Source organism: Mesorhizobium sp. M4B.F.Ca.ET.214.01.1.1 (genome assembly GCF_004791545.1).
GTDB lineage: Bacteria > Pseudomonadota > Alphaproteobacteria > Rhizobiales > Rhizobiaceae > Mesorhizobium > Mesorhizobium abyssinicae.
The window spans coordinates 283,689-341,174 of sequence record NZ_SRUX01000006.1 but is presented as its reverse complement, the minus strand read 5'-3'; the positions used below and the strand labels follow the sequence as shown (position 1 = coordinate 341,174).

The 57,486-nt window shown below is 61.6% G+C and carries 48 protein-coding genes and 5 pseudogenes (2 of these 53 running past the window's edge); 18 read left to right on the top strand and 35 right to left on the bottom strand.

Annotation, left to right across the window (positions count from 1 at the left end):
- The 6 genes from ccoG to EN857_RS15080 form a co-directional block, all read right to left on the bottom strand.
- A protein-coding gene (ccoG, locus tag EN857_RS15105; RefSeq protein WP_029354962.1) for a cytochrome c oxidase accessory protein CcoG crosses the window boundary here: on the bottom strand, positions 1 to 1,071 show its 5' portion. 489 nt of this gene lie to the left of the window's left edge; only the first 1,071 of its 1,560 coding nucleotides appear in the window; it begins with the start codon at positions 1,069 to 1,071; its stop codon lies beyond the left edge, outside the window.
- Between the two features lie 166 nt (positions 1,072 to 1,237).
- On the bottom strand, positions 1,238 to 2,101 hold the full coding sequence (ccoP, locus tag EN857_RS15100; protein WP_029354960.1) for a cytochrome-c oxidase, cbb3-type subunit III: 864 nt from the start codon (positions 2,099 to 2,101) through the stop codon (positions 1,238 to 1,240).
- Between the two features lie 2 nt (positions 2,102 to 2,103).
- Complete coding sequence (locus tag EN857_RS15095) at positions 2,104 to 2,253, bottom strand: cbb3-type cytochrome c oxidase subunit 3 (RefSeq protein ID WP_024502864.1); 150 nt, start codon at positions 2,251 to 2,253, stop codon at positions 2,104 to 2,106.
- Positions 2,254 to 2,264: 11 nt separating this feature from the next.
- Positions 2,265 to 2,996 (bottom strand): cytochrome-c oxidase, cbb3-type subunit II, encoded by a 732-nt coding sequence (gene ccoO, locus EN857_RS15090; protein WP_091595781.1) that lies wholly within the window; start codon positions 2,994 to 2,996, stop codon positions 2,265 to 2,267.
- Positions 2,996 to 4,615, bottom strand: coding sequence for a cytochrome-c oxidase, cbb3-type subunit I (gene ccoN, locus EN857_RS15085; RefSeq protein ID WP_091595783.1), 1,620 nt, complete (start codon positions 4,613 to 4,615; stop codon positions 2,996 to 2,998). The genes ccoO and ccoN overlap by 1 nt, the downstream gene beginning before the upstream one ends.
- A gap of 499 nt (positions 4,616 to 5,114) precedes the next feature.
- Entirely contained in the window at positions 5,115 to 5,858 is a 744-nt protein-coding gene (locus EN857_RS15080) for a Crp/Fnr family transcriptional regulator (protein WP_091595785.1), read from the bottom strand.
- 151 nt (positions 5,859 to 6,009) lie between these two features.
- On the opposite strand from EN857_RS15080, the gene hemN reads away from it, so the two are divergent.
- Positions 6,010 to 7,359: an oxygen-independent coproporphyrinogen III oxidase gene (gene hemN / locus EN857_RS15075; protein WP_091595897.1), complete on the top strand. Its 1,350-nt coding sequence runs from the start codon at positions 6,010 to 6,012 to the stop codon at positions 7,357 to 7,359.
- Between the two features lie 236 nt (positions 7,360 to 7,595).
- On the opposite strand, the gene EN857_RS15070 is transcribed toward hemN, so the two are convergent.
- From EN857_RS15070 to EN857_RS15010, 13 genes are all read right to left on the bottom strand, one after another.
- Positions 7,596 to 7,838 carry a DUF2274 domain-containing protein gene (locus tag EN857_RS15070; protein WP_029354949.1) on the bottom strand — a complete coding sequence of 81 codons (243 nt, stop codon included), beginning with the start codon at positions 7,836 to 7,838 and terminating at the stop codon, positions 7,596 to 7,598.
- Positions 7,839 to 7,850: 12 nt separating this feature from the next.
- A complete protein-coding gene (locus EN857_RS15065) occupies positions 7,851 to 9,065 on the bottom strand; it encodes a TrbI/VirB10 family protein (protein ID WP_091595787.1) in 1,215 nt (404 codons plus the stop codon).
- An 11-nt stretch (positions 9,066 to 9,076) separates the two neighbouring features.
- Positions 9,077 to 10,090, bottom strand: a complete 1,014-nt coding sequence (trbG, locus tag EN857_RS15060; protein WP_164746653.1) for a P-type conjugative transfer protein TrbG — start codon at positions 10,088 to 10,090, stop codon at positions 9,077 to 9,079.
- 8 nt (positions 10,091 to 10,098) lie between these two features.
- The gene (trbF, locus tag EN857_RS15055) at positions 10,099 to 10,824 is read right to left on the bottom strand and encodes a conjugal transfer protein TrbF (RefSeq protein ID WP_091595789.1); all 726 of its coding nucleotides are present in this window, start codon (positions 10,822 to 10,824) and stop codon (positions 10,099 to 10,101) included.
- Positions 10,825 to 12,147, bottom strand: coding sequence for a P-type conjugative transfer protein TrbL (trbL, locus tag EN857_RS15050; RefSeq protein WP_091595791.1), 1,323 nt, complete (start codon positions 12,145 to 12,147; stop codon positions 10,825 to 10,827).
- A gap of 33 nt (positions 12,148 to 12,180) precedes the next feature.
- A complete protein-coding gene (trbJ, locus tag EN857_RS15045) occupies positions 12,181 to 12,906 on the bottom strand; it encodes a P-type conjugative transfer protein TrbJ (protein WP_091595793.1) in 726 nt (241 codons plus the stop codon).
- Positions 12,903 to 15,353 carry a conjugal transfer protein TrbE gene (gene trbE / locus EN857_RS15040; protein ID WP_029354937.1) on the bottom strand — a complete coding sequence of 817 codons (2,451 nt, stop codon included), beginning with the start codon at positions 15,351 to 15,353 and terminating at the stop codon, positions 12,903 to 12,905. Before trbE ends, trbJ begins: the two co-directional genes overlap by 4 nt.
- Complete coding sequence (locus EN857_RS15035) at positions 15,347 to 15,619, bottom strand: VirB3 family type IV secretion system protein (RefSeq protein WP_024502852.1); 273 nt, start codon at positions 15,617 to 15,619, stop codon at positions 15,347 to 15,349. The genes trbE and EN857_RS15035 overlap by 7 nt, the downstream gene beginning before the upstream one ends.
- Positions 15,619 to 15,927 carry a TrbC/VirB2 family protein gene (locus EN857_RS15030; protein WP_024502851.1) on the bottom strand — a complete coding sequence of 103 codons (309 nt, stop codon included), beginning with the start codon at positions 15,925 to 15,927 and terminating at the stop codon, positions 15,619 to 15,621. Before EN857_RS15030 ends, EN857_RS15035 begins: the two co-directional genes overlap by 1 nt.
- Positions 15,928 to 15,939: 12 nt before the next feature.
- Complete coding sequence (trbB, locus tag EN857_RS15025; protein WP_091595797.1) at positions 15,940 to 16,908, bottom strand: P-type conjugative transfer ATPase TrbB; 969 nt, start codon at positions 16,906 to 16,908, stop codon at positions 15,940 to 15,942.
- Positions 16,905 to 17,318 (bottom strand): CopG family transcriptional regulator, encoded by a 414-nt coding sequence (locus EN857_RS15020; RefSeq protein ID WP_029354930.1) that lies wholly within the window; start codon positions 17,316 to 17,318, stop codon positions 16,905 to 16,907. The genes trbB and EN857_RS15020 overlap by 4 nt, the downstream gene beginning before the upstream one ends.
- 116 nt (positions 17,319 to 17,434) lie before the next feature.
- Entirely contained in the window at positions 17,435 to 19,465 is a 2,031-nt protein-coding gene (locus EN857_RS15015) for a conjugal transfer protein TraG (RefSeq protein ID WP_091595898.1), read from the bottom strand.
- Between the two features lie 218 nt (positions 19,466 to 19,683).
- Positions 19,684 to 23,148: a Ulp1 family isopeptidase gene (locus tag EN857_RS15010; RefSeq protein ID WP_236387764.1), complete on the bottom strand. Its 3,465-nt coding sequence runs from the start codon at positions 23,146 to 23,148 to the stop codon at positions 19,684 to 19,686.
- Positions 23,149 to 24,070: 922 nt separating this feature from the next.
- Between EN857_RS15010 and EN857_RS15005 the strand changes: the two genes are divergently transcribed.
- The 4 genes from EN857_RS15005 to EN857_RS14990 are packed head-to-tail and all read left to right on the top strand — an operon-like array spanning position 24,071 to position 27,025.
- Positions 24,071 to 24,367 (top strand): DUF2604 domain-containing protein, encoded by a 297-nt coding sequence (locus EN857_RS15005; RefSeq protein ID WP_024505654.1) that lies wholly within the window; start codon positions 24,071 to 24,073, stop codon positions 24,365 to 24,367.
- Positions 24,360 to 24,977, top strand: coding sequence for a putative metal-binding protein (locus EN857_RS15000; RefSeq protein ID WP_091595799.1), 618 nt, complete (start codon positions 24,360 to 24,362; stop codon positions 24,975 to 24,977). The genes EN857_RS15005 and EN857_RS15000 overlap by 8 nt, the downstream gene beginning before the upstream one ends.
- The gene (locus tag EN857_RS14995) at positions 24,974 to 25,462 is read left to right on the top strand and encodes a Mov34/MPN/PAD-1 family protein (RefSeq protein ID WP_091595801.1); all 489 of its coding nucleotides are present in this window, start codon (positions 24,974 to 24,976) and stop codon (positions 25,460 to 25,462) included. The genes EN857_RS15000 and EN857_RS14995 overlap by 4 nt, the downstream gene beginning before the upstream one ends.
- 3 nt (positions 25,463 to 25,465) lie before the next feature.
- On the top strand, positions 25,466 to 27,025 hold the full coding sequence (locus EN857_RS14990; protein WP_091595803.1) for an E2 ligase fold family C protein: 1,560 nt from the start codon (positions 25,466 to 25,468) through the stop codon (positions 27,023 to 27,025).
- A gap of 214 nt (positions 27,026 to 27,239) precedes the next feature.
- Here EN857_RS14990 and EN857_RS14985 read toward each other — a convergent pair.
- The 7 genes and pseudogenes from EN857_RS14985 to EN857_RS14955 form a co-directional block, all read right to left on the bottom strand.
- Positions 27,240 to 29,707 (bottom strand): annotated as a pseudogene (locus EN857_RS14985) (S8 family peptidase).
- Positions 29,708 to 29,724: 17 nt separating this feature from the next.
- A pseudogene (locus EN857_RS14980) lies at positions 29,725 to 30,709 on the bottom strand (ATP-binding protein).
- A 356-nt stretch (positions 30,710 to 31,065) separates the two neighbouring features.
- Positions 31,066 to 33,036 carry a relaxase/mobilization nuclease RlxS gene (gene rlxS, locus EN857_RS14975; protein ID WP_126038545.1) on the bottom strand — a complete coding sequence of 657 codons (1,971 nt, stop codon included), beginning with the start codon at positions 33,034 to 33,036 and terminating at the stop codon, positions 31,066 to 31,068.
- Between the two features lie 179 nt (positions 33,037 to 33,215).
- A complete protein-coding gene (locus EN857_RS14970) occupies positions 33,216 to 33,899 on the bottom strand; it encodes a lytic transglycosylase domain-containing protein (RefSeq protein WP_024505647.1) in 684 nt (227 codons plus the stop codon).
- A complete protein-coding gene (locus EN857_RS14965; protein WP_245492526.1) occupies positions 33,887 to 34,363 on the bottom strand; it encodes a S26 family signal peptidase in 477 nt (158 codons plus the stop codon). Before EN857_RS14965 ends, EN857_RS14970 begins: the two co-directional genes overlap by 13 nt.
- A gap of 68 nt (positions 34,364 to 34,431) precedes the next feature.
- Positions 34,432 to 34,701, bottom strand: coding sequence for a helix-turn-helix domain-containing protein (locus EN857_RS14960; protein ID WP_029354917.1), 270 nt, complete (start codon positions 34,699 to 34,701; stop codon positions 34,432 to 34,434).
- Between the two features lie 180 nt (positions 34,702 to 34,881).
- Positions 34,882 to 35,205 (bottom strand): DUF736 domain-containing protein, encoded by a 324-nt coding sequence (locus EN857_RS14955; RefSeq protein WP_029354915.1) that lies wholly within the window; start codon positions 35,203 to 35,205, stop codon positions 34,882 to 34,884.
- A gap of 1,010 nt (positions 35,206 to 36,215) precedes the next feature.
- On the opposite strand from EN857_RS14955, the gene EN857_RS14950 reads away from it, so the two are divergent.
- The 3 genes and pseudogenes from EN857_RS14950 (at position 36,216) to groL (ending at position 38,652) form a co-directional block, all read left to right on the top strand.
- Complete coding sequence (locus EN857_RS14950) at positions 36,216 to 36,524, top strand: hypothetical protein (protein ID WP_126089903.1); 309 nt, start codon at positions 36,216 to 36,218, stop codon at positions 36,522 to 36,524.
- 101 nt (positions 36,525 to 36,625) lie between these two features.
- Positions 36,626 to 36,919 (top strand): annotated as a pseudogene (groES, locus tag EN857_RS14945) (co-chaperone GroES); the annotation flags it as partial.
- A gap of 65 nt (positions 36,920 to 36,984) precedes the next feature.
- Entirely contained in the window at positions 36,985 to 38,652 is a 1,668-nt protein-coding gene (groL, locus tag EN857_RS14940; RefSeq protein WP_091595807.1) for a chaperonin GroEL, read from the top strand.
- Positions 38,653 to 38,801: 149 nt separating this feature from the next.
- Here the strand turns inward: groL and EN857_RS14935 are convergent, their stop codons facing one another.
- From EN857_RS14935 to EN857_RS35715, 4 genes and pseudogenes are all read right to left on the bottom strand, one after another.
- Entirely contained in the window at positions 38,802 to 39,803 is a 1,002-nt protein-coding gene (locus EN857_RS14935; protein WP_051695374.1) for a zincin-like metallopeptidase domain-containing protein, read from the bottom strand.
- Between the two features lie 476 nt (positions 39,804 to 40,279).
- Complete coding sequence (locus EN857_RS35725; protein ID WP_051695369.1) at positions 40,280 to 40,474, bottom strand: hypothetical protein; 195 nt, start codon at positions 40,472 to 40,474, stop codon at positions 40,280 to 40,282.
- Between the two features lie 82 nt (positions 40,475 to 40,556).
- Positions 40,557 to 40,814: a thioredoxin domain-containing protein gene (locus tag EN857_RS35720; protein WP_236370634.1), complete on the bottom strand. Its 258-nt coding sequence runs from the start codon at positions 40,812 to 40,814 to the stop codon at positions 40,557 to 40,559.
- A gap of 877 nt (positions 40,815 to 41,691) precedes the next feature.
- Positions 41,692 to 42,663, bottom strand: a pseudogene (locus tag EN857_RS35715) (cation:dicarboxylase symporter family transporter); the annotation flags it as partial.
- Positions 42,664 to 43,373: 710 nt separating this feature from the next.
- Here EN857_RS35715 and EN857_RS14920 point away from each other — a divergent pair.
- Positions 43,374 to 43,763 carry a hypothetical protein gene (locus EN857_RS14920; RefSeq protein ID WP_029354905.1) on the top strand — a complete coding sequence of 130 codons (390 nt, stop codon included), beginning with the start codon at positions 43,374 to 43,376 and terminating at the stop codon, positions 43,761 to 43,763.
- 488 nt (positions 43,764 to 44,251) lie between these two features.
- Here EN857_RS14920 and EN857_RS14910 read toward each other — a convergent pair whose 3' ends face one another.
- Positions 44,252 to 44,956, bottom strand: coding sequence for a Crp/Fnr family transcriptional regulator (locus tag EN857_RS14910; protein WP_029354903.1), 705 nt, complete (start codon positions 44,954 to 44,956; stop codon positions 44,252 to 44,254).
- Positions 44,957 to 45,490: 534 nt separating this feature from the next.
- On the opposite strand from EN857_RS14910, the gene EN857_RS35710 reads away from it, so the two are divergent.
- A complete protein-coding gene (locus EN857_RS35710) occupies positions 45,491 to 45,739 on the top strand; it encodes a DUF6074 family protein (RefSeq protein WP_029354901.1) in 249 nt (82 codons plus the stop codon).
- Positions 45,740 to 46,103: 364 nt separating this feature from the next.
- On the opposite strand, the gene EN857_RS14900 is transcribed toward EN857_RS35710, so the two are convergent.
- The 4 genes and pseudogenes from EN857_RS14900 to panB all read right to left on the bottom strand — a co-directional run bounded on the left by EN857_RS14900 (position 46,104) and on the right by panB (position 49,388).
- The gene (locus tag EN857_RS14900) at positions 46,104 to 46,736 is read right to left on the bottom strand and encodes an acyl-homoserine-lactone synthase (RefSeq protein WP_029354900.1); all 633 of its coding nucleotides are present in this window, start codon (positions 46,734 to 46,736) and stop codon (positions 46,104 to 46,106) included.
- A 92-nt stretch (positions 46,737 to 46,828) separates the two neighbouring features.
- On the bottom strand, positions 46,829 to 47,548 hold the full coding sequence (locus EN857_RS14895) for a LuxR family transcriptional regulator (RefSeq protein ID WP_029354898.1): 720 nt from the start codon (positions 47,546 to 47,548) through the stop codon (positions 46,829 to 46,831).
- A gap of 99 nt (positions 47,549 to 47,647) precedes the next feature.
- Positions 47,648 to 48,556: a pantoate--beta-alanine ligase gene (gene panC / locus EN857_RS14890; RefSeq protein ID WP_091595811.1), complete on the bottom strand. Its 909-nt coding sequence runs from the start codon at positions 48,554 to 48,556 to the stop codon at positions 47,648 to 47,650.
- Positions 48,553 to 49,388, bottom strand: a pseudogene (gene panB / locus EN857_RS14885) (3-methyl-2-oxobutanoate hydroxymethyltransferase). The gene panC and the pseudogene panB overlap by 4 nt, the downstream one beginning before the upstream one ends.
- Before the next feature lie 172 nt (positions 49,389 to 49,560).
- Here panB and EN857_RS14880 point away from each other — a divergent pair.
- The 8 genes from EN857_RS14880 to EN857_RS14845 form a co-directional block, all read left to right on the top strand.
- On the top strand, positions 49,561 to 50,523 hold the full coding sequence (locus tag EN857_RS14880; RefSeq protein ID WP_135858804.1) for a hypothetical protein: 963 nt from the start codon (positions 49,561 to 49,563) through the stop codon (positions 50,521 to 50,523).
- 62 nt (positions 50,524 to 50,585) lie between these two features.
- Entirely contained in the window at positions 50,586 to 51,560 is a 975-nt protein-coding gene (gene nadA / locus EN857_RS14875) for a quinolinate synthase NadA (RefSeq protein ID WP_029354894.1), read from the top strand.
- Entirely contained in the window at positions 51,557 to 53,098 is a 1,542-nt protein-coding gene (locus EN857_RS14870) for an L-aspartate oxidase (protein ID WP_029354892.1), read from the top strand. The genes nadA and EN857_RS14870 overlap by 4 nt, the downstream gene beginning before the upstream one ends.
- Positions 53,099 to 53,102: 4 nt before the next feature.
- On the top strand, positions 53,103 to 53,981 hold the full coding sequence (gene nadC / locus EN857_RS14865) for a carboxylating nicotinate-nucleotide diphosphorylase (protein WP_091595900.1): 879 nt from the start codon (positions 53,103 to 53,105) through the stop codon (positions 53,979 to 53,981).
- Positions 53,982 to 54,188: 207 nt separating this feature from the next.
- Complete coding sequence (gene bioB, locus EN857_RS14860) at positions 54,189 to 55,157, top strand: biotin synthase BioB (RefSeq protein ID WP_236370746.1); 969 nt, start codon at positions 54,189 to 54,191, stop codon at positions 55,155 to 55,157.
- A complete protein-coding gene (locus EN857_RS14855; RefSeq protein ID WP_091595817.1) occupies positions 55,154 to 56,293 on the top strand; it encodes an 8-amino-7-oxononanoate synthase in 1,140 nt (379 codons plus the stop codon). Before bioB ends, EN857_RS14855 begins: the two co-directional genes overlap by 4 nt.
- The gene (gene bioD, locus EN857_RS14850) at positions 56,290 to 56,925 is read left to right on the top strand and encodes a dethiobiotin synthase (RefSeq protein ID WP_029354884.1); all 636 of its coding nucleotides are present in this window, start codon (positions 56,290 to 56,292) and stop codon (positions 56,923 to 56,925) included. The genes EN857_RS14855 and bioD overlap by 4 nt, the downstream gene beginning before the upstream one ends.
- Positions 56,925 to 57,486, top strand: partial view of an adenosylmethionine--8-amino-7-oxononanoate transaminase gene (locus EN857_RS14845; RefSeq protein WP_091595819.1) — the start only. The gene runs 704 nt beyond the window's last position; only the first 562 of its 1,266 coding nucleotides appear in the window; its start codon is at positions 56,925 to 56,927; its stop codon lies off the right edge, out of view. Before bioD ends, EN857_RS14845 begins: the two co-directional genes overlap by 1 nt.

Below are 57,486 nucleotides of genomic sequence, written 5' to 3'. Positions count from 1 at the left end.
GCCGACAGCAGTCCTGACCAGCGACGGATTGATTGAACTGGAGCCGCCTGCGGTCGCCAGCATCATGTTGGCGTTGTAGTCGGAGAGCGTCGCGTAGGAGATCAGCCCGCGCTCCTTGCCGAGCTTGTCCATGACGCCGTCGCAGGCGTCGATACACAGCGCGCAGGTAATGCATTCGAGCTGCTGGCCGTCGCGAATGTCGATTCCCATTGGGCAGACCGCGACGCAGGCATTGCAGTCGACGCAGTCGCCGACGGACTGCCCCGAGGCTTGCACCTTCTTGGCGTGGCGCGATCGCGGCTCGCCGCGCCAGTCATTGTAGGTGACGGTGAGCGAATTCTCATCGAGCATGGCTGCCTGGATGCGCGGCCATGGGCACATATAGGTGCAGACCTGTTCGCGCATCAGGCCGCCGAAGGTGTAGGTCGTCGCCGTCAGCACGGCGATGGTGATGTAGGCGACAGGTGCGGCGGTACCGGTGAAAAGCTCGCCCACAAGTGTTGGTGCATCAGCGAAATAGAAAATCCAGGCGCCACCGGTCGCCGCCCCTATGACAAGCCAGATGGCGTGTTTCGAGACCCGCAGCATCAGCTTGCGGGCGGTCCAGGGGCCGGCATCGAGTTTCATGCGGGCGTTGCGGTCCCCCTCAATCGCACGCTCGACGACAAGGAACAGATCGACCCACACGGTCTGCGGACATGCATAGCCGCACCAGGCACGGCCGACAGCAGAGGTAATCAGGAAAAGTCCAACACCGGCCATGACCAGGAGGCCGGCCACATAGAAGAATTCCTGCGGCCAGATCTCGATGAAGAAAAAGTAGAAGCGCCGATTGGTGAGATCGAGCAGCACGGCCTGGTCCGGGGCAAATGGGCCACGATCCCAATGCAGCCACGCAGTCAGGTAATAGATGCCAAGTGTGATCGTCATCACCAGCCATTTGAAGCGGCGAAAGTTGCCCGAGGCGCGCTTCGGAAAGATCTTTTGACGCGCGGCATAAAGGGGCTTGCGGGTTTTGGCGGCATTGACAGTTTCTGTTTCGAGCCGTGTCAACTGCGTCTTGTCACGCACGTGCAACTCCACTTTCCCAGCCAATGTCAGGGGCACCTGTCGAAAAGCCTCGCGGTAGGACAGCCTTGCCGGGTTGTGCAGATCGCATTAGGAATGGTGTCGAGGCCCGGCTCGCGCCGGGCCTCGTCCGCTTGGCAGGGGTGACCGAAGAATAGGGCTTCCATTCCTATTCTCCGCCGCCAAGCGAATGGACATAAACTGCAAGTTCCTTGACCTTGATCTCGCCGAGACGGCCAACCCAGGCCGGCATGACGCCCTGCTTTGGCGCACGAACCTGGGCGGCGATGGCCGTCTCGCCGGACCCGTAAAGCCAGATCGCGTCAGTCAGGTCGGGGGCGCCGAATTCCCTGTTGCCTTTTGCATTGTCGCCGTGACAAGCGACGCAGTTCTCGGCAAAGACCTTGGCGCCGGGTTGGATCAGACTTGCATCGCGGACCTTGCCGGAAAGGCTGGCCACGTAGGCGCTGACTTGTGCGATCTGGTCGGCGGTGATGATGTCGCCGAAGGCCGGCATTTCTGACAGTCGCGTGTCCGGATCGGAAGCAAAGCGGAGGCCGTGCGTGATCGTCTGCTTGATCTGGTCGGGGCTGCCGCCCCAGAGCCAGTCATCGTCATTCAGGTTGGGAAAGCCCTTCGACCCCTGAGCGCCGGAGCCGTGGCATTGCGTACAGTTGACCTTGAACGCGGCAGCCCCGGCAGCGACCGCGAATTCGCGCAAGGCATCGTCGGTCAAGATCTCCGAGACGCTCTTTGCCTGGATGGCTGCAACATACTTGCCCTTGGCGGCCTCGGCCGCGGCAAGGTCGTTCTTGACGTCCTTACGGCTTGAATAGCCGAGCATGCCCTTGGTTGCCGAGGTCAGCATCGGCCATGCCGGGTATGCGGTCGTATAGACGAGCGCCCACGCTATGGTGACGTAGAAGGTAATCACCCACCATCGCGGCAGAGGATTGTTGAGCTCCCTGATGCCGTCCCATTCATGGCCGGTGGTTGAGACGCCGGAGACCTCATCGATGTGCTCGTCGCTCATGATCACTCGTCCTCGAGCGGAATGCGGGCAGCTTCGTCGGCCAGCCTTCGGCTGCCGGGGCGTAGGGCAAAGGCGATGCACCCGACGAAGAACAGCGCCATCGCAACCAGGCCCCAGCTGTCGGCAAACGCCCGCATCAAATTGTAGGTCATCAGCGTTCTCCTCAGCGGTAGCCGGCGGCTTCGTCGTAATTTTTGAAGTCGACCAGTGTGCCAAGCATCTGCAGGTAGGCGAGCAGGGCATCCATTTCGGTGACCTGTTGCGGGTTGCCGTCGAAGTCGCCGATCTTGACTTTGGGGTAACGCGCCTCAAGGCCTGATGTGTCGGCATTGGGATCGGCCTGCGCCGCCAGATCCGCATTGGCGTGCGCGATCATGTCATCGGTGTAAGGGACGGCTACACGCCTGTTGGCGACCAGATGCGTCGAGAAATCCTTCACGTCGATCGGCGTGTCTTTCAGGAACCCATAGCTCGGCATGATCGATTCCGGCACCACCGAGCGCGGGTCGGTAAGATGCGCGACATGCCATGCATTCGAGTAGCGGTCGCCAACTCTGGCGAGATCCGGCCCGGTGCGCTTCGATCCCCACTGGAAGGGGTGATCGTACATGGACTCGGCAGCCAGGCTGTAGTGGCCATAGCGCTCAACTTCGTCGCGGAACGGCCTGATCATCTGGCTATGGCAGAGAAAGCAGCCCTCGCGCATATAGATGTTGCGCCCGACAAGTTCGAGCGGCGAATAGGGGCGCATGCCTTCCACCTTCTCGATCGTATTGTCGAGATAGAAGAGAGGCGCTATCTCGACGATACCGCCGACCGTCACCACGAGCAGCGAGCCAACGAGAAGAAGCGTGGCGTTCTTCTCGATGATTGCGTGTTTGTCCATCAAGCCCATTACCTGGCTCCTGATCGCGCAGGTCGGATGGCGACGGGGCTCGGCATCGGCTCCTCCTCGCGCTGGTGGCCGAGGATGGTCATGGTGATGTTCCAGGCCATGATAAGGGCGCCGGAGAGGTACATGGCCCCACCGATGGCGCGCATGACGTAGTATGGGTGCATGGCAGCGACGGTTTCGGCGAAGGAATAGACCAGGAAGCCCTGCTGGTCGTATTCACGCCACATCAGGCCCTGCATGATGCCTGACACCCACATGACCGAGGCGTAGACGACGATCCCGAGTGTCGCCAGCCAGAAGTGCCAAGTGACGAGCCGCAGCGAGTAGAGCCGGTGACGGTTCCAGAGCTTCGGCACCATGTAGTAGATTGCGCCGAACGAGATCATGCCAACCCAGCCGAGCGCGCCCGAATGGACGTGGCCGATGGTCCAGTCGGTATAATGCGACAGCGAATTGACCGCCCTGATCGCCATGATCGGGCCTTCGAAGGTCGACATGCCATAGAAGGCGACGGCCATCACCATCATGCGGATGATCGGATCGGTGCGCAGCTTGTCCCAGGCGCCGGACAGCGTCATCAGGCCGTTGATCATGCCGCCCCAGGACGGCATCCACAGCATGATCGAGAACGCCATGCCGAGCGTCTGCGCCCAATCTGGCAAGGCGGTGTAGTGCAGGTGATGCGGGCCAGCCCAGATGTAGAGAAAGATGATCGCCCAGAAATGGACGATCGACAGCCGGTACGAATAGACTGGCCGGTTCGCCTGCTTGGGCACGAAATAATACATCATGCCAAGGAAGCCGGCGGTGAGAAAGAAGCCGACCGCGTTGTGGCCGTACCACCATTGGGTCAGCGCGTCCTGGACCCCGGAAAAGGCGGAGTAGCTCTTGGAGCCCAGGAACGAGACTGGCATCGACAGGTTGTTGACCACATGCAGCATCGCGATGGTCACGATGAACGACAGGTAGAACCAGTTGGCGACGTAGATATGCGGTTCCTTGCGCTTCAGGATCGTGCCAAGGAACAGAATGAGGTAGGCGACCCAGACGATGGTCAGCCAGACATCCACATACCATTCGGGTTCGGCGTACTCGCGGCCCTCGGTGATGCCGAGCAGATAGCCGGTCGCGGCCATGACGATGAACAGCTGGTAGCCCCAGAAGACGAACCAGGCGAGATCACCGCCGAAGAGGCGGGCGCGGCAGGTGCGCTGCACGACATACAGAGACGTGCAAAGCAGCGCGTTGCCACCGAAGGCGAAGACGACACCGGATGTATGCAGCGGCCGCAAACGGCCGAAATTGAACCAGGGCTGGATGTTGAGATCGGGATAGGCGAGCTGAAGCGCGATCACCACGCCGACCAGCATCCCGACGACACCCCAGAACACGGTGGCGATCGCGCCGTAGCGGATCGGACCATCCATGTAAGCGGATGGGTCAATCGGAGCTGCTGGCTTGAACTCCGTGTTGCGCAACAGGATCGCAGTGAAACCAGCCACTGCGAAGAACAACACCCACATATGTCGGCGGAAAGGTTCATCCACGCCGAAGCCGGCGGCCACCAGGGCCGCAAAAGCGAACACGCTTAGAAGGACGATCTCTGTGCCGAATTTCATTGCAGATCCCGATCTCGAATCTGGTGGATGCCAAATCCGCAGCGCACTAATTGCGCAGCCGCCGCCCCCTCGCCCTGATCTATGTCAGGCCGCACGATTTTGTGTCGGCGGCGCAATCAGCAGGTGGCGAATGAACGAGGAACGCAGCGCGGGCTCACCCCCTCATGGAAGGCGTTCCCTGGGTTGGGCGGGCGCAGACGCGATCGATTGAGGCGAAAGCTGAGGCTCTGCGACGCGTTGGATGCTATTGCCGATGCCCTGCCAAACGTTGTTCGGATCCCATTGGAAACGAACGCGATCGTTCGGCCGAGCCGTGGCAGCTTAAGGACCGTGCTTCGCCGGTATGTGCCGAAACACACCTGGCGATTGGTCGTCGTCCCTATCAAAGCCCGAAAGCTGTCTGTCTCGACCGTGACGCCGCTTCTTCGAAGGCGCGGCGACATCGCATTAGAAGGCAAGCACGGCCCGCCCCGGAGCCATGCGACATGGGCCTCGCCGCTTAGGGCCGCTCGCGTCCGCCGCCACAGCGCTTCTCCAGACGGCTTATGCTGTCCACCGTCACATGGCGTGCGTTCTCAATCCGAATCACCCCGTCAGCCCGCAATCGCGTCAGTTGGCGGCTCACGGTTTCGTTGGTAATTCCAAGGAAATCAGAGATTTCGGCACGCGTCAGCGGCAGATCGAAGGACGCTGACCTGGAAGCCGCGTCGAGACTGGAATCGATATTCCGGGCCATCATGAGGAGAAAACTCGCCACCTTTTCCGGAGCTGTCTTGCGCCCCAGCGTCACCATCCACTCGCGCGCCTCATCGAGTTCATTCAGCGTCTGTTTGAGCAGGCGATGCTCGAATTCCCGTGACGCCTTCATCATCCGTTCGACGGCCGCTCGCGGAAACGAGCACAGCGTGACTGCTGTTGCCGCTTCCGCATTGATCGAGCTTTCCACCTTGAAAGGACGTCCCAGAAAATTCGGTGCAAACTGGAGACCGACGATCTGCTGGCGCCCATCCGACAGGCTCTTTGATAGCTTTACCACGCCTGAAAGCACGTTCGAGTAGCTGTCGACGTTCTGTGCCTCGCCGGTCAACTCCATTCCTGACTCGATCCGGCGACGCGAGCAAGTCTTGGCGAGCCCAACCAAATTGTCTGGATCGAGCGCACCGCAGACACCGCGACGCCGTGCCTCGCAAGGGAGGCAAAGAACAGGAATGCCGGAAGTATGAATGTCTTGCCGAAAGGTCATGCGTTCGCTTTACCCGATCCTAACTGCCGGCAGGATACCCATCCAGGGTAGAGAAGTCCTGCGGCGGTTTGTCCATGCGCGCGGCTGATCGAGATCAGGGTCTGCTTCAGCGATGCGTGCAGTGTTCGGCGGGCAACACGGTGAACGCGAGATGCAATCGGAAATAGCTGTCAAACTCAGCGAGAACGTCCCACGCTACACAAGCTATCCGACGGCGCCGCATTTCCATTCCGGGGTCGATGCTGCCATTTACCGTGGCTGGTTGGAGGCGCTGGAAAGTGGCGACGAAATCTCGCTGTATTTGCACATTCCTTACTGCGACAAGCTCTGCTGGTTCTGCGCCTGTCACACCAAGCAGACGCACCAATATGAGCCGGTGGCCGCTTATCTGCGCTCGCTGAATGCCGAAATCGTCACGATTGCCGGTCTGGTGAGCGGCAAGGCACATGTCCGTGCAATCCACTTCGGTGGCGGTTCGCCAACGATGCTGAGGCCCGATGACATGGTTGCTCTTGGAGCGGCCTTGCGGGACAGCTTCGACCTTCTCCCGGATGCTACGGTCAGCATCGAAATCGGAACCAACGACATGGACAAGGCGCGCCTTGATGCGCTTGCTCAAATCGGCGTAACGCGGGCGAGCCTCGGCGTGCAGGATTTCGATCCGCAAGTGCAAAAAGCAATTAATCGTGAGCAAAGTTTTTTGCAGACCAAGGCAGTCGTCGACGGGGTTCGTTCGCGGGGCGTTGAATCGGTCAATCTGGACCTGCTCTACGGGCTCCCGAATCAGACACGCGAGACGATCTGTTCCACGGTGGCGCAGGCACTGACCTTGGAACCAGACCGGATGGCTCTGTTCGGCTACGCACATGTGCCCTGGTTCAAGAAGCATCAGACGATGATCGACGAGGCATGGCTGCCGAGTCCCACCGAGCGTTTCGCCCAATCTCAACTCGCGGCGCGGGCAATTGTCGCCAAGGGATATGAGGCAATAGGACTCGATCATTTCGCGAAGCCCGACGATGCGCTGGCCATAGCGGCCCGCGCAGGGGTTTTGCATCGCAATTTTCAGGGCTACACCGAGGATCGCTGCCCGACACTGATCGGACTTGGCCCTTCGTCCATCGGTCGTTTTCGCCAAGGCTACGTGCAGAACATGGCTTCGACTGCCGGGTACGGGCGCATGGTTGCGGATGGCGGGTTGGCTGCCGTCCGGGGCGTTGCCCTTTCCGACGACGATCGCGTCCGTGGCTGGATAATCGAGCGGCTGATGTGTGATTTTGCCTTCTCGGCAGTCGATCTGGTGGAGCGGTTCGGCAAAGCCGGCGAGAAGCTCCTTCATCGCTCGAGGTCCATCGCCCTCCACGATCCTGCCCGAGCGCTTGAATTCGATGGCGACAGTTTCGTCGTACGGGCTGAAAGTCGCCCCTTCGTTCGAACCATCGCGGCCAAGTTCGATACATATTTCAAAGGGGGAACGGCGAGGCACTCGGTGGCGGTCTGAGCAAAGCACAGTGCGCTCGCCGTTTGGTCGATCGCGAACCAGCTGCGTTTCATTTTGACCGCTCATAGGCGACTACCGCATCCAATCGAAAATGCAAACTTAGGCTGTTGCGCGGTATTTCCTTCCACATCCTCTCTTACGCATACCTGCATTCCAAGGTGTTTGATCCTATGCTTCGCGAGGAGCAGGTAGGCCGCGACAGCTAGGCAATGTTCCAGCTGCCTCTAGCGGAGGAGTCACGATTTTTCGGCAAGCTCCGTCGGCAGACCTTCTTTTCGGGCCTTGGCAAAGGCTCGGTCGCCTTCCAGAAACGCCGCCAGCATGAAAGGGATGAGTTCTGCCACGGTTTCAGACTGACGATAGGTCTGACGGTAAAGTGCAGCATACTCCTTGAGTGTTTGGCCCAGCTCCGCGCTGACGGTAATGGTGATCTTCGAAGCTGTTCGGTCTGGAAGCTTTCCAAGTTTCAGGTCAGCCATGGTAACTCCTGCTCAACTCGCGTATGGCCGCAGCACGATGTCCTTGTGCACGATGACGCGCAGTGGCCAACCTGGGCGGACGATGATGGTGGGCTGGATATTGAGGTTTTTTTCGGTGATGCGCTGGCCGGCTCGACTGGCGTTCTGCTGGGCTGATTCCCGGATCGCCTTGACCAGATCGCTCTCGTTTTCGCCGAGGCTGAATTCCGTGCCGACACCGAGCAATGTGGCAAGCGCCACCCCCTTGATCAGCTGCCAGGTGTGGAAATCGACTTTGTCTTCCAGCCCTGCGTAGCCGGCGGTGTCGCTCGCGGGCAGATTGTCGATTTCGACCGACGAGCCGTCGGGCAGCAGAATGCGCTGCCAGACCAGCAGCGCTCGCTTTTGCCCGAACGCGACGACGCTGTCGTAGACGCCGATAAGACGTGAGCCCTGCGGAATCAGCAATATGTTGCCCGTGACCGTGTCGTGCACATTCTCGGTGACTTGCGCGACGACAAGGCCCGGCAAATCGGAATTGATGCCGGTGATCAGGCTGGCGGCAATCACGCTGCCAGCCATCAGTTGATACGGCGAGATCGGCGTCTGCAGCGCATGCGGATTGTAGATCCCGCCAGTGCTCCGCTGGCTGAGGAAATCAAGCTTTCGCTGCTGATTGTTCTGGTCGCCTTCCGCCGGCGCCACCGAGGCTGACGCGCGTGCTGCTTCGGATTGGGGAAGTGCCTCAAATGGATGCTGAGCAGTTTGCACGCTCTCACCGACATCTGTCTGTTGAGCTCGATTTTCGACGCGGAAAAGCACCTGCGATTCACGCGCTTCGATCGCCTGCTGCGCTAGACGCTGCTCCTCGGCCGAGATGTCTTGACCCGGCACGATGCCGAGCTGGCGCTGCCGCTCGAGGATGGGGCGACCGAGGTCGCCCGGCAAAGGTGGCCCAAGGACGGGAGGCTTCGGCTTCATGCCGGAATAGTCATGGGGAAGCGTATCGAGTCCCTCGACGGTTGGTTTGCGCTCAGTGCTGTAGGGATCTTCCGCCTGATCCCTGATGCGAAGGGCCGGCCCCTGGAGCGCCATCATGGCAACGCCGAACACAGCGCCGGATCCGAGCGCTGCGATCGCGATGATCACACCGCGCCTGAACCGCACCACGCGGCGGGGAGAGGCCCGAAGCTGCAGTTCCTCGGGATCCAGTTTCGGCGGGATGCCAGAGCGGGAATTTTCGATCATGAGCCCTCACCTCACCGGCTGGAACGCGAAAAGAGCGAGATCCGCCGTAGCGGTTGCCTGTCGTCAATCCTGCTGATGCGGATCACCTGCTGCTGCTTGGTGCCGAGGCGAAGTTCGGCCGCGGCGAAGAGCCGATCGACGATGTAATAGTTGCCGCGCACGCGATAGTTGACGAGCTCGCTGCTCCCATCTGCGCCGACGATGAAGAGTGGTGGCGCCTCGCCCTGATCTATGCGACGAGGGAACTCAATATAGACCTTGCTGCCGTCGTCGAAGGCTCGCGTCGGTCTCCAGGGCGGTGTGTCGCCACTGATCGAGTAGCGAAAGCGAAGGTTTTCGAGCGCGATATTCGACGCGACCGGTGTAACTGCCTCGGCTTGAGCATTGCGCTGGCGAAGCGCGATGATCTGGTCTTGGCTGTAGGTCCAGGAGATTGCCGCCATTGCTGTCTTCTCGGTGCTTTGAAGCTGCAAATGATAGGTCCGCCGGTCCGTCGTAATGACGACATTGGTGGCAAGACCCGGCGCGAAGGGTTTCACCAGAACATGGGTGCGCTGATTGTCACCGGTGCCGCTTGCGGTATCGCCTATGACCCAGCGCACGGTGTCGCCAGCCGACACGGCGGTTAGTTTCTCGCCCGGCTGCAGAGCGATGTCGGTCACGCGCTCCGGCGCGGCATAGAGCTGATAAAGCGCGCCATCGGTGAAGGGGTAGACTTGCACGGCATTAACATACCCGTACTTGGTGGGTTGCTGGGTCGCGGCTTTGTTGGCATCAGCGACGCGTTCTTCAGGGGGGCGCTTGTCCTCGGCCTTGCCGGACTCGGGCTGCAATTGGCCAGGCAGCGGCAGTGGTTTTGGCACCTCGACAATTCTAATCGGCCTCTCCGGCGCCTTCTCGATCGCGGCCGGTTTGAAGTCAGCAGCGTCATAGGAAATCTCAGGCGGCGGCACCTTCTTCGATGCACAAGCGGAAACGACCGCTGCCGACACCGATAGGATCAGCACGGCACGAATCGGTGACATTTTATCTTTCATTGGTGGACTCCGTCGGAGAAAGGGGGGGGTGGGACGGCGCTGTCGAGCTCGCGTGACCAGTCAATGGCGTTGATGAAGACGCCGAGCGGATTCTTGCGCAGCTGATCCGTATTGCTTGGCGAGCGGATCACGATCGTGAGGATCGCAGTCCAGCGCATCGTGCTGGCAAGGCTTCCGCGCTCAAACACCTGCTCGGTCCATTTGACCTGGAATGAACTTTCGGAGGCCCTGACCACGCTGGTGACCTGTACCGAGACACTGCGCGTTCCGATCTGACCGAAGGGGTCGTTCGCCTTGGCGTATTCGTTGAGGAAGAGCGCTGCGCGATCGCTAGCAAAGTCGTAAGCTGCGAACCAGTTCTGCCGTACCAAAACCGGATCGGTGGAAACGGAACGGACATTCTGGATGAAGCGGCCGAGATGCCAGGCGATCTGAGCATCCGAGGGCTCATAATTCCGGATTGCCGGCGCGACGGCGCGCGTCTCGCCGAAGCCATCGACCTCGACGACGTAAGGCACGACACGGCTTTGCATCGACTGCCATACGAGTCCGCCGGAAAGTCCGGTCGCCAAGGCCAGGCACCCAAGGGCCATGAGCCGCCAGTTCCTGGCCTGCAGTCGAGATGAGCCGATGCGCTCGTCCCACAGCTGGGCGGCTTTTTGATACGGCGTGACCGGTTCGGGTGTTTTGCCGTAACGGTGCACGGGTCGCTTGAAGAGCATCTAGTCATCCTTGTCGTTGAGAGAGGGGTTGGCGCTGCCTCCCGGCCGGTCTCCGTCTCGGACAGCTTGCATGGCAGCGTGGCGATGTGCACGGGCGGTCTGTTCAGAACGTAGGCGCCTTGCCCACGTCGGCGCCGAAACAGTGGCCGAACCGGCAGAGCGCTCGGTCATTGACGCGGTCGGCGTGCCGCCGGTCGCGGTCCACGCGGCATCGCGCCCGGCATCGGCGTTGCGCCCAACACTTGCAGTGGCGGATCGCGCTACGCGTATAGCGGCGCCGCCAGCGGCACTGGTTACACCATGCATTCCAGCAGCCACACCGGAGAGGCCAACGTCGGGCGAGGTTGCGCGCCCGATCTGCCAGGACGTGGAAGCAGCCGATCCCATTGTTGTGCCGGCGCGGATGGCGGCGAGACCGCCGCTGGTTGCCATACGCGCGCCAGAAAATGCCGTGCCTCCAGCAACGAGTGATACACCCGCTGCCGCCGCGGTCGTGCCGAGGGCGGCGCCCGCGCCAAGCTGCGGTGCGCCTGAGACAAGACCCGACGCGATCCCCGGCCCAAAAATGCCAAGGCCAAGCAGTGCCAGTGCGCCCAGTACCTGGGACATGGCAGCGGCCAGATCCGGCTCCTTGCCTTGCAATGCGGAAGCGAACTCCCCGAAGAGCGTGGAGCCGATGCCGACAATGACGGCGAGCACCATCACCTTGATGCCTGACGAGATAACATGGCCGAGCACGCGTTCGGCCAGGAACGCTGAACGGTTCCAAAGTGCGAATGGAACCAAAACAAAACCTGCCAGCGTGGTGAGCTTGAACTCAAGGATGGTGATGAAAAGCTGGATGGAAAGGATGAAGAAGGCGATGATGACCAGGAACCAGGCCATCAGCAGCACGAAGATGGTCAGTGCGTTGCCGAAGATTTCCGGGAAGCCCAGGAGCTGACTGGCTTGGTCAAGCATTGGCCAAGCACCTTCGAAACCGGTCGCGGCAATGCGGCCCGGGCGCAGGAGATTGTCTGCCGACAGATTGCCGGCCGACGCATTAATCCCGAGACCGGCAAAAGAACGATAAATGATATCGGCGAGGTTCTTGAAATTGTTCAGGATGAAGGCGAAGACGCCAACATAGAGCACCTTGCGGACAAGCCGGCCGAGAACGCTGGTCTCCTCGCCGAGCGCCCACGCCAGGCCGGCAAGTGTGATGTCAATGCCGATCAGAATGGTAGTGAGGAAGGCGACGTCGCCCGAGAGCAGACCGAACCCGCTGTCGATGTAGCGGATGAAGGTCTCCATGAAGCGATCGATGACGCCAAGGTCGTTCATGCCGCTGCCTTCCTCGTCGTGATGAACTCGTGATTAATTGCCGGGATAAGCCGAGCCGGTACCCAAGAATCGCTTCGTCATCTCGCGGGCGGCTTCCTCTGACTGGGCCTTGCGGGCGGCATCCTCGGCCTCAGCTCGAAACTGCGTTGCGAGCAGCGTCTGGATCTGCATCTGCTGCTTTGTCGAAAGCGCTATCAGCTGGTTGGTGGCCTGGCTTGCCTGAAGCGCACCGGCCGCCCCTTGGCTGCGGTTGACGAGATCGGCGAGCAGATCGCCGTCGGCGCGGACGTTCTCGACGATTTGCGACTGGACCCCCATGGTCTGGCGGAACGCCTGCATGGCGCTTTGCCAACGCTCGCGCGCAGCACTCGCCACATCGCTGACCTTGATCGTGGCGTCGTAGCTTTCCGGATATTGGCTGCGCCACTGGTCTTGAAGCTTGCCCAGATCAAAGCTGAGGCCACTCGCCTGGTCCATCAAGCCGTCGATGCGATGGAGCGAACCGGTGAGTTGGCCAACGGAAGAGAAATCCAGACGCTGAAGATTGCGCGCCATGTTCTGCAGCATGGTCGCCTGATTCTGCAGCGACTGGATCTGGTTGTTGATCTGCTCCAGGGCGCGCGCGGCCGTCAGCACGTTCTGCGCATAATTGGACGGATCGAACACGATAAGGGCGTAGGCGGGCTGCACATAGTCGGCCATAGGCTTGGCGATCAGGGAAACGGTGATCAGGCCGGAGAGAAGGCGTCGCCGCATCATGCTAATTGCTCCTTGTCTGGTTGAGGGAATTGCTTGAGAAGTTCGCCGGCCCAATCGAGGCCGCGCGCGATCAGGAACTGCGAGGCAAAGCTGCCTTGCCCGTCTTCGGACAGGATCCTGTCGATCAGAGTCTGCGTGGCCGGATCGGAAGCACCGCAAAGCGCAAGAGCGATGGGGCCAAGCCCGAGCTCGAACAGACGGTTGCCGCGGCGCGATTGCAGATAATACTGACGCTTCGGCGTGGCGCGGGCGATCAATTCGATCTGCCGCTCGCTTAAACCGAAGCGTTCGTAGGCTGTGCGCGCCTGGGGTTCCACGGCACGATCATTGGGAAGGAAAATGCGCTGCGGGCAGCTTTCGATGATTGCCGGCGCTATGGCAGAGCCCGCGATATCAGCCAGCGACTGCGTAGCGAAGACAACCGACACGTTCTTCTTTCGCAGCACCTTCAGCCATTCGCGGATGCGGGCGGCGAACAGCGGATTGTCGAGATAGACCCACGCCTCGTCGAGCATGATCAGCGTGGGCCGTCCGTCGAACCGTTCCTCAAGTCGCTGGAACAGATAGGTAAGCACCGGCAGCAAAGCGCCTTGGCTGTGCATCAGCTCCTCGGTCTCGAAACACTGCACATCCGACAAGGCCAGCCCATCATGATCGGCATCGAGCAGGCGGCCGAAGGGACCGTCGAGCGTGTAGGGCATCAATGCGGACTTCAGCGCATTGGATTGAAGCAGGACCGAAAGGCCGGTCAGTGTGCGTTCCTGCGCCGGCGCGGTGGCAAGGCTGGCCAGCGCTGACCAGATAGCCTCCTTCACCTCCGGCGTGACGGTGACGTTCTCGTGGGCAATAAGGCTGGCGATCCATTCGGCCGCCCAGCTTCGGCTAGCCTGGTCGTTGATGCTGCGCAGTGGCTGAAAGGCAAGGGAACCGTCCGCTCCTAGCGCGTGGTGTTCTCCACCCATGGCAAGTGTTGCAGCACGGGCCGAATTGCCTTTGTCGAAGACATAAACCTGGGCGCCGGCATAGCGCCTGAACTGCAGAGCAATCAGAGCAAGCAGAACCGACTTGCCGGCGCCGGTCGGACCAACAGCCAGCATGTGGCCGACATCTTCGACGTGGGTGGAAAGCCGAAACGGTGTCGACCCGCTGGTCTCGGCAACGAGAAGCGGTGGCGCTTCGGTTTGGGTGACTTTCGCGAGATACTCGTTTGTCGCAGGACCGGCCCAAACCGACGACAGCGGCATGAGATGGGCAAGGTTCAAAGTATGAACGAGCGGTTGGCGAACGTTAGCGTAGACATGGCCAGGCAATGAGCCGAGCCAAGCCTCGACCGCATTGACGCCTTCTCGGATCGTGGTGAAACCGATCCCATTGATGATGCGCTCGACCGCGCGAAGCTTCTCTGCAGCGGCTTGGCGATCCTCGCCCCACACCGTCACGGTCGTGGTGAGATAGCCGAAGCTCACATGATCGCCGCCCAATGCCTGAAGGGCTTCGTCGGCATCGAGCGCCTTGTTGTCGGCATCGCTGTCGACAAGCGGGACCGGCTCGTTGGTAATGACCTCGCGTAGGATTGCCACGATCGATTTGCGCTTGGCAAACCACTGCCGGCGCAACCGCGTCAGCGTCTTCGTGGCTTCCGTTTTCTCGAGCGGAATGAAGCGCGTCATCCAGCGATAGGCGAAATCCTGATGATTGAGGGCATCGAGAATCCCGGGCCGGGTGAGGTTCGGAAAGCCGAGGATGGTCAGTGTGCGAAGATGCTGCTCACCCAGCATCGGCTCCAGGCCACCGGCAAGCGGCGCATCGACCAGGATGGCATCCAGATATATCGGCGTTTCCGGGACCATGATAGGATGGCGTCGAGGCGAAATCGTGCCGTGGAGATAGGTCAACGTCTGAGCATCATCGAGGACGCGTACTTCGGGCATGAAGCCCGAGAAGAGATCGAGCACGCGGTTGGTCTCGTCACGGAACCTCGCCAGATCCTGGCGCCAGTCTCTTTCTCCTTGGGAATAATGAGAGTCGACGAGCGCGCTTTCCGCGCGCGCCTGGGCGTCGGGCGGTGGCATAAACACTAAGGTCACATGATAGCGGCTCTCGTAGTGCGCTACCTTCCCCTCGAAAGCAGCGCGGCGTTCTTCGTCGACCAGCCACGACGCGGCGTCAGGAAAATGCGAGTTCGGATAGCCCAGCGCTTCTATGCGCTCGGCCTCAAAGAACAATGCCCAGCCAGAGCCAAGGCGTCTGAGAGCATTGTTCGCCCGGCCGCAAATGCCGACGAGTTCAGCCTCCGTCGCACTTTCGAGATCCGGGCCGCGGAACCGCAACGTCCGCTGAAAGCTGCCGTCCTTGTTGAGCACGATGCCGGGCGCCACCAAGGCAGCCCAGGGTAGATGGTCGGCAAGCCGGTCGGCTTTGCTTCGATATTCCGAAAGGTTCAGCATGCAAGCCACCCCTTCAGACGAAGGTGGCGCACAAGCACGCTGGCGAAGTCCGGATCGCGTCTTGCGGCAAAGACCGCTAACGAGTGGCCCGCGATCCAAAGCACCAGACCAGCAATCCATTGCTGCAAGCCGAAGCCAATGGCCGCGGCCACTGTACCGTTGAGGATCGCCACCGCGCGCGGAGCCCCGCCGAGCAGGATCGGCTCGGTCAGCGCCCGGTGGACCGGTACTGCGAAGCCCTCGATATGCTGCTCCCCGGCGGCCATCAGACGAGCGCCCCACCACCGAAGGAGAAGAAGGAGAGGAAGAAGCTCGATGCCGCGAAGGCGATCGACAGACCGAAGACGATCTGAATCAGGCGCCGAAAACCACCGGCGGTGTCGCCGAAGGCAAGCGTCAGGCCGGTGGTGATAATGATGATCACCGCAACGATCTTGGCGACCGGTCCCTGCACCGACTCCAGGATCTGCTGCAGCGGCTGCTCCCACGGCATGCCGGAGCCGGCCGCATAAACGGGGGCCGTGATAAGAAACGCGAGCGCTGTGGACGAAAGAAAGCGAAGCTTCTTGCGCATGAGGAAGGCCTTTCAAAGCTGCTGGAGTTGCGAAAGCGTGAGCGGGGCAACGGCGTAATCGCCGCTGCCGTCGAGACCGGTGACCTCGGCGATTGCGTCGATGTGGCGCGACGAGCCGCGGCCGGCGATGAAGACGAGCAGGTCGACGGCATCGGCGATGAGGCGGCGGGGAACGGTGACGACTGCTTCCTGTGCGAGCTGCTCGATACGGTAGAGTGCGGAGCGCGCCGAATTGGCGTGAACCGTGGCGATGCCGCCGGGGTGCCCGGTGTTCCATGCCTTCAGCATGTCGAGTGCTTCCGCACCTCTTACTTCGCCGACGATGATGCGGTCGGGCCTGAGCCGCAGCGTTGAGCGCACGAGATCGGCAAGGGTGACCGAGCCCCGCCTCGTTCTCAGGGCAACGCAGTCCCTGGCCGCGCACTGCAGTTCGCGCGTGTCCTCGATGAGGATCACCCGCTCGTCGCATTCTGCGACCTCCGCCAGCAGCGCATTGGCAAGGGTTGTCTTGCCCGAAGACGTGCCGCCGGCGACCAGGATGTTGCGCCGCTCGCGGACTGCCCTCTTGAGCACATCGACCTGCAGCGGCAGCATGATCCGGTCCGCGACATAGTCGGCCAGCGTGTAGAGCTTTGCCGCTGGTTTACGGATGGCAAAGCATGGCGCGAGCACGACCGGCGGCAGCAGACCCTCGAAGCGCTCGCCCGACGGCAGTTCGGCACTGACAATCGGATTGTCCGCGTGCGCCTCGACCCGCACATGGGAGGCGACCAGGCGGATGATGCGTTCCGCCTCGGACGGGTGCAGATGCACGCCCGTATTGACTCGGCCCTCGCCCAGCCGGTCGAGCCGCAGCGCACCGTCGGGATTGACCATCACCTCGATGACGGACGGATCGGCAAGGGCTTCGGTGATTGCCGGACCCAGGGCGGTGCGCAGCATGACACGCCGCCGGTGGTCGGCCTCGGGATGAGAGCTCATCCTTCCCCTCCCCCACCATTGTCTTTGCTAAGCGACCTTTTGCCGGAAGCGATCTGGCGGCCGACCTGCTCAACGAATTTGTCAAAACGCTCCTGGGCAATCGCCTGGGTCGCCCTGTCCGGCACAGGCGTGTGGGCATGAAGCGTGATCGAAAAGCGGATGAAGAGCGCCAGACTCTCCAGGATCACCTCGGCATCGCGCCTGACGTGGGCAAGGTCGCGGGAGAGCCGGTCAAGCCTTACGCCGTAGCGCCGATCGAACTCGTTCTCGCCACGCCGCTCGATGAACGCCTCGACCGCCTTCGCCACGATCGCTGATTTGGTCGTTGACGGATCGCGACTGAGGTTGTCCAGTTTCTCGCTGAGCTCCGGCTCAAGCAGAAACTGATGGCGAATGCGGTGGGGCTTCATGCGGCTCGTTCCGACGGCCCGGCGTTGCGCCGGCGACGGGAGAAGGATCGGCCAGACGCTCAAAATTGCTTATGGCCGTTATCTACGCTGAGATGCGCTCTGCAACTCAGCGGACTTCAGAAGCCGGGAATGACATCTTTGTCGTCGCCCCTGCCCTCGTTGATACCGTAGGCGCGGGCCGCAGTGGAAATCCGATCCATGACACGCTTGTCCGCGAGCGCTTCGCTGTCATCGTCTGCGGGCTTCAACAGATCGGCCTGATCGGGCTCTTGAGAGACAACAACGTCTTCTACGGGCAGGCTTGGATGGCGTTGCTGCTGAACGCCTCCCTCGTCTTCAACTGGCGCGTCGGCGCTTTCGTCGTCCGCAGCAAGTCGGCTATCGACGCTGCACACTTGTCCAGTCCAGCCGTCCGGGCGTGATGCAGGGCAGTCCGCATAGGGACCGTCGCGCAGCACCGGCGCAGGCAGCACCCGGTCTGTGAAATTCTGATCCTGATAATAGCGCAGCTTCTTGGCGCGGATCGGCGGCAACCCAGAAACCAGGACCAATTCGTCTGACGGCGGCAATTGCATCACCTCGCCTGGCGTCAGGAGCGGGCGCGCGGTTTCCTGGCGGCTCACCATGACATGCGAAAGCCAGGGCGCAAGCCGATGGCCCGCATAGTTGCGCATCGACCTAAGTTCGGTTGCGGTGCCGAGGGCATCCGAGATGCGCTTGGCCGTGCGTTCGTCATTGGAGGAAAAGGCAATTCGCACGTGGCAATTGTCGAGAATAGCATTGTTCTCGCCATAGGCCTTTGAAACCTGGTTCAAAGATTGTGCGATCAGATAGGAGCGAATGCCATAACCTGCCATGAAGGCGAGCGCCGTCTCGAAGAAGTCGAGGCGACCGAGCGCCGGAAACTCGTCCAGCATCATGAGCAGTTGATGCTTACGGCTCTTCTTCGGGTCCCCCTCCAGGCGCTCCGTCAACCGCCTGCCGATCTGGTTCAAGATCAGTCGCACCAAAGGCTTGGTGCGCGAGATATCCGAAGGCGGCACGACCAGATAGAGCGACAGCGGTCGCTCTCCATCCACTAGGTCAGCGATGCGCCAGTCGCAGGACGAAGTGGCCGTCGCGACCGTTGGATCACGATAAAGCCCGAGAAAGGACATGGCGGTCGAGAGGACGCCTGAGCGCTCGTTCTCCGACTTGTTCAGGAGTTCGCGAGCCGCCGAGGCCACTACGGGATGGACCTGAGGGTTATGCCCCGTCCCGAGATGGTTTGTCGTCATCATCCGCTGTAGCGTTGCGGCAAACGAGCGTTGCGGGTCCGACAGGAAGGTGGCGACGCGGGCCAGCGTCTTTTCCTCTTCAGCGTAGAGCACGTGCAAAATGGCGCCAACTAGGAGTGAATGGCTGGTCTTCTCCCAGTGGTTCCGTCGCTCCAGCGCGCCCTCGGGATCGACGAGGATGTCGGCGATGTTTTGAACGTCTCGGATCTCATCTGGGCCTTTGCGTACCTCCAGCAGCGGGTTGTAGCGTGCCGATCTCGGGTCGGTCGGATTGAACAGAAGGCAGTACGAGAATTTCGACCGCCAGCCGGAGGTCAACTGCCAATTTTCGCCTTTTATATCATGAATGATGGCAGACCCGGTCCAGGAAAGTAGCGTTGGAACAACCAGCCCCACGCCCTTGCCCGAACGCGTCGGCGCAAATGCCATGACGTGCTCCGGGCCGTCATGGCGCAGATAGCGATCGTTCAGCCTACCGAGGAAAACGCCCGCCGGCCGTAACAACCCTGCCGTCTCGACCTCATGAGTCGTGGCCCACCGTGAAGACCCATAGGTCGTAACCGACCCGCGCTGTCGCGCGCGCAAAAGCGAGCCAGCGATTGCGGCGGCACAGCCCAGGAATCCGCTGGCGCCTGCAAGCGTACCGGCTTTGTCGAAGACCTCCGGCGCATAAGCATCGAAGTGGAACCACCATTCAAACAGCTTCCACGGCTTGTAGATTGGCCAGCCGGCGAAGAGAAACCATGGTGCGCCGAGAGGCGTCTGGTAGGTCAGCATTTGAGCGCACCATTGGGTTGCCGTCCATACGCCGATAATGACAATTGCGCACACAACGGCGATCTGCCCGATCAGTAGCTTCGTAGGTGTCATCGGCTTGGCCCGCTGAACAACGCGACCTAGCATCGCGCGGCGCAGCCGGGACAGGAATGTTCCTCACATACGATTTGGGAGCAATGAACGACTTCCTACGTATCAGGTCGGTCAGCACGCGTGTTGCGCCTTCACGCGACACCATCCGCCACTCCATCCTTTCCATTCACCCTGAGGCCCGGCGCCGCCGACAGTTGCGTGACCGCTCCTCCGCAAAGTTATCTTCTGCGTTCAGGGAGCCACGGCGCCTGGGCTGGCTGATGAACACCGTCCGCTCGCGCATGTGGGGTCGAATTGATTTGTGCCCAAGTGGAGGCAGGCTCGTCTTCCAACAGTTGCCGCAGTTCCCCTGGCTCGAACGCCATCATCGGTGGGGAAGCGGGTTCATCCTCCAACAGTTGCCGCAGTTCCCCTGGCTCGAACGCCATCATCGGTGGGGAAGCGGGTTCATCCTCCAACAGCTGCCGCAGTTCCCCTGGCTGGAACGCCATCATTGGTGGGGAGGCAGGCTCGTCCTCCAACAGTTGCCGCAGTTCCCCTGGCTCGAACGCCATCATTGGTGGGGAGGCAGGTTCGTCCTCCAACAGTTGCCGCAGTTCCCCTGGCTCGAACGCCATCATTGGTGGGGAGGCAGGCTCGTCTTCCAACAGTTGCCGCAGTTCCCCTGGCTCGAATGCCATCATCGGTGGGGAGGCGGGTTCATCCTCCAGCAGCTGCCGCGGCTCTTCCTCGTGCGGCAAGCGCCTCCTTAGCCGGTCTTGCAGCGCCTGCCGATCGGCAACGAGGTTGTCGAGGGGCAGCGGCTCGTGGTCTGGCCGCTGCCCTTTCACCAATCGTTCAACCAGCGCCCACGTGCCCTCCAGGACAAATACGCCGCAATCATAATGGTTCGTCTGTCTGGCCATGGGGGCTGGCGCCAAGGTGGCATTCAGCAGTCCTGCGAGCTGTTTTGCAGGCACGTCGTTATATCCCTCTCGCTGGAGGGAGTCGTAGTGATAGGCGAACCGCCTTTCCGGGTCGCGGCGATCAACGAGCAGCAGCGACCAATGGGTGCCGGGGCTAGTAGCCGTGCCATTATTCACTGGCAAGAACAGGAAGTCGGCTGTGGCGTTGTTTTGATTATAGATGGACTGCAATATGCCTCGAGCGTCTTGCGGCGACGTGTGTCGCAGTAGATGGGATACGGAAGGATCCACCAGCCGAGTCCGGGCAGCGAGCGCCGGATTGATCCCCTGCAGTTGCCCCTCCAGCAAATTGTAATCTCTCTGGATATGGGCGTCGCTCAGCCATTCGGCGGCGCCGAGCACCCGCCCCGTTGCAACGTTGGACGGGGCTGTCGGATCGAGCGCCCCGATCTGAGCCCCAGAGGAACTGGTAGTCAGTGTGGTCACATCAACCAGTGGAAGGCCGCGGTAGGTGCCTGGCAGCCTAGCGGTTGCTGGCGAGGCGGGTTGGGGAGCTCTTGCCGGTGCCGCTGGCCCAGCTTCAGCAGCGGCCCCAACGCGCCTGGTGACTGCGTCTGCCGGATGAGCAGAAAGGACAGTTTCGCGCCCGAGCACAATGCGCGGCAGGATATCCCGGAGGTGAGCCAATGCAGAACTGATACTTAGCCTATTACCATAGGAGACAGCCTTGAAGCTCTCAACATCTTTATCCAGCGATTTGTCGTGAATCCGAGCCGCAATCCCAAGCTTGTTATTTTGACGCAGGTACTGACTAAAATGTCTAAGAAAATTTGTATAGCCGCCCACGGTATCTGGATTCCGTCCGGTCGCAGGCGCTGCCAGGTACTCCTTGGTCGAAGCGGCTCTGTAATTTCTAATGAGCTCGGCATCGTCAGGATAGGGGATCACGACAGGGCGAGCCATAATCTGGGCTCCGCCTGTCGACTTCTTGAGGTAACGCAGTGCGCCAGCCACGGTGGAGGAACCACCCGTACTCTCGTACTCCTTGAGATCCTGATCCAGCGACGAATGGTAAAGCCGAGCAGCAAACCCTGGCTTGTTGTTTTGAAGGAGCCACCGACTAAAGCCGAAAAGAGAATTTACATTGTAAGTGACCGTGTTCGCTTTGGCCTTACCCGCGTGGAATGCTGCCCTCAGCCCTTCGATAGCGGTCGCATCGTTGGAATAGACAGGACGCTTGTCGGCACCGTCGGGGACTACAATTGGACGATCCGGCTGCACTGTCGAGGGCATCGACCCACCACCTCCGGGATGCGGTGCTGGGGTGGATTCGTGCTCATCCCTCTGCCTGACGAGCTGCGCCTCACATTCCGGTGTAGCCACCTTATGAGGATCCTGCATCGGTTCGATCCCCTCCATCTCCTGCTGCAACCAAGCCAAAGCTTGGCGAGCGGCCTGCGCGGCTTCATCAACCGCGGAGGATGTCTCCACACCTCTGGCGGACGCCGGCAGAGCCTGCTCCGCCCGCCGTCGAAAGAGCTCTGGCGAGGCGGATTTCTCCGCCCACAATCTGGGCTGCGTAGCGAGTCCCCGTCCAGATTTATGTGGCACCGCCTCGCTTGGCAGCGGGCTGCTCCTGTCCCGTGCAGCTACCAGCTCCTCCGGGGCGCCCTGGTCGCCGTGGCGCCAGTTCAAGTGAGGGACGGCCTCTCCAAAGTCGGGCGCTTGGTGTTGGTGCGCGGTTGGGGCGAGAGACAATGGTAGATCGGTGCCCTCCTTATAACCTACCGGCAGGAGCTCCTCTGGCCAATCGAATCCCTGCTGTGGTGCGGTATGCTGAGCAGCGTCGCCACGGGGACGAGCCTCCATGCTGACCGCGTTTTCCAGATGATTCCCGAGTATAACGCGCGGCGGGTTCTTGCGGAGATAAACCAGCGCAGATTCGATCGGAGCTCCACCATTAGAGGAGGCGGCCTTGTAGCTCTCAACATCTTTATCCAGCGATTTATCGTAAATGCGACCCGCAATTCCGAGCTTGTCATTTTGACGTAGGTAATGACTGAAATGGTTAAGAGCAGTTGCGTAGCCGCTCGCGGATCTGAAATGTCTGGTGAGCGCGGCGTCGTCAGGATGGGGGTTCAGGACAGCGCGACCCACAATCGGGCCGGCTCCGCCCATCGACTTCATCAATTGACGCAGTGCGCCAGCCACGGTGGAGGAACCACCCCTACTCTCGTACTCCTCGAGATCCTGGCTCAGCGACGGATGGTAAAGCCGAGCAGCAAGCCCTGGCTTGTTGTTTTGAAAGAGCCAACGACTAAAGCCGAAAAGAGAATTTGTGCTGCGAGTGACCGTGTCCGGCCTGGCTTTACCCGCAAGGAGTGCTGACTTCAGCCCTTCGATGGCGGTGGCATCGTTGGAATAAACAGGACGCTTGTCGGCACCGTCGGGGACCACAATTGGACGATCCGGCTGCACTGTCGAGGGCATCGACCCGTCGAGATGCGGTGCTGGGGTGTATTCGTGCTCGTCCCCCTGCATCACAAGTTGCGCCTCCCGTTCCGATGTACCCACCTGATGGGTGGGGAGTTGCATCATCACGCGAGCGCCTGAGTTGCCAACCTCACCTGGTTGCCGCTCAGTGACAGCATGCTGCAGATTGCTTTGGATCCTCTGCCTCTTCGTTGGTCTCAACTCACCTTTACCATGCGAGCCATTGACGAGGACCTCCTCGCCTGGCGCACCCATCAACTCGTCCGCCGCCTGCAGTTCGCCCAAGTGCTGCTCAAAACCGGCTTGGCCGGCCTGTCCGCTTGCTCGTGCGGTACGGCGTGCTGCACCTGCAGCCAAGCTGCCACGATGAATGTCTAGTTTGTACGGGTGCACGCTATCCTCACTTCCACAGATCACATGAGCAACCTACTCAGGCAAGCTTTCGAGAGGCTGACGAGGTCCGCCGCCGCGGAAGGCGAAGGCTGGTTTTCTGCTCAGCGGTTGACGGCCTCGCGTGTTGCGGCCGCGCCGGGTATCACGCCAATCAATCTGAATAGTCGATGCGTCAAACGAACCAGGATGGGATTTTCGTAGCGGGGCTGCTCTACTCACTCTTGTCCTGAGGGCAGAATTCAACCATATCGCCGAGCAACTGGATGCCGATTGGATACCCGATCCGGAAAGCTTCAGCTCCTATGTGACGCGATGATGAGGCCTGGTCTCGCAGCGGCATGCGTTCCGAGAGATGCTGCACCAGGTACGAGGCGACCTTATCCAACAAGGCACCACTTGCGCTGTTTTGTGGAGACGAGCGTCGGCATGCATCCATGCGGGTGCTTGAGTGGTGAAGACTCTGAACGACGGTTCCTATGGCGCTGCCGGCGCAATCAGCTGCTTGGGGACGCGTGACGCAGATCAAAGCTCCCCTTGCCGAGCACGGAGCAGGCGAGTGAGAGAGCAGATGAATAGGCGTGTCGCCAATATTTTCGCATTGCTCTAATCGATTATAGTTGTGAGGAGCAATTTGAGACCATTTACTTGCGGCTCAAGTCACCCATAAAAGAAGGCAAGCACCGATTCGGTAGCTTATCCCCTGTCTTTCGCGTACTCGCGGCCGTGGCGCCGGGTGAACGATTGAAGACCGCCGGTCTCACTCGCAGGTGGGTGCCAGGGCGTGGGGCGGTTGGCAAGCCACAGGAGTAGGACAATGTCGAAGGATTCGGGTAAGGGCGATAATCACGGCGGCGGACCGGGCAAGATCGAGATCACGGTGGTGGTGAACGGCCAGCCCACGCAGGTCGAAGCCAATCCCAACCAGCCGCTTCACGTCATTCGTACCAAAGCCCTTGAGAACACGCAGAATGTCGCCCAACCAGCCGAGAATTGGGAATTCAAGGATGAGGCCGGCAACTTGCTCGACGTCGACAAGAAGCTTGGCGATTTCGGTTTCCCGAATACTGTGACCCTGTTCCTCAGCCTGAAGGCGGGCGTCGCAGGTGCCTAAACCCCAAAGTGTGGATCCGGAGGTCTCCCGAGCGAAGTTTGATCGGGAGATCGGCCGGTTCCGGCCATATGCTGATGTCTATCGGGCTCAGGGCTGCTTCTTGATCGAGGCGACTTTTCCGCGCGCTTTCTTCATTTTCGCCAGCCCCAAGTTAAAGCCACGGGTGGTCAGCGCAGCGAGCGAGGTCGACTTCACCGACTACGACTTAAGACCACCGTCCGTGGTCTTCGTCGATCCGTTTACGCGTGATCCGATTGCCCGGAAAGATCTATACCTGAAAATGCTTAGACGTCCGCCGCTGCCCGGAACGCCGCCGGAGATGATAGGAGCTCTCATCCAGCAGAACGCCGTGCCGCTGACGGACTTCATCCAGGCCAACAGTCCCGAGGACGAACCATTCCTGTGCATGGCGGGCGTCCGGGAATACCACGACAATCCAGCCCATTCAGGTGATCCATGGCTACTTCATCGGGGTTCTGGCGAAGGCTGTTTGGCCTTCATCCTGGACAAGATCATCAAGTACGGAATCGTTCCTATAGAGCAGTTGCAGATTCAACTCCAACCGACAATCGTAGGAATGGTGGTATCCCCTCAGGCGATACAAGAATGACTGGTTTGAGAGATGTAACGATCGTGACTCTCCCGCGCGGCTGCATCTCGACCACGCATGGGCATCTGCGCTCAGTTGGTCGCGAGGGCAATGAGGGGATGGCACTTTGGGTCGGCGTTCAGGAAGACCGGCACTTTGCCGTAACAGAGACGGTTATCCCGGCGCAGCGTCACATTCGAACAAACGATGGCGTTTGCGTGATCGTTGCGGCCGAAGAACTGCACCGGCTCAATGTCTGGCTCTACAAAAGCGGCCTGAAACTCTTGGCCCAGATTCACAGCCATCCGGGCCGCGCCTACCATTCGACGACGGACGACGCTTATGCGGTTGCTACCACGGTTGGGTGTCTGTCGCTGGTGGTGCCGAATTTCGCCCGCGAGCCTTTCGATTTTGCTCGGGTCGCCGCCTATCGGCTTGACGAAAAGGCCAAATGGAATGCGCTCCCTCCCGCGGCACTGTCGCGAATGATCATGATATCGAGTTGAACAATGGCATTCGCTAACTTCATCGATCGCGCCGCCACGGCGGCATCTCAGGTCCTGGCCGATTTTCATCTGGGAGACTTCAAAGCAGCTCTTGAAAAGCAGGTCGTGGCAGTCGCCTTCGACCATCAGGCCGCTTCCTGCGCCGAAGGCCAGGCGACATTAGATCTTGCGGTGAGATTGCTCGCTAGGCTCTACCCGGTTCTGGCGATACTCCCGCTGGACAGCGCGGCGAGCTCTCAAGCCCAAGCGCTGGAGCGCTTGGCAAAGTCGATCAATCCAAAAGTCGGCATCCGGCGTTCCGGCAAGTCTGCCACCGTCTGCGTCGTTGCAGGGGTAACGCGCCCATCACTCCGGTGCCCGATCTTTTTCGTGGGATCGGACGGTTGGGCGGCAAAGCTGTCGCGTACGGACCCGGTGGGCTCTGGCCCAAGTCTGCTGCCTTATGGAGCTGGCGCCGCCAGTTGCTTCGGCGCCGCCAACGTCTTTCGAACTATCTTCGCCGCCCAGTTGACCGGCGCCGAGTTGGACGAAACCATCGACCTCTCGCTATGCAGCTACGACAAGACCAAAGCCGGGGAGGCTGGCCCGATCGACTTTCCAGTCGACCTTGGCGAAACCCACCTCGTTGGGCTCGGTGCGATAGGCCATGGCTCGCTTTGGGCGCTAGCGAGACAACCCGATCTCAAGGGTCGTCTGCATGTAATCGATCACGAAGCGATCGAACTCTCAAACCTGCAGCGCTACGCATTGGCCGGCCAGGCGGAGATTGGTATGTCCAAGGCGGTTCTTGCAGCCACCGCCCTTAGATCGACTGCCCTTGAGGTCGAGGCGCACCCTCTGACGTGGGCAGAATATGTTGCGCGCCGGGGCAATTGGGTCTTCGACCAAGTGGGTGTGGCGCTTGACACCGCCGCCGACCGTCTGGCTGTCCAAGGTGCACTGCCGCGATGGATCGCAAACGCTTGGACGCAGGAGCACGATCTCGGTATCTCCCGGCATGGTTTCGATGACGGCCAGGCTTGCCTTTGTTGCATGTACCTGCCATCCGGAAAATCCAAGGACGAGCACCAGCTGATTGCCGAGGAACTCGGAATACCGGAAGCACACGAGCAGGTGAAAACGCTCCTGCAGACCAATGCCGGAGTTCCCAACGACTTTGTAGTTCGCGTGGCTACAGCGATGGCTGTGCCGTTTGAACCGCTAGCCCCGTTTGTCGGCCAGCCCCTGCGCTCCTTTTATCAGCAGGCTATCTGCGGCGGTCTGGTGTTCCAGCTTAGCGAAGGAAGTCGCCGCGTTCGAACTGTCGTTCCGATGGCCTTTCAGTCGGTGCTTGCCGGGATTATGCTTGCCGCGGATTTGGTCAAACATAGTGCGGGGTTTCCCATGAGCCCGACGACGAGCACTCGGGTGAATCTTCTGCGCCCCCTTGGCTCTCACTTGCACGATCCGAAGGCCAAGGACTCCAGCGGCCGCTGCATCTGTAGCGACGACGATTTCATTGCCGCTTACAGGCGCAAATACGGCGAGCCCGTTGATCAGGTAAGCGATGTCTCGGCCGCCTAAGCAGACGCGCACCTCTCCGTGGACGCAGGGGGCGCGGCTTGTGGGCGTGACCATGGGCGCCATTATGACACGCTTGGCCCGCTCCTTTGCCCGCCTATCGTCCTCCGCGCATGATCCCTGACACCTCCTTGCCGACGTGATGATCCAGCACCAGCCGCCATGGCACCAGAGGCTGGTCAAACCTCCGTTGTTGGCCGGTTTGGACAGTGCTGCATCAGGTCTCGACCGACGTCTCGACAGTCAGGGCTGCTTCGACGGGTGTGAAGATGTCAACATCGACCCCAGGCGCCCGAATCGTCACAATCAGGGCGTACCGAGCCAGAGCGTCGACGCGTTCCAGGTAAGGCTTCTCCTTCCACCAGCCCCCGACCGGGAACACGCCGATCGCGTCACGCTCGGCGAGATCGGCGGCGCTGCCCGACCAGAAATCGGCGTGCAACGAGCCGCGATCGCGGAAGGTGCCGAGCAGCCACTCTTCTCCGCCTCCAGCAGGCGCCCCTTCCTCCTCGTCCCGAGCGGCCTGATTGATGCGGGCTCGGAATTCGTCGACTGTCTCGGTCGCTGACTTTACTCTGAACCGAAGACCATGGGACGCGTAACGATGCCGGCGGGTCCATCCGCGTTCACCGGGGTTGGGTTCGATGAAATAGGACAGCGTGACGCGGAGCTCGACCTGGGCAGCGCCGAGCGCCGCGAGCTGCTCCTTCGGCCAAGGCAGGCGATGCAGCTTCATGTCACGCGTTTTGGCAGCCGCGCCGCCCTCGCGCTGGAAAGGCTGAAGCTCATCTTCAACGATAAGCGTGAGGTCGTTCACCGTTGACAGAAGCGCGCGCCCAAGATCTGGCACGCCATAACCATAGCGCCGCACGAGCGCCTGGATCTCGCCCTTCGCTCCGTTGCACGCATCGATGCGTGCGCGCATCGCCGGAGTCCATTCGGCCGAGTGGACGATCAGGGCGCGAACCGTTTCAGGCCACAGCTCGGGGCGCGCTGATAGAATTAGTCCCGCCATCCGTGCGGCATGGGCCGTTGCCGCGCTCGTATCTCCGAGGGTGGTGAAGTGGCGCAGTTCGGGTCGATAGAAAGTGGTCAATATCTGCAGATCGTCGATCGGCTCGCCAGGCAACACACCGTCATGGGCGAGATTGCCGCCTTCGAAGACGACCTCGGGCTTCACCGGCCACTGCCTGTCCCAAACGACCGAAGTGCGACTGCGCGGCGAGAGCTCGCCGACCGGCGCGATCGGAGCGTAGCCCGCAAAGTCGGTGTCAATGATATCGACCTTTTCTGTGAAAGCGCCGACCGTCAGCGCATTCCAGGCCTGAGAAGGATCATCGACTGCTTCCAGATCGTTGCGCGTCAAATGCTCGGCCGGCATGAGGTCATCGCCGATGTTGCCGGCAGAGAGAACGATCAAGCGTCGCTGTTCCTCTTCGAAACAGAGTTGGTCGATAGCGGCAGACCACGATGTGGGCCTTCCACGCGCCGGACTGGCGCTTGTCACAGCCATTGCGATCGCGCGGCGGCGCTCCGGCGCCTGCACCTCGGCGCGGGCGATCGCTTCCGCGGTGATCGCGCCATAGAGTTCTGGATCGTTTGCCTCGTCTTCTGGCGGAAGGATACGAACACTCTCCAGCCGAAAGGGCAATGGAACTGGATCGCCTCCGACCAGGAGCGGGACCAGATCACCGTACAGGCCGACACCTGCCATTCGCGTCCCGTGGCCGCTCCACGCAGGTGTGTCGTCGCTGCCCCATGCCGGTTTGACGGTGTGCCAGTCTTCAACGGCAAGTGCGGGTTCGATCAACGGGTGGGTGCGACGCACGCCGCTGTCGAGAATGCAGACCGCAATATCGGTTGAGGCGGTCTGACGCGCCCGAGAAGCTCGTCGCTCCAGTCCCTTTGCTCCGCGCCGCCAAGGCCCATGAAGAAGGACGGCGTATCCTTCGCGCGCCGCAGCTCGGCGACGACATCGCTGTGCGCAATCATGCGGTCGAGCATTGCCGTGCTGGCGAGTGCCAGCATGACCACCCGCTCCGGAAACCTGACCGCATGCGTGCGCAAAGTGATGTTCAGGGCTTCGGCAATGTGCTCGAAGTTCTCGCGGCGACCGTCGCGCAGCCAGACTTCCCACCACACCTGCTCGTCAGCGGCCTGGGGGAAGAGGTCGTCGTGGTCGGTAAACAACGATCGTGCAGTCGCCAGCCTGACTGTCTCCATGCGGGAGACGAGCGGCTCGTTGCGCGGTCTGCCGCGGTCAGTGTCAACGTCTCGATACGCCTCGACTTTCCGCAAATAATAGGCTTGCGCGCTTTGCGGCAGGAACACCGACGCTGTGATGGGAGCACCGGGTTGAGTTGGCTCATGGACGGCGACCAGCTCCATGTGCTGGCGACGATCGGCCAACTGGTCGAGGGCCGCCCGTCCGGACATGGGCAGATCGATCTCGAGATAAAAGCCAGGCGTGCCGACCGACAGCTGGGGGTCACGCGCCGCAATCTGCTGGCGTGCACTTTCGACCGCTTGTTCGATGGATTGCGTCAAGGCCGCAGCATGCGACGCCCGATCACGCGCCGGCAGCGGCGGTGCATGTATAAGTTGGTTGGGCCGCCGATAGGCTTCCCGAATGCCGTTGTTGCGAAGGTGGATATGGGCGCGGTCGCGCGGAAAATCGTCTGCCATTATGATCTGTGCTGTCGCTACTCAGACAGCGAAGCCTGCCGGCGTTCCTTCAGAGCGTCGATGAGCGCTTCCGAGGTGATCCGCCCCCCCCCGCAATATGATGGTTTTTGCAGCGTCGTCGGCCGCGCGGGTGATCTCGGCCTGCGACAGTCTCTCTGCCTGAGAGATCGCCTCGTTCCAGGCAAGCCCTCTGGTGTCGAAGCGGTCGAGTCGAGCCCGAAGCAGCGCCTCGATAATCGGCCGATCGGGCACGGCGTATTCGATGACATCGTCGAAACGGCGGAACAAAGCTCTGTCGAGCAGCTCGGGATGATTTGTTGCCGCAATAATCAGGCTGTGGCTGTCGTCTTGCTCGAGAAACTGCAGAAACGAATTCAGCACGCGCCGAATCTCGCCAACATCCTGGCGTTCGCCTCGACGCGCGCCGATGGCATCGAATTCGTCAAAGAAGTAGACGCCCCGCGTCGCCTGCATTGCATCAAAAACAAGCCGCAGCTTTCCGGCAGTCTCTCCCATGAACTTGGTGATCAAACCATCGAGGACGATCGTGAAAAGGGGCAGATGAAGCTCCCCGGCCAATGCCGATGCGGTCATCGTCTTGCCTGATCCTGGCGGGCCGACCAGAAGCAGTTTGCGACGGGGAACAAGCCCGTGCTCGCGCAAGCTTGCTTGTTGGCGCTGCTCTCCCAGCACGCGGTGCAGGCGCGAGCGCAGACTGTCCGGCAAAATCATGTCGGTCAGTCGCAGGTCCGGATAGCGCACATGCAGGAGCCCTGCGAGCTCGCCCTTTGGCTGAAAAAGGGGAACCGGCCGACTGCTCTTGGCAATCCGGGCGTCCCTGCTCTTGGCTGCGTCGACCAGATCCTTGAGCTCCTGAGCAAGCTTGCCATGGCCTTGACGTGCCTCATGCGCAGCAAGCTGCATCGCGATAGAGAGGAAACGATCCTCGTCGCCGGCAAAGTGGCTTTTAAGCAGCGTCACGATATGGCGGGCCGTGGTCATGGCTCTCTTCTGGGGTATCCGTTTACTTGGCGAAGCGCATGCAACCTAAACGCTTTCAACGGCGATTTGTATCGCGCAATGGTGTTTTTTCTCTTGTCGATGTTCGCCCGTGGCAACTTCAGCGGTGAACTGTTGCGCCGCGGTCATAGGCCAGCCGGAATAACGCCGGCCAGCAGACAACAGTCCGCATCTTCGAGCGCTCGAAGTCTGGCCACTCACGCAGCGTGTCGGGTCCGAACGCTCCAAAGCCGCCCCGCCTGGCAGGTCCATGCGACCGATTGCGGGCGTGCGGCCATAAGGTCTACGCGGGCTCGCATGGCTGCCCGCGCCGCTGGCTAAAAAAGCTGTACACCATCTCACGAAACACCAGGTCCGCTCCTTTGCCGGCCGACGGTCCATGAAATCCCCTCCCCACTCACGACACCGGAGACCTCCTTGCCCACATGGCGCTCAAGCACCGGCCGCCATGGCACCAGCGTGAACTCGCGCGACTTCTCAACGACGGCATATTTTCCGCTGGCAAGCTCGACGGAGCGGCGGAGCGTACCCTCTACTCGTCCTCCGGATCGCGCTTCGGCATAGGGCAGGCCAAGTTCCTCCGACAGTTGGCCAGCAACACGGTTCAGTTCTCGCTGGCGCAGGATCGAAAGCATGTTGGCTCGATAGACGATCCGATCCTGTTCTTCATGCGCGTGGCCTTGCGCGATCAGCCACTCCCGCCGGCGAGCTTGCGCCTCTCTCACGTCGCAGCCGAAGCCGGATCCGTGCAAAGGCTCGGGTCTATCGGCAACCAGCTCCCGGTCGAGCCAGGTGGCGCCGTTGAAGCTGACCTGTCGCTCCAGCGCCATTGAGGAGAGCTTGTCGACAACGAAAGGCTCGGCCCTGGCCCGCTGGCCCTCATAATTCGCGACGCGATCGAGATGGTCCGGCGCGATGAGCCAGGTGCCGTTCGGCTCTCGCTCAACGCCGCCGGTCGCGCGGCGGATCGCCTCCAGCCGCCGCACATGCGTTCGCGCAAAGCTCTCGGTGGCGGATGGGTCATGCTTCAGGTGGATATCGACGTCGTAACGGCCGCCATTCGCGGCGGCGATTTCGGCGATGGTACGATCGACCCGCCTCGGCTCGGTGTTCCTTGGCGCGACACGCACGATGCAGCCATTAGGCATCGTTTCCATCGCCTCGCCTCTACCGATGTCGATCCAATGGCTCTTACCGTCGACGGCGTCGACGATCATGTAGTGGCGGTCATTGATCTCGTCGGCCAGTCCACGCGCGACAACGCGACCGACGAGAGACTGGACGGGCTCGCCGGCTCGATCGTGGATCACCCAGTCGGCGGCACTGCGTGCAAGCCCCTTGCCGGCCAGTTCGCGGTGGATGGTCTTGATGATGTCGCCGCGTTCGCCGGTGCGGCGCAGCGTGGCTTCGAGCTCATCGTCGAGGCGCCAGGAGCCAGCGCCGACCTCCGCGGCCAGACCCATCCGCTCGAGCTTGCGCAGCCGTCCCTGGTGCAGCGTCTGGCGAATGGCGTCGGGACCGCCCGGCGAGACCAGCCCGTCATCATCACGCATGCTGAGCAGCCGACGGTCGATGCTGGTGAAGCGTTCCTGCTCCATTTCCCGGCGCAGGCGAAGCTCAATCTCGCGGTCGGTTCGCGGACCGAGATCGAGGCTGACCAGCTCGGCCGCCCGCTCGCGGATGCCAGATGAGATATATTCGCGCGCGATGACCAGGTTCTCGCCACGGTCGTCCCTGCCTCGGACGATGATGTGGCTGTGCGGGTGGCCGGTGTTGAAATGATCAACCGCGACCCAGTCGAGCTTCGTGCCGAGGTCTTCCTGCATCTGCGCCATGAGCCGCCGCGTCAGCGCCTTCAGGTCTTCATACTCGATGCCGTCTTCGGCAGCGACGATGAAGCGGAATTGGTGGCGGTCGCCGTCCGCGCGATCGATGAACGCCTTGCCGTCGACGCGGTCGCTGTCGGCGCCGTAGAGCTCGCCAGGCGCACCTTCTCGGGTGACGCCGTCGCGCTGAAGATAGCGTAGATGGGCACGCGCCCCGTCCGCGCCCTTGCCGGCGAGCTTGACGATCCGCGCCTTGACGATCACCCGGCGCTGGCGGAAGGCGGCATACCGGTCGCGCGATTTCAGCAGCGCCGCAGCCGCCCCGCCGCGCCCTGTCCGGCTGCCCGTGAAGCGACCGCCGGGCTGGGGCTGGCCGCCGGCTCGGTTGACGGCTGCCCGGACTTGACCGGCATAGCGTTTGCCTGCCTTCGAGCCGCGCGACCCGATTTTGCCGAGCTTCGGCCTGAACTCGTCATCCTTCATGCGAGCCTCCCAGACATATCAAGCAAAATCAGACACTTACACGTCCAACCCTCTTGGCACCGGCGGCAGCCTCCTGGAAAAACGATGTGCAGACAAAGATTTAACCGCCTCCTGGAGGCGGTACCTTTATCTTGCCTTACGCGCCCAGCCCCGCCAGACGCGCCCCCGTCCGCCCATGGCTAACGCACCGGCTCCTTCGGCTGCGCGCCGTCCTTGCCGAGCGGCACGAAGAGATCGCCGTTTCGCACGCCTGAGTGAACACCGTCATGAATGAAGAACAGCGACCGTCCGAGAGGAGCGATTTGCGCCTTTGGAGCGACAGATTGGCTTTCGAACGCCTCGATGTCGGCCGCCGAAACTCCGGCCGCCTTGAGTTGGTCGAGGTACTCGACGGTCTCTTCTGGCAGCGGTTTGCCACGCTTCAAATGCTCGTCGTAGCGCTCGGGACCGGCATTGTAGGCGCCAAACAGGCCAGGAAATCCGAAGCGGTCATACATGGCGCTGAGATAGGCCGTGCCGGCCAGGATATTGTCGCGCGGATCGTGGGGGTTAGGCCCAAGGCCGTGTTCGACCCGCATCTCCTCATAGGTGCCGGGCATCACCTGCATGAGGCCCATGGCGCCAGCGGGGGAGGTGATGGGGCGGCCGCCGCGCATTGTCTTGCCGCCGCTTTCGGCAGCCATGACGGCATAGATCCAGGCTTGGGGAATATGGAAGCGCCGGCTTGCTTCCGATACCAACGTCTGCCACTTTCGCAGCTGCGGACTTTGGGAGATGGCGACCGGCTCAGCGCCGGTCGAGGCGGAACAGGCGCATGGCGCAATGGCGATCATGCCCAACAAGAGGAGGGTCACTCGGTCCATAGCGGTACGAGCCTCCCGATGACATTTTGAGTGGGAACAGGCCCGAAATAGCGGCTGTCGAAGGAGCGGTTTTTGTCGCTGCCGAGCAGGAAAACCTCGTTATCCCCGAGCGCTCGGCAGCCGTTCCACCATGGCAAAGGTCGGCCTTCGGCGTCGATTTTGAGCCGGCGCGCGACGATGTCGCCGCCGATGATGATGGCGTCATTGAAGGCGCAGACATTATCGTCCGGCAGCGCTGCAAGACGTTTTGCCAGCGGCACATTGCGAGGCAGATAGCTGCGCTCGGCGGCGAGATACGCCGCGTATTCAGGCGGGCGCACGAGCACGAGATCGCCACGCGCCAGCGCTCCCGCAGCGATGCGGTAAAGGCCGATCGGCGCGCTGGCCGAGGCGTTCCAGACCAGCCAAGGGGTGGGCTTTCCCAGCGCCGTGAAGCCCAAAAGACCGAGACCGGCCGCGGCCAAGGCGACCGTCTTACGGGCTCGAACACGCCTCAGGCGGCTGCCGATCAGATGGATGGAAGGGCGCCGCCTCATGAACGGCCTCCCGTGCCGCCCTGGCCGGAACCGGCCTTGCCATCGCCGGCGGTGGAGTGCTGCGGGTGTCCTTTCGACCAATGGTCGAGTTCGTCGATGTGATAGCGGACATAGCGGCCGTGCTTGCGGAATTTCGGGCCGCCGCCCTTGAGCCGCATCTTTTCGAGCGTGCGCTGGGAGAGCCCGATATAGAAGGCGGCTTGGGCTGTGCTGAGAAACGGGCTGCCCTTTTTCGCGCGGGCCGCGCGTTCGTTTTCGTCGTCCATGATGATCCTCGTTTCGCTTCGGACAAGCGAGGGCGAGGATGGGCGAGGGAGATCGTCTCGGGGACGGGCGAAGAGTCGGGGGAGAGTTTTCGCCGCCCTTTAGGGCGGACGGGGTTTGGGTGGAACTCCTGGGAATGAGCCCCGCGCCGGGGCTGCGGCGCGAGGCTCTATCTCGGCCGGTCAGTCGGCCGGGTTCCAGATGATGGCGTAGGTGTCGTGATCGTCCTGGCCGGCGGCGCGGCCGAGATTGGCGTAGAGCTTGCGCGGTCCGAACTCCGGCGCTGCAATCGACAGGCTCACATAATCCTTGCCGGAAGTCTCGCCGGTGCGGATCCAGCCGGCGCCAACTTCGACTCCTTGCGTAAGCACCCGGAAGTCGGGATGGTTGTCGGCGCTCTTGGCCTGGTTGGGGACGATATCGATGTCGGCGCGGACGCTGAGCGTCTTGAGCTGGCCCTTGTAGGCGCCGTTTTCCTGCTTGTTGACGTAACCGATCGCGGTCATTTCGAAGTCTCCTTTTGTGGTTTCGCCGGGGACCATCCCCTGCGATGGCGCACCGTAATGGGCGCGTCAGGACCGCCTGAATCCGACAGGGCCGCAGCGACAGCGAAGGATCCGAGCGGGCAGCTTTTTTGTGAGCGAAGCGGCGCGAGGAAGCCGCCGCAGGCGGCGGGGAAAAAAGCTGATGGCGAGGGTTTCGGGCGGCCGGACCCGCCCATAGGTCGACAAGCCAGCCGCAGGGATGGTCCTTGGAGAGAGCATGGAGACCGCTCGCCAAGTGCGGTCTTTCAGCCAAGCAGGACGCCGGGATGAAACGGCCTGCAAAGATGCTGCGCCCTTATGCCGGATCGAGATCGTGCCAGCGGGTCGGGCGCCAGAGCAGACATCCGGCATGGTGCGATCTATGAAAGCAGGGCTCGCCAGCGGGAATTTGATACGCGAAGGGGCCAAAGCAAGGCTGGATGAGAAGCCGGTGCTACCTGCAGGTCCAGTGTCATGTGGCGGCGCTCGGGAAACCGCTACGCAACGTGACGCGCTCTTATGAGGCGAACAGACCGGCCCCAAAACCGATCGACCGGTGGTCGGCGCGAAACGCGTCATGCCTGTCCGAAAGCTGACAGTGGCAGAAGACGCATGTCGGGTTCCGCACAATTGACCATGCTGGATTTGTGAGGTTTTCAGGGAGAGCCATGCGTTCACTACCCAGTGAGCTTTGGCACGGCATTTGCACTTGAGATGTGGCAACACGGATCGAAGGTTGACTGCATGCACAAGCGCGAGATGAGCAATGCTCTCCTTTCCTGGAGGCTTGGCAGCAGATTCGATTGTGACGTTGCGAGGAGCTTCAGCCGCTCGCGGCGGAAGTGATCTCAAATCTGAAGGCACCGTTGGGGCCGCAGCCATCAAACACATCTTTCTCTTTTTCGCAGCTCGTCATCAACGCGATGCGGACTTCTTCGCGTCGACGGCGGCCGAAGGTGGAGAAGGGCTCGACTTGCAAAAAGGAGTTGTCAATGACGTCTTACGTTCGCACCAACAGCCCGGCGCAGGTGCGCTCACTGTCCACCTTTGGCAAGCATCTGCAAAGGAGCGTGCTGACGGCGACGCTGCTTGCCGCGGCTTCGACGGGAAGTGAAGCGCAGCCCTATGTTCGTGCTGACGGCAGCACGACTGACGACTTGGAAGCGGCGCGCGCAAGTTGGCGTCATGACGCCGAATTCAATGGAAATGTGGGGCTCGCAGCCATCAACGCGGATGCGCGTATGCGTTGGGTTCCACCGGGGAGGGGGCCAGAGCTCCTCGCCTGCCCTCGTCCGTCTTGACGAGTGCCCGCTTACAGCCTACCTCACTATCGCGTTAGCACTCGTCCATCGCGAGTGCTAACAAAAACCCCTCAACATCCGCACCAGGGAAAAATCCGAAAATGGCAAAGTCGAAGTTCCGCCCGCTGCATGACCGCGTGGTCGTTCGCCGGGTCGAATCCGAATCCAAGACCGCTGGCGGGATCATCATCCCGGATACGGCAAAGGAAAAGCCGCAGGAAGGCGAGATCATCGCCGTTGGTTCCGGCGCCCGTGACGAAGCCGGCAAGCTCGTCCCACTGGACGTCAAGGCCGGCGATCGCATCCTGTTCGGCAAGTGGTCGGGCACCGAAGTCAAGCTCAATGGCGAAGACCTTCTGATCATGAAGGAATCCGACATCATGGGCATCATCGGCTCATATCAGGCCCTTTCGTCAACTGAATTCCCGGGCTCGATTGAAGCCCCTGCCAGGAGCTAAAAATGGCTGCCAAAGACGTAAAATTCTCCCGTGATGCCCGCGAGCGCATGCTGCGCGGCGTCAACATCCTCGCCGACGCGGTGAAGGTCACGCTCGGCCCCAAGGGCCGCAACGTCGTCATCGACAAGTCGTTCGGCGCCCCGCGCATCACCAAGGACGGCGTCACCGTCGCCAAGGAAATCGAGCTTGAGGACAAGTTCGAGAACATGGGCGCGCAGATGGTCCGCGAAGTTGCTTCGAAGACCAACGACATCGCCGGCGACGGCACCACGACCGCGACCGTTCTGGCGCAGTCGATCGTCCAGGAAGGCCACAAGGCGGTTGCCGCCGGCATGAACCCGATGGACCTGAAGCGCGGCATCGACCTCGCGGTAACCGACGTCGTTGCGACGCTGATCAAGAACGCCAAGAAGATCAAGACCTCCGAAGAGGTTGCCCAGGTCGGCACCATCGCCGGCAACGGCGATGCTTCGGTCGGCAAGATGATCGCCGAAGCAATGCAGAAGGTCGGCAACGAAGGCGTCATCACGGTTGAGGAAGCCAAGACCGCCGAGACCGAACTCGAAGTCGTCGAAGGCATGCAGTTCGACCGCGGCTACCTCTCGCCCTACTTCGTCACCAACGCCGACAAGATGGTTGCCGAGCTCGAGGACGTCTACATCCTCCTGCACGAGAAGAAGCTGTCCAACCTCCAGGCCATGCTGCCGGTTCTCGAAGCCGTCGTGCAGACCTCGAAGCCGCTGCTCATCATCTCGGAAGACGTCGAAGGCGAGGCTCTGGCCACGCTGGTCGTCAACAAGCTGCGTGGCGGCCTGAAGATCGCCGCCGTCAAGGCGCCGGGCTTCGGTGATCGCCGCAAGGCCATGCTGGAAGACATCGCCATCCTCACCGGTGGCCAGGTCATCTCGGAAGACCTCGGCATCAAGCTCGAGAATGTCGGCCTCAACATGCTCGGCCGCGCCAAGAAGGTGTCGATCTCCAAGGAGAACACCACCATCGTCGACGGCGCCGGCAAGAAGGCCGAGATCCAGGGCCGCGTTGCCCAGATCAAGCAGCAGATCGAAGAGACCACTTCGGACTACGACAAGGAGAAGCTGCAGGAACGTCTGGCCAAGCTCGCCGGCGGCGTTGCGGTGATCCGCGTCGGCGGTGCGACGGAAGTCGAAGTCAAGGAAAAGAAGGACCGCGTCGATGACGCCCTCAACGCGACCCGCGCGGCCGTCGAAGAAGGCATCGTTGCTGGTGGTGGCGTCGCGCTGCTGCGCGCTTCGGCCAACATCAAGGCCACCGGCGTCAATGCCGACCAGGCCGCCGGCATCAACATCGTTCGTCGTGCGCTGCAGGCTCCGGCCCGCCAGATCGCGGCCAACGCCGGTGCGGAAGCATCGATCGTTGCCGGCAAGATCCTTGAGAACAAGGGCGCGACCTTCGGCTACAACGCCCAGACCGGCGAATATGGCGACATGATCGCCATGGGCATCGTCGATCCGGTCAAGGTTGTCCGCACCGCTCTCCAGGACGCGGCCTCGGTGGCCGGCCTGCTGGTCACCACCGAAGCCATGATCGCGGAGGCTCCGAAGAAGGAGTCGGCTGGCGGCGGCGGCATGCCTGGCGGCATGGGTGGCGGCGGCATGGGCGGCATGGGCGGCATGGGCGGTATGGATTTCTAATCCAGCTCTGGCAGCTTTCGCAACGAGGGGCGGCAGCAATGCCGCCCTTTTTTTGCGAACCTCGATCCGATAAACGATCGGCGCCAACGCCGGCCATGTTAGCGCAACCTCAAAAGAACTGTCGAGTTGGTTGCGCGGCTTTTGCGTCATCAGAGGCGCAAGGCGGCCGCGTGTGATGATTGCGCGCTTCCATAGGCGGTTTCGGCATGTGCCTCGCCTTCGACATCGGCATTGCGGCCAAGCAGGAAATCGGCGGCTTTCGAGGCATGGCTTGCGGCGCGGAAGATGGCGCGGTTGTCCTCGCGCAAAACCGTCAGCCATGAGCCGATGTAGTCGGCATGGCGCACGGTCGGCTCGATGCCGAGACTGCTGCAGATGAAGGCTGATGCGATTTCGGCGACCAGTTCCTCGCGCGCATAGGTGTTGGACCCGAAGGAGCCGGACAGGTCGCGCGCGAGTCGCGTCGGGTGGCCGGTCCAGTGGCCAAGCTCGTGAAAGCAGGTCCGGTAATAGTCGATCTGGTGGAAGAAAGCCGGCTGCGGCGGCACCTGTATGGTGTCGCTGCCGGGCATGTAGAAGGCGCGCTCGCCGCCGATGCGAAAATCAGCGCCGGTTGCATGAATGAGCGCCTCGGCCTGCGGGACCATCTCGCGCTCAGGCAGAGGCTCGCCGGCGGCATAAAGATGTTCGGGCAGATTATCGCACTGCGCGACATTGAAGACGGTAAAGCGCTTCAGGAAGGGCACCGCCTGCGGTTCGTCGCCATCGGTGTCGGCGCGTTGCTTTTCGTTCTTGGGAACAAAGCGGTCAGCGTGAACGATGGTGGTGCCGTGCTCACCCTTCCTGACATTGCCACCTAGGGAAAGCGCCTGCCGGAAGGTGAGCCAGTTCTGGCTGGGGAAACCGCGATCGATGACCCCGCCCCACAGGATCAGGATATTGATGCCGGAATATCGGCGCTGGGTGGCCGCATTCCGCGGCAGGCCGAGGCCTGTCCTTGCCCTGCCCCACGGCTTGACCCATGGCACGGTGCCGCGCTCCAGTTCGGCAATGATGCGGTCGGTGATTTCCTGATAAAGGCTGGCGCCGGTGCGCCCGCCACTCTCTGCGCCAGCCTGTCGGCTGCCGCAACGTTTGTTGTTTGCACGCATCGTGATGTCCTCCGCTCTTCAATCGCGCCCTCCCCGGAAGCGGGGTGGGCGGCGAAAGCGACCGGAAAGGCCCGACGTCGGAGGCGGACTGCATCCGCAGGACCGGAACGGAGTGGAGGACCCGAAGCGAAAGCGAAGGGTTGCGGGACGCCGCGGCGGGCCTAGAAGGGAGTGCTGCCCGCCCTGCGCCACCGGGGAAGGCCACGATAAAAACGACGCCGGCCGACAGGCCGGCGACCGTCAGCAGCCGAAGGCTGCCCCGCGCCAGGGGGCGAAGCCGCAGGGCCAAGACCGCCTGAGCATGGCGAAGATAAGCGGGCTCGGTTCACGAGCACCCGGCCAGCGCCTTCAGGCGCGGGCGCTCAGGATTGTTGTTGGCGCCCACGGCAGCTGGATGACCGCAACAAGATGCCGAGGAGCAACAGCAAAGCCAGCTGCCACAAACGGCACGCTCCGGCAACAACAGCGTGGCCGATCTACAGATGCTGCCCCGCACGAGAGCCTGCACGCTTTGAGCGCGCATCGGCGAGCAAGCGTTGCAAGCTGGCCATGTCGACCAGGTGGGCGATCACTATATCGCCGACCACCAACGCGGGCGTACGGTCGATGTGCAGACCTTTCGCGAGTGCGCGGACGCGCGCAAGTTCATCTGCGATGGCCGGATCTTGCATTCCCGCTTGAGCTGCTCCACGTCAAGGCCCACACGCGCTGCGATCTTGAGAGTGATCCTTTCAATGATCCAACTGGGGGAAGTCATAAGGGCGCGGTGGAATTCGTCGAACTTTCCCTGTTTTCTCGAGGCGAGTGCGATTGGGAATCCGGTCCCAGGACCGGGAACCGTCTGATCACAAGCTTCAGATTGGGATCATTCTTGAAGGCTTTTTGGTAGTTGAGATCTGCCAGTCTGCAATGCGGACAGTTGTGGTAGTCATTGAATATGACCAGAACGGCATCGCCTTGCGGGTTGCCGGCGATTGGCGAAGGGGGTCGTTGTCGAATGCGCCGCTCCACTTTTGCCTGTCGATCGACCACGCCTGCCGGTGCAGGTTCGCGCTATATTGGCTCGCCAGCACGGCGAGGAGTAAAAGAAGAGCTGCGACAGTGATGGCAGTCGGCTTAGACATGAGTCTCCAATCCATGGACGGCGTGGCAGCAACGGCCCGCCTTTTGGTGTAAAATGCTTTTGATCGAGCCCCGCACTTGCCACAGGGCGCAGTCGCGAGGGCGCACAGCTATAGATGCCGGTGCGCTCTGGCGGTTTCTGGAAAGATGGCCTTGCGCCATCGGGCCCACCCCACCCAGCTGAGCGTCGTTCGCGCGGGCCGGGCAACCGCGACCGCCATTCACCACGCCGGGCGACTGACCGTCCGCCCGGCAGAGCGCTGAAGGGTCCCCGGACCTTCCGGGTTGCCGGCGATTTGGCGAAGCGGGGTCGTTGACGAGTGCGCCGCTCCACTTTTGACTGTCCATTGGCACGACTGCATGGGCGGGGGCGGCCTTTCCCGCGGCGGGTGCGCGCTATTATGGCTCGCCAGCACGGAAAGCAGCACGGCGAGGAGAAAAAGGAGAACCGCGAGAGTGGTGGCCGTTGTCTTAGACATGAGGCTCCAATCCATGGACGGCGTGGCAGCAACGGCCCGCCTTTTCGGTGTAAAATGGGTCGCTTTTGATCGTGCCCCGCAGTTGCTACAGGCGCACAGGTGCGGGTGCGATCTGGCGGTTTCTCAAATACGGCTTTGCGCCATCGGGCCCACCCCAATAGCTGAGCGTCGTTCGCGCGGGGAACTGCGTTCACCACGCCGGGCGACTTGACCGTCCACCGCCAGAGCGCTGAACGGTCCGCTAGTGAGGCGCTCCCCGAATCGTCGTTTATCCCGCGCGCCCCAGACCGGGCGACAGCCAGCGTTGCCGCTACGCTGCGGAGAAATATCGTCAGCGCGTGGCATTCGGACATAAGCTGATCGACGCCAAGAATAAGACCCACGGAGGTGACCGGTGCGGCCGGAACAAGAAAGAGCGTTGCAGCCATTGTGACGAGGCCTGCACCGGTAATGCGGGTTGTTCCGTTCGAAGGGAACAATGCGACGAACAGCATGAGGATCCGGCAGCCGATCGGCAGATCAGTTTTCGTCGTCTGGGCGATGAAGAGGGCGGCGAGCATCATATTCGTGCCGTCCAGATTGAATGGAATGAGACCCACGACCGAATGCGTGGCGCCGGCCTTTTCCATCTTCTCCATGAGCGAGGGCAGCGCGGCCTCCGAGGAGGACGTTGCGAGCAGCAGCTCGTCCTTGATGTATCGGACGAGAGAGAAGATCGAGCGGCCGTTGTAGCGGCAGACCGCGCCGAACAGGACCGAGAAGAACAAGACTTGCAGGATGTCGCCTTCCGCGAAGGCACTGGCAATGGTTGATGGGATGATGTTCATCAGGAAGCTGGTCACGGACTGCTCGTGAGCCGTGGCCACATAGCCCTTAACGGCTTGGACATCGAGCGAGGCCGGATCGATGTTGAGGCCGGCGCCAGGCTGAACGATATTCGCGACAATCAGTCCGACAACGAGTGCAAGTGTCGAGAAGGTGAGGAAATAAACCATCGCCTTGGCGGCAACTCGGCCGACCTTCTGCAGATCGCTCATGCCGGCAATGCCGGTCGCTATTGTCAGGAAGATGACAGGTACGGTGATTATCTTGACGACATCGACGAAGGCATCGCCGAGCGGCTTCAGGCTCTGGCCGGTCTCCAAATGGAAATAGCCGATTGCAGCACCCAGGATTATGGCGGCAAGCATCTGCACGTAGGCCCGGGCAAAATGGCGCTTGCGGGCCGCTGCGTTCGCTATGGGGACTTGTGGAACCAACACCGTTTCTCTCCTTGACCGGATCGGGGTGGGGCTCCTCCTTCTCCCATGCAGTGCTCCGGTCGAACGCTGCGCCCACTTCGGCGCAAGCGATGTGCCAAATAGCAAAGAGGGGAAAACGCGCAGGACCTCTCACGCAGTGCTTGTTCGCTCTCCCGCACTCGCGCTGCGGTTGCCAGTCAACTATGGAAGGGTCCGTTCTTGGGAATTCCAAAGGTCGCTCTTTGCTTCGGCGCAGCTTGGCTGGCTGGAAGGTTCCCTGTTTGCCTTGGGGTCTGGGACCTGCGTCCAGATGGTCAACATTTTCCTGCGCGCCGCACGGGGCTCCAAAGATTCAATCGAGGACGGGCCCTCTTCGAAAACGGCGGCAGCGTTGGTCAAGCCCTTCCACCCTGCTGTCCCACCAAGGGTGTTCAGAAGCTCAGTTCACGATTAAGCGATGGATCAGCGTCATCTGGCGTTTGCGCCATCGCGGCGGCGTTGCAAGGGGTCTGCCAAGGATGAGCAAGCCGCGAGGCAGGGCCCGAGACCTAGACTCCATCCTCATCAACAGCGCTCGGCTCGCGTTAGGAATGTTCGAACCGCAGCACGATCAGGTGGCCACACCGTTGGTCGGAACCGGAACCCGACGAATGATCGTTCGTGACCGACATCTGTGAACAAGCAGTGTGTGTCATTGCAATCACCACCCATTGCGCGCAATTGCCCATATGGCCGTGAATGAACTGGATTTGGTGATTTTCCAGATGGCGGTGGAAAGCGTCCGCTTGCTCTCTTCAAGCTTTGATGAGAAGGCGGCTGAGATAGCCACGAGGAGCCGTGGTAGCCTTCTTTTCGACGTGCGGGTTGACGGTGACCTGGAGGTCCAGCGAGTCGCAGCCATTGGATATCCAGGCGACAAGATCGGTGTGGTGGCATTGGACCGAGAGGGCCTTGTTAGCTGCTGTTGCCTTGTCAATGGCACCTTCTCACCTTTCATTGCACCATTGGAGAACTGGACCAGCATGCCCCTGTCCATGCAGGCCCAGATCGATGTCACAGGCTATGCGAGGCTCCTTCTGGCCGCCCTGCGAAATGCTGGACATATGCTGGGCAGGTAGCATCACCGATGATGTCTGTGATGAGATGGTGCAGACGGCTGGATGAGGCGATCGCTTGCCGGCAGCTTTGGCCGCCAAGCGATCGGTGAGTTCGCAATGCTGGACACGTCCTGTAGACTCTGCCAGTTAAGTTAGCGGACAACCATCTGACGAATGCCCGATCTGACAGTCTGGACGGCGCGGCATGCCCTCCTAGGAATGCAGCCGTGGTTCTACTCCCTCGGCTGTTTTTGCGTCGAAGGCGACGGGCACACCGTGAACGATGGACGTCGCCGCCACCAATTCCTCAACTCGCGATCGGTCGCTTTGCACGCCGGCATAAGCGTTCGAATGGCGCGGATCGCCTGGGCGGTGGAGAGGAACCGGGCCTTGCCTCTGGACAGAACATAGGCTTCGGCGGCTTTTTCACCCGCCTCCCTGAAACTCTGACTGACACGATCTAGGACGGAAGTTCGGCAGCCTTCAAGCCTATGTCCGATACCGGACAATCAGGCAGCGGTGGCCAGGCCGAAATAACGTTGCTCCTCCTCGCCGTAAGCGCCATGCGTGAGTTCCATCAATCCGACGCGGTCGATAATCGTGACCTCGCCGCGCTTGGCACGGACAAGTCCTCGATATTCAAGCATTTGCAGGGCCGTGGTGACCCCGGGACGGCGGGCGCCGAGCATGGTCGCCAGAAATTCATGCGTCAGGTAGATCTTGTCTCCGTCAGAGCGGTCATGGATCATCAGCAACCAGCGGGCCAGCCGTTCCTCGATTTTGGAGTGGCCATTGACCAGTGCCGTCCGGGACGACTGGACAAGGAACGCGTGGGCATAGTCCAGCACTGACGTGCGCAGCGACGGGCTTTCCGCAACCGCAGGACGAATGATTTCAACCGGCAGGCGCCAGCCATTGCCTGCGACCTGGATATAGGTCTCGTTGGAAGAGCTGTCCTGTCCGAGAATGAGGGCAATTCCTGTCATCCCGTCATATCCGATAATGCCGACTTCACATTGCCGTCCGCCGGTCATGGTGGCGACCACCGAGGCGATGCCCCTCTCGGGAAAATATCCATTCCTGATCGGCTGATGCGCGATCTCCAACTGAGCCTTGATGTCCAGTTCGACGCGATGCAGCGATGGTCGCAACAGCGCGAAGTCCTCCGGCGAAAGGGATTTCAGCACCCGGTTGCGAAAAAGGGATTCGGGCAAGGCTCTCTCTCATGCGGGCAAGAGCGCGTACCTCTTACTGTCGGCTGCATCCGAAGTAACTGACGGCCGATGCCAAGCATAGGCTTCGAAACGCGCGATTGCAAAGCCCTGTCGGGGCAGTGCAGCCATGCTAGAAGTCGCGCGGCCTTACGATAGGCGCGGATGACATGATTCCCTTCTGCGGCCACCAAGAACGGCTCGGGCACGCTTTAATCATTCATACACAAGCTCGCAGGAATGTAAGCGGCGGAACAGTCGGGTGATTCGTGCCGCCCTGCCCTTTCAGAAATCAAGTCATTGGACGTCAATTCGGGCTGGAACGCCTCGTCGCGGAACGGCACAGGAAACGCAGCCGGATCAGCAATGGTGGTTCACCTTATGTGCGGTCCGGATGTGCGGTCCGGCGGCTCATCGCCCAATGGCTTGTCGAGGGGAAGTGGAACTCGTCATGTCGCCGCGAACCGTCACCGCGCTAAGCGGCGCTTTTCAAGACGCCGGTGTTTTCTTTGTGGAACTGAAACTGTGAGGTGATTGATGCATGACTCAAACATTTGCGTATTTCCGCTGCATCGGCGACGCACATTGGTCGAAAGTATCGCCCAGGCCCTCGAGACCAAGAACGGCGAGGCGGCGAGTGCGTTCTGGCGCTGTGCTGCCAAGAAAATGCTCATTCAATTGTCCGATGTAGGAATTGCGCCAGAGTTCGCTGCGCAGGAGGTTGGAAGGCTTCTTCATGCGGTCTTGGACGATATGGCCAACCGAACGGTAATGCACATAGCATAGGCTTGGGCGCTGTTGGATCGCGCGTCAGCTCGGGTCCTTATCGGGGGACTGCTCCGACTGGCCGACGGTCCGGCCAAACCGGCATACCGGCAAAGGTTTGAGGTTGGGATCGCTCACGGCGGCCGGTCCAATATTCCAAGGCGATCTCAGAAGCCACATTGGCTTCTTTCCAAGCGGACGGGCGCCACTTTGGCGTGCTCACGCTGGACTGCGGGTTGCGCCTACGGAAATCCGAAGTCCGGCCGCGCGAGTCGATCGACCGGAACAGTCGAATGCTCGTGGGGCCGGGTCCGCTCAGCTTGACGGCGGGCGGTGGCGGCCGTGAGCAGACTTAACCCAGGTCACGGCTGACCATCCGCAGGCGCTATGCCGATTGGACGAGAACTGGTTGCCACAACACCGGCCCGTTCAGGCGTCCCCTCCAGCGGATGCGCAAGAGACTGGCGTAGGAAATCTCGAGGAAGCCGGCGACTGCCTCGGTGTTGCCGACCTGCTGGGGCTGTCCGATACGTGACAACGGCCAGGTCGCGAGACGAAGGATCCTTTCGATGCGCGTATCTGTCACCGTTACGATCCCGGAGAGATTGTTGGCCAAGCCGAATTCGATGATGCCCGCGAAGAGCTCGTAGGTTGCTTGTGCCAGGCCGCCAGCAGCCTTCGGCGCTGTCGCAGGGAGATCGAGCGCGAAACGACTACTCTCCCAGATATCGGCACTCGCAGGGACCACCATCTCATCCAGCAGCGCCGGAAACGTATCGCGCAACATAGTCGGTCCGGTGGTCGGCAAAAGGCGGACGCAGCCGCAAGTTCGCCAATCGGACCCCTTGAGAAGTAGGTAGACGGGGTTCAGGCTGTCAAACGGGTCCGTTTCCATTTCGCCTTCGGTCTGCACTTCCCAATCGAGCCGCTTCTTGAAAACCCGATACCTAAGCCCGTGCATTTCCCTGAGTTCGCTCGCGAACTCGGCGTAGCAGTCGGGTGTTATCAGCTGCATCATTGTCGTCTCCGTGCGGGATGTGTCCACGCAATCGAAGGGCAAAGCCGTCATGAATGCAGCCTGTAGACCTTTACAGCTAGCCTTGGAGAGGATCAGGATCTCGCCCGAGCAGCCATCCGCACTATGGCCTGGTTGATGGTTCGCACGCCAAGCTTCGCCTTGGCGTTTTCCTGATGGAAGGTCACGGTGCGTTTCGAGACACCGAGAATCTGGCTGATATCCCAGGCCGACTTGCCGCACGCCGCCCATTTCAGGCACTCGAACTCCCGCGGGGTGAGCGTTATGCCATCTACCACGCAATCTTCGGCGAGCCTGCGCCGGGCATGGATATGAACGTTGATCGCAACCAACTGCATTGCTTTTTCGTAGCGCGTCAGCGACCTCAAAAGTGGCGGATGCGCCTCGTTGGAGGCGAAGGTCAGTGCGGCGAACCGGCCGCGATGATCATGCATCGACATGGTCAGTCCGCCGCGAATGCCGAACTCAGCTGCTTTTTCCAGGACTTCCTGCTGCGAGGTCGGCAAATAACGGTGATCGCGGTCCACACCCCAGTCGAAGGTATCCCAGCCTCGCAGTCCCCGCAGGATCACGGGATCCACGCTGTGGTAGCGCAGTTGCAGGTAATGTGATGTCCATGATGATGGATAATTCGAGATCAATCGCGGCGTGTCGCCGGAAGCGGATGGGTAGGTGAAATAAGCGAAGAACGGAAAGTCGAACCCGGCTGCGGCGGACGCCATTGCCTCATGGAGATCGACGGCATCGACGCTTGCAGAGAGTTGCTCGACCAAGGTTTCAAATACGCGATGCATCTGCGCTTTGCCTACCTCGCGGAGGTTGCTGGAAGCCGGGCGGAGACGTGGTTCTAAATGATGGCCTGTCCCTGCAGGGCGTACGACGCGCCGCCGTCATCACCGCAATTGCTGTGCTGCTTCCGATTGGAGAGAGCTCCGCGCACCTGACCAACTACCGATGGGTGATATTGCGACGTTATCGATGAGCCGCGTGTCGCCAAGCCAAGCCGCAGCAAGCAAGCGTGCCGGTCGGTCAAGGCTTGCTAACGATTGCAGGTCTGTTTCTCCGCGAAGCTCCAGGTATTCGAGCTCGCGATAGCCGGCAGCCAGAATTGTTGCACGCGCTTCATCAAGCGTAGGCAGGATGGGAGAGCCGCGTGCAAGCCGCTCGGCCGTATCGAGCAGGACCGATGCTAGTTTTGGGGCAATGGCGCGTTGGGCTGGGGAGAGCCGCACGTTACGCGACGATAGCGCAAGACCATCGGCTTCGCGGACTGTCGGACAGGGCACAATAGTGATCGGAATGTCGAGGTCCCGGACCAAGCGCCTGACAAGCTGAAGTTGCTGAAAATCCTTTTCGCCAAAAAAGGCGAAGTCAGCGCCGGCCTGCAGGAAGAGCTTGGCCACGACCGTCGCCACGCCATTGAAATGGCCGGGCCGGAATGCGCCGCACAGGCATTCGCTGATGCCGGACACTGAAACGACCGTGGCGAAGCCCGCCGGGTACATTTCCTCTGCGTCCGGCACATAGAGCAGATGCGTGCCCAGCGGCGCGAGCTTGGCAGCATCTTCGCTTTCCGTCCGAGGATAGGCAATCAGGTCGGCGGGGCTGTTGAACTGCTTGGGGTTTACGAACAGCGTCACGATCACCCGCTCGGCCCTTTCAAGCGCCTTCCGCACAAGGCTCAGATGCCCGTCGTGCAAGGCTCCCATGGTCGGCACAATACCGATCGTGGCACCCGAGCGACGCCATTGCGCAACGACGGCGCGCAGCTCGCTCACAGTTCGAGCGATCGGCACGCTCATGTGAAGTCTCCGGCCTTCAAGGCGTTGACATAGAGATGTTCGACCGCCGGAAAGTGCCGGTTCCGCACATCGGTGGCGTAAGCGGCGATTGCCGCCTCAGCCTGCTCACCGAGCTCGGCATAGCGTTTGACGAACTTCGGCCGAAATGAGGTGAAGAGCCCGAGCATATCGTCGCTCACCAGAATCTGGCCGTCGCAAGCTGGCGAGGCACCGATGCCGATGGTGGGTATGTCGATATCGGCGGTTATCTGCCGTGCAAGCTGCTCCGGTATCTTTTCGAGCACCAAGGAGAAGGCGCCCGCCTCGGTTACCGCCCTGGCGTCGCGCCTGATCCGCTCTGCATCGGCTCCCCGGCCCTGCACACGATAGCCTCCGAACGTGTTTACCGCCTGCGGCGTCAGCCCCACATGGGCCATGACAGGTACGCCGCGCGCGGTAAGGAAGCGGATGGTTTCCGCGATGGTCTCGCCGCCCTCGAGCTTCACCGCTGAACAACCGGTCTCACCCATCACGCGCGCAGCGTTGCCGAAAGCGTGCTCTGGGCTTTCCTCGTAGGAACCGAAGGGCAGGTCGACGACCATCAGCGCGTGTTCAAGGCCGCGGCGAACGGCCTGTCCGTGCATGATCATCATGTCGAGCGTGACGCCCAGCGTCGACGACAGGCCGTGCCCACCATGCCGACGCTGTCGCCGACAAGAACGATGTCGCAGTGGCGATCGAGTAGCCTCGCGACCGGCGTGGTGTAGGCCGTCAAGCATACAAGTGGCGTTTGGCCTTTTCGCAATCGAATATCTGGAGGGTTAATCCCTTTTATCTCACCAGCCGCGCTCAACCGACGCCCCCTTCCCTTACGTTACCAACAGCGGGTGTCGCGTTTGGCATATTTTTGTGCGACTGCGAAGAGCTAAAAACAGTGCTTGAGTAGTACGGTGTTGACGTGCTGGCTGCCAAGGTTACATTCAATCGATTAAGGCGCTCCGTTGGGCCAACCCACTTTCGCAAACATGGATCCTCAGACAAGAAGAACCAAGAAAGGCAAAGCCGCCGTCAAAGCTGACGAAGCCAAAGTGGACCTGACTGCCGTCGTGGTCGCCGTAAACGACAGTGAGTCCTGTGTCCTCACCGTCGGTCATGCGGACACCCTCCCTTCTGGACCTTTTGCGCTTGAGCATCGATCGCTGCAGTCGGGTTTGAGGGGGTGGGTGGAGCAGCAGACCGGCCATGCACTGGGATACATCGAGCAACTCTACACCTTCGCCGATCGCGATCGCATCGGCACTGAGCGCCACCAGCGCGTCATCTCAATCAGCTATCTCGCATTGACCAGGAAGGAACAGGCAACGAACTCGGCCGCGTGCGGCTGGCAAAGTTGGTACGAATATTTTCCCTGGGAGGACCACCGCTTCGGCACGCCGCCTGTGCTGCTCGATAGATTGCGGCCCCGCCTGATTGAGTGGGCCGGCGGCGCCAGCGAGCCGACCACTCAACGCGAGCGCCGGCAGCGCGCTGCGATAGCCTTCGGCTTCGACGACCGCCATTGGAACGAGGAACTCACGCTCCAACGCTACGAGTTGCTCTATGAAGCTGCTCTGATTGAAGAGGCCGGTGGCGGCAGGGACGCGATTGCGGCCGCGGCTGGCAAACCAATGGTCGCTGACCACCGTCGTATTCTGGCAACCGGGATTGCGCGGCTGCGTTCGAAGATCAAATACCGGCCGGTCGTGTTCGAGCTTATGCGGCCTTCCTTCACGCTGCTGCAACTGCAGCGAACCGTGGAAGCTCTGGCTGGCAGGCTCATCAACAAGCCCAACTTCCGGAGACTGGTCGAGCAGCAGGATCTTGTTGAGGAGACTGGGGAGACCTCCCTCGACACGGGCGGCCGACCGGCGAAGCTTTATCGCTTCCGCCATGCCGTTCTCGACGACAGGGCTATCGCCGGGACAAAATTACCGCTGGCGCGGGCTTGACATACTTATAGTCAAGGTAGACATATTCCCTTATTGTCAAACCGAATATAATCGAGGCGCCAATGGCTGGGGCGTTACCTATGGCTGCGTCCCTGTATGAGCGTGTCCGGCGGGTGATCCCTCCCGTTGAATGGCTCGCGTTCGCCGGCGATATTGAAGCCATCTTAGCGCTGAAGCGTGAGCGCAATGCGGTGGTGCTGGCGCACAATTACCAGACGCCCGAAATTTTTCATTGCGTGGCAGACATCGTCGGCGACAGCCTGGCGTTGGCCCACAAGGCGGTGACGGTCGACGCCGACATCATCGTGGTTGCCGGCGTTCATTTCATGGCCGAGACGGCAAAACTGCTCAATCCGAACAAGACCGTGCTCATCCCGGATCTCAGCGCCGGCTGCTCGCTGGCCGAATCGATCACGGCAGACGACGTGCGGCTAATGCGGCTGCGGTATCCGGGGGTCCCCGTTGTTACTTACGTCAACACTTCGGCCGCCGTAAAAGCGGAGTCCGACATCTGCTGCACGTCCGGCAACGCGAAGGCGGTGGTGGAATCGCTTGGCGTGGCGCGTGTGCTGATGCTGCCGGACGAATATCTGGCGAGGAACGTGGCAGCCGATACAGACGTCGAGATCATCGCCTGGAAAGGCCATTGCGAGGTGCATGAGCGCTTCACCGCAGCAGACATTCGGGAACTGCGCGATGCCCATCCAGGCGTCATCGTGCTGGCCCATCCAGAATGCCCACCAGACGTTGTCGCGGAGGCGGAGTTCTCCGGCTCGACCGCAGCGATGTCGGATTATGTCGAGCGGGAGAAACCGACGCGTGTCGTCCTTCTGACCGAATGTTCGATGAGCGACAACGTCGCGGTCGCGCATCCCGACGTCGAGTTCGTTCGCCCATGCAACCTGTGCCCGCACATGAAGCGCATCAACCTGGCCAACATTCGCGCCGCGCTCGAGCAGAACCGGCATGAGGTCCGGATTGATCCCGAAATTGCCGGCCCCGCCCGCCGCGCGGTCGAGCGCATGCTTTCCCTATGAGCCTGGAGGTTCGCGACATCGCCGGGGCGCCGGTCGTCATCGGTGGCGGCATTGCCGGCCTGATGACGGCGCTTCATCTGGCGCCGGAACCGGTCGTGCTTTTGACCAACGCGCCGCTTGGAACCGGAGCCTGCAGTGAGCTTGCCCAGGGCGGTCTTGCGGCAAGTCTCGGCGGCGACGACGGCCCGGATTTTCACCTTTGCGACACGATAGCTGCCGGCGACGGACTCTGCGACGAGGCCACGGTGCGGCGAGTGGTCCGAGCTGCACCCGAAGCGATTAGGACGATCCAAAGGTTCGGCGTCGCCTTCGACCAGCACCCTGACCGCGCGTTGCGACTTGGGCTCGAGGCGGCACACTCGCGACGGCGGATTGTGCATGCAGCCGGCGACGCCACCGGTCGCGAGTTGGTGCGCGTGCTCATCGCCGCGGTTCGGCGTACAGCCTCGATCACCACTATCGAAAATGTGGAGGTCCGCCGGCTGGTCGTGCAGGACGGGTCGGTCATCGCCGTGGTCGCCGCAGGACGAGCCGGCGCGCTCGCTCTGCCCACGCGTCGCGCGGTGCTGGCGACCGGCGGCGTCGGCGGGCTGTTTTGCGACACGACAAACCCCGCTGGCTCATGGGGTCACGGGCTGGCGCTCGCCGCATGGGCGGGGGCGGAACTCGCCGACTTGGAATTCATACAGTTCCATCCAACTGCGCTCGACGGTCCGCGCCGGCCGATGCCGCTGGTGAGCGAAGCCGTGCGTGGCGAAGGCGCGGTGCTCATCGATGAGCGAGGAGAGCGCTTCCTCGCTGACACACCTGGCGGTGAACTTGCGCCTCGCGACGTCGTAGCGCGCGCCATTTGGCACCAGCTTGCCGTTGGACGCCGCGTATTCCTGGATGCACGGCAAAGTCTCGGCCCGAGATTTGGCAAGCGTTTTCCAGGCATCGCCGAATTGTGCCGGAGCGCAGGGGTCGACCCCGCGACCGACCCGATCCCGGTGCGCCCGGCGGCACATTATCACATGGGCGGCGTCGCCGTAGACAGCGCCGGCCGCAGCTCCATCGAGGGATTGTGGGCCTGCGGTGAGGTCGCCTGTACCGGCCTGCACGGCGCCAACCGCCTGGCCAGCAACTCGCTCACCGAAGCGGCGGTCACCGCGAGCTGGGTTGCCGAAAGCGTTGCCGGCACGTCGTATACCCGGCGACCGCGCAGATGCTCCACATTCGTCCCTCCACGACCAGACGCTTCCGCGGTCCGCCCAATTGTCTCCGCCGCCCTGGGTATCATCCGCGACGGCGAGGCAATGCGCGAAGCGGTGGCGACCCTGCTGCCGATCGCAGCTGACAATGTCGCTGCCTCTGGTCCGGCTTTGGTCTCACTGATGATCGCCGTGGCGGCCCTGGGGCGGGAAGAGAGTCGAGGCGCGCACTGTCGGTCCGATTTCCCGCTCCACGATGCCGACGCGCGCCCATCACGGCTGACACTGCACAGCGCAATGCGGGCCGCGGCCGCACTCGATTGCCGGGCTACCATACGGAGCACCTGATGTGATTTCATTCTCCCCCCTCCCCGCGACCCTGATCGAACCGATTGTGCGCGGTGCGCTCCTCGAAGACCTGGGCAGATGCGGCGACCTGACCAGCGATGCGGTTATCCCGCATGATTGCACTGCCACGTTGGTGCTCAGATCGAGGCAGGCGGGCGTCGTTGCCGGGCTCGATCTGGTCTCGTACGCCTTCCTGCTCGTGGAACCGGCGATCAACATCCAGATCTGGCGCCCTGATGGCAGCGATGTCGGGGCCGGGGAAACCATTGCAAGATTGTCCGGACCCGCGCGAGGCCTGCTCACGGCCGAACGCACTGCCCTCAATTTCTTATGCCGGCTGAGCGGCATTGCCACTGCCACAGCGGCGATGGTTGAGGCCGTGCGCGGTCACAAGGCGAGGATCGTATCGACGCGAAAGACGACGCCCGGCCTGCGGGTATTGGAAAAATACGCCGTGCGCGTCGGCGGCGGTGCCAATCACCGCTTCGGCCTCGATGACGGCGTGCTCATAAAGGACAATCACATCGCGATCGCCGGCGATATCCGCACAGCAATAGAGCGGGCGCGCGCCGCCGCAGGGCATATGGTGAAGGTCGAGGTTGAGGTCGACACGCTGAAGCAGCTCGATGCAGCGCTCGCGATTGGTGTTGACGCGGTGCTGCTCGACAATATGTCGGTCGAGGATCTTGCCCGCGCGGTTTCTATAGTGGGTGGCCGTACGATCACCGAGGCTTCCGGTCGGGTGACGCCGAAAACGGCGGCGGCGATTGCGGCGACCGGTGTCGATCTCATCTCCATGGGATGGCTGACGCACAGCGCCCCGATCCTCGACATCGGCCTGGACATGCCGGACCACCAGAACATCTGCAAGCATTTGAACTGAGGATTACGGCATGAGGAGCAACATCAGCTCGGCAGGCGTAGGAAGGCGGTGGAAAGACGTGCCGCAGCTCGCCTTTTAGCGAGTGCGCTCCAAAGCCAAGTCGGACCGAGCTTGCCGGTCGACAGACTCCTGAAGGCGTACCGGACTAGCAACAAAGGTTTGACGATGACGGTTGGAATGAACTCGGAGTTCGACGTGAACCAGACCATGCAATCGGTCGATGGAACGCCTCCGCGATGGAACCGCAAAGAGGCTGAGGCCATCTACGGCATGCCATTCAACGATCTGCTGTTCCTAGCTCAGACGATCCACCGCCAGAACTTCGATCGAAACCGAGTGCAGCTGTCGCGGCTCCTTAGCATCAAGACCGGCGGCTGCCCCGAAGATTGCGGCTATTGCAGCCAGTCTGCGCATTACGAAACCGGGGTGAAGGCGTCGAAGCTGATGAACGTCAAGCATGTCATCGACGAAGCGGCCAAGGCGCGTGATGGCGGCGCAACGCGCTATTGCATGGGCGCAGCGTGGCGAAGTCCCAAGGAGCGCGACATGGACGTTGTGGTCGCCATGATCGAGGGCGTCAAGGCGCTCGGCATGGAGACCTGCATGACGCTCGGCATGCTCGATCTTGAGCAAGCTGCTCGCCTGAAGCAGGCCGGTCTCGACTACTATAACCACAACATCGATACCTCTGAGCGCTACTATGGCGAGGTTATTTCAACCAGGACTTTTGCCGACCGGCTGGAAACGCTTGGGCACGTGCGCGCGGTTGGGATGAAAGTCTGCTGCGGCGGCATCGTCGGGATGGGGGAAGAAAAGACCGATCGCATCGACATGCTGGTCACGCTCGCGAACCTGCCCGAGCCGCCGGAAAGCGTGCCGATCAACATGCTTATTCCCATCGAAGGCACGCCGCTTGCCGCGGCCGACGCCATCGATCCGATCGATTTCGTCCGCATCGTTGCGCTCGCGCGGGTGATGATGCCGAAATCCTGTGTAAGGCTGTCCGCCGGCAGGACGGCGATGAGCGACGAAACGCAGGCGTTGTGCTTCTTTGCCGGCGCTAACTCGATCTTTGTCGGCGACACGCTGCTGACGGCGGACAATCCCGGCGAGGACAAGGATAGCCTTCTGTTCCAGCGTCTCGGCATCGAGCCGATGGAACTCGCCACGCAATGAACGAGGCAATTCTTGCCCGCTATGACGCATCCTTGCGCGGACTGGCGCGCAAGGACCGGTTGCGGACGCTCGCACCGCGCGCCGGTCTCGACTTCTCGTCGAACGACTATCTCGGACTTGCCGCCTCCAAAAGACTTGGCGAAGCGGTTGCGGCGGCGATTGCGCGGGGCACGCCGGTTGGCGCCACCGGGTCGCGGCTGTTGCGCGGCAACGCACCGGAACATGAGCAACTGGAGGCGGACGCCGCGGCATTCTTCGGCGCCGACCGTGCGCTGTTCTTTGGCAGCGGCTACATCGCCAACTTCGCCCTGTTGACCGCGCTGCCGCAGAAAGGCGACCTGCTGGTCCTCGACGAACTCGCCCATGCCAGCATGCATGAGGGCGCGCAGGCCGGGCGCGCCGAGTTCAAGCTGGCCGCGCACAACGACGTCGACGCTGTCGAGGACGCAATCACCCGCTGGCGCGCCGAAGGCGGCACGGGGCGCGTGTGGATCGCCGTCGAAAGCCTTTACAGCATGGATGGCGACCGCGCGCCGATGGAGAGCCTGGTCGCGATGGCCGATCGGCACCAGGCATTCATCGTCGTCGATGAAGCGCATGCCACCGGCATCTGGGGACCGGACGGCCGGGGACTGGCCGCCGCGTGCCAAGGCCGCGACAACATCGTCACGCTCCACTCATGCGGCAAGGCGCTCGGCGCATCCGGTGCACTCGTCACCGGGCCGAGGACACTGTGCGATTATCTCGTCAACCGGTGCCGGCCGTTCATCTACGCCACCGCGCCCTCGCCGCTGATGGCGGTCGCGGCGCGCGAAGCGCTGACTATTCTGTCCGACGAGCCCATGCGCCGCGCTCAGCTGCAGGAACGCGTTGCCTGCGCCGGCCGCCAATTGGCCGAGCGCTGCGGCGTCGTACCCAGCGGCTCGCAGATCCAGCCATTTGTCATCGGCGACGTTGGGCGCACCATGGCGGTGGCGGCGGCCCTGCAGGCACGCGGCTTCGACATACGCGGCATACGTCCGCCGACGGTGCCCGAGGGCACATCGCGCCTGCGCATTTCGCTGACGCTCAACGTCGACGAGACCGACATTTCCGCCATGGTCGAGGCTCTCGTTGAGGTGTTGGCCACAGCATGACCAAACGCATCGTCGTCACCGGAACAGACACCGGAATTGGCAAGACAGTATTTTCGGCCGGACTTGCCGGGCTGCTCGACGGCTTCTACTGGAAGCCGGTGCAATCGGGCCTCGACGAGGAGACTGACAGCGAGGTCGTCGCCCGGCTTTCCGGCTTGCCCGACGGACGCGTGCTGCCCGAAGTCTATCGACTGACGATGCCGCTGTCGCCGCATCGATCAGCCGAAATCGACGGCGTCGCGATCGAGGCCGACGATCTTTCATTTCCGGTCCTGCCGACACCGCTCGTCATCGAAGGCGCCGGCGGGCTGATGGTGCCGCTCAATCGACAGACAAGGTTCATTGACATATTCGAACAATGGCGGCTGCCGGTAATACTGTGCGCCCGCACCGCGCTCGGCACCATCAATCATACGCTGTTGTCGATCGAGGCCCTGAGAGCCCGCTCCATCCCGCTCATCGGCATTGCCTTCATGGGCGAAGAGGTGGCCGATACGCAAAGGACAATCGTGGAATTCGGCGGCGTGCCGCAGCTCGGCAGGCTGCCGCACCTCGGTCCGCTGACGGGTGAAACGTTGAGAGATGCAATGATTTCCGGCTTCGACCTGGCCATGATTGCCGGAGGCGACTGATGGCGCAGTCTCGAGTCTGGCATCCGTTCACGCAGCACGCGCTAGAGCCCTCGATCCCTGAAATCGTGCTGACTGAAGGCGCCTATCTCCACAAGGCCGACGGCTCCCGCATCCTGGATGCGATTTCTTCCTGGTGGGTCGTCACTCATGGCCACCGCCACCCCCGCATCATGAAGGCCATCGAGACGACCGCGTCGAACCTCGACCAGATCATCTTCGCGGGCTTTACCCACGAGCCGGCCGAGCGCCTGGCCGAGGCGCTTGTCGGCCTCGCACCCGCCGGCCTTGACCGGGTGTTCTATTCCGACAGTGGCTCGACCTCAATCGAAGTCGCGCTGAAGATGGCGCTCGGCTATTTCCGCAACATCGGCGCGCCGCGTTCGCGCATCGTCGTCATGGAGCACAGCTATCATGGTGACACGATCGGGGCGATGAGCGTCGGCGCCCGTGGCGTGTTCAACGCCGCCTACGAGCCCTTGCTGTTCGAGGTCGACACCATCCCCTTCCCGGCCGCCGGGCGCGAGCAGGAAACGCTGGATCGGTTCGAGGCACTCTCCCGCG

What these genes read in the sequence shown, in the direction of transcription:
- EN857_RS14970 (WP_024505647.1), bottom strand. Translation starts at nt 33,899, where the DNA reads ATGGACCGAGTGACCCTCCTCTTGTTGGGCATGATCGCCATTGCGCCA.
- EN857_RS15070 (WP_029354949.1), bottom strand. Translation starts at nt 7,838, where the DNA reads ATGGCTGACCTGAAACTTGGAAAGCTTCCAGACCGAACAGCTTCGAAG.
- EN857_RS15005 (WP_024505654.1), top strand. Translation starts at nt 24,071, where the DNA reads ATGTCGAAGGATTCGGGTAAGGGCGATAATCACGGCGGCGGACCGGGC.
- EN857_RS14870 (WP_029354892.1), top strand. Translation starts at nt 51,557, where the DNA reads ATGAGCCTGGAGGTTCGCGACATCGCCGGGGCGCCGGTCGTCATCGGT.
- EN857_RS14920 (WP_029354905.1), top strand. Translation starts at nt 43,374, where the DNA reads ATGGCCGTGAATGAACTGGATTTGGTGATTTTCCAGATGGCGGTGGAA.
- groL (WP_091595807.1), top strand. Translation starts at nt 36,985, where the DNA reads ATGGCTGCCAAAGACGTAAAATTCTCCCGTGATGCCCGCGAGCGCATG.
- EN857_RS35710 (WP_029354901.1), top strand. Translation starts at nt 45,491, where the DNA reads ATGCATGACTCAAACATTTGCGTATTTCCGCTGCATCGGCGACGCACA.
- trbG (WP_164746653.1), bottom strand. Translation starts at nt 10,090, where the DNA reads ATGTCACCGATTCGTGCCGTGCTGATCCTATCGGTGTCGGCAGCGGTC.
- EN857_RS15080 (WP_091595785.1), bottom strand. Translation starts at nt 5,858, where the DNA reads ATGACCTTTCGGCAAGACATTCATACTTCCGGCATTCCTGTTCTTTGC.
- trbB (WP_091595797.1), bottom strand. Translation starts at nt 16,908, where the DNA reads ATGAGCTCTCATCCCGAGGCCGACCACCGGCGGCGTGTCATGCTGCGC.
- hemN (WP_091595897.1), top strand. Translation starts at nt 6,010, where the DNA reads ATGCAATCGGAAATAGCTGTCAAACTCAGCGAGAACGTCCCACGCTAC.
- bioD (WP_029354884.1), top strand. Translation starts at nt 56,290, where the DNA reads ATGACCAAACGCATCGTCGTCACCGGAACAGACACCGGAATTGGCAAG.
- ccoO (WP_091595781.1), bottom strand. Translation starts at nt 2,996, where the DNA reads ATGGGCTTGATGGACAAACACGCAATCATCGAGAAGAACGCCACGCTT.
- bioB (WP_236370746.1), top strand. Translation starts at nt 54,189, where the DNA reads ATGCAATCGGTCGATGGAACGCCTCCGCGATGGAACCGCAAAGAGGCT.
- EN857_RS14855 (WP_091595817.1), top strand. Translation starts at nt 55,154, where the DNA reads ATGAACGAGGCAATTCTTGCCCGCTATGACGCATCCTTGCGCGGACTG.
- ccoP (WP_029354960.1), bottom strand. Translation starts at nt 2,101, where the DNA reads ATGAGCGACGAGCACATCGATGAGGTCTCCGGCGTCTCAACCACCGGC.
- panC (WP_091595811.1), bottom strand. Translation starts at nt 48,556, where the DNA reads ATGAGCGTGCCGATCGCTCGAACTGTGAGCGAGCTGCGCGCCGTCGTT.
- trbJ (WP_091595793.1), bottom strand. Translation starts at nt 12,906, where the DNA reads ATGATGCGGCGACGCCTTCTCTCCGGCCTGATCACCGTTTCCCTGATC.
- EN857_RS15065 (WP_091595787.1), bottom strand. Translation starts at nt 9,065, where the DNA reads ATGATCGAAAATTCCCGCTCTGGCATCCCGCCGAAACTGGATCCCGAG.
- nadA (WP_029354894.1), top strand. Translation starts at nt 50,586, where the DNA reads ATGGCTGGGGCGTTACCTATGGCTGCGTCCCTGTATGAGCGTGTCCGG.
- trbF (WP_091595789.1), bottom strand. Translation starts at nt 10,824, where the DNA reads ATGCTCTTCAAGCGACCCGTGCACCGTTACGGCAAAACACCCGAACCG.
- EN857_RS14900 (WP_029354900.1), bottom strand. Translation starts at nt 46,736, where the DNA reads ATGATGCAGCTGATAACACCCGACTGCTACGCCGAGTTCGCGAGCGAA.
- EN857_RS14960 (WP_029354917.1), bottom strand. Translation starts at nt 34,701, where the DNA reads ATGGACGACGAAAACGAACGCGCGGCCCGCGCGAAAAAGGGCAGCCCG.
- trbE (WP_029354937.1), bottom strand. Translation starts at nt 15,353, where the DNA reads ATGCTGAACCTTTCGGAATATCGAAGCAAAGCCGACCGGCTTGCCGAC.
- rlxS (WP_126038545.1), bottom strand. Translation starts at nt 33,036, where the DNA reads ATGAAGGATGACGAGTTCAGGCCGAAGCTCGGCAAAATCGGGTCGCGC.
- EN857_RS14880 (WP_135858804.1), top strand. Translation starts at nt 49,561, where the DNA reads ATGGATCCTCAGACAAGAAGAACCAAGAAAGGCAAAGCCGCCGTCAAA.
- ccoN (WP_091595783.1), bottom strand. Translation starts at nt 4,615, where the DNA reads ATGAAATTCGGCACAGAGATCGTCCTTCTAAGCGTGTTCGCTTTTGCG.
- EN857_RS15035 (WP_024502852.1), bottom strand. Translation starts at nt 15,619, where the DNA reads ATGGCCGCCGGGGAGCAGCATATCGAGGGCTTCGCAGTACCGGTCCAC.
- EN857_RS14950 (WP_126089903.1), top strand. Translation starts at nt 36,216, where the DNA reads ATGACGTCTTACGTTCGCACCAACAGCCCGGCGCAGGTGCGCTCACTG.
- EN857_RS35725 (WP_051695369.1), bottom strand. Translation starts at nt 40,474, where the DNA reads ATGCAAGATCCGGCCATCGCAGATGAACTTGCGCGCGTCCGCGCACTC.
- EN857_RS14955 (WP_029354915.1), bottom strand. Translation starts at nt 35,205, where the DNA reads ATGACCGCGATCGGTTACGTCAACAAGCAGGAAAACGGCGCCTACAAG.
- trbL (WP_091595791.1), bottom strand. Translation starts at nt 12,147, where the DNA reads ATGAACGACCTTGGCGTCATCGATCGCTTCATGGAGACCTTCATCCGC.
- EN857_RS14990 (WP_091595803.1), top strand. Translation starts at nt 25,466, where the DNA reads ATGGCATTCGCTAACTTCATCGATCGCGCCGCCACGGCGGCATCTCAG.
- EN857_RS15020 (WP_029354930.1), bottom strand. Translation starts at nt 17,318, where the DNA reads ATGAAGCCCCACCGCATTCGCCATCAGTTTCTGCTTGAGCCGGAGCTC.
- EN857_RS15030 (WP_024502851.1), bottom strand. Translation starts at nt 15,927, where the DNA reads ATGCGCAAGAAGCTTCGCTTTCTTTCGTCCACAGCGCTCGCGTTTCTT.
- EN857_RS15015 (WP_091595898.1), bottom strand. Translation starts at nt 19,465, where the DNA reads ATGACACCTACGAAGCTACTGATCGGGCAGATCGCCGTTGTGTGCGCA.
- EN857_RS14895 (WP_029354898.1), bottom strand. Translation starts at nt 47,548, where the DNA reads ATGCATCGCGTATTTGAAACCTTGGTCGAGCAACTCTCTGCAAGCGTC.
- EN857_RS14935 (WP_051695374.1), bottom strand. Translation starts at nt 39,803, where the DNA reads ATGCGTGCAAACAACAAACGTTGCGGCAGCCGACAGGCTGGCGCAGAG.
- EN857_RS15095 (WP_024502864.1), bottom strand. Translation starts at nt 2,253, where the DNA reads ATGACCTACAATTTGATGCGGGCGTTTGCCGACAGCTGGGGCCTGGTT.
- EN857_RS14995 (WP_091595801.1), top strand. Translation starts at nt 24,974, where the DNA reads ATGACTGGTTTGAGAGATGTAACGATCGTGACTCTCCCGCGCGGCTGC.